At 71.6% G+C, this 57,671-nt stretch carries 51 protein-coding genes and 1 pseudogene (1 of these 52 running past the window's edge); 29 read left to right on the forward strand and 23 right to left on the reverse strand.

Annotation, left to right across the window (positions count from 1 at the left end; genetic code table 11):
* Positions 1-113: 113 nt before the first annotated feature.
* Positions 114-453, reverse strand: a pseudogene (locus tag ACFVGW_RS30365) (DEAD/DEAH box helicase); the annotation flags it as partial.
* A 91-nt stretch (positions 454-544) separates the two neighbouring features.
* Between ACFVGW_RS30365 and ACFVGW_RS30370 the strand changes: the two are divergent.
* From ACFVGW_RS30370 to ACFVGW_RS30380, 3 genes are read left to right on the forward strand one after another with little or no spacing between them, the layout of a single operon-like run.
* Positions 545-1,501 carry an AraC family transcriptional regulator gene (locus ACFVGW_RS30370; protein WP_385854185.1) on the forward strand — a complete coding sequence of 319 codons (957 nt, stop codon included), beginning with the start codon at positions 545-547 and terminating at the stop codon, positions 1,499-1,501.
* Between the two features lie 10 nt (positions 1,502-1,511).
* A complete protein-coding gene (locus ACFVGW_RS30375) occupies positions 1,512-2,330 on the forward strand; it encodes an AzlC family ABC transporter permease (protein ID WP_385854186.1) in 819 nt (272 codons plus the stop codon).
* A complete protein-coding gene (locus ACFVGW_RS30380) occupies positions 2,327-2,635 on the forward strand; it encodes an AzlD domain-containing protein (protein WP_352192004.1) in 309 nt (102 codons plus the stop codon). The genes ACFVGW_RS30375 and ACFVGW_RS30380 overlap by 4 nt, the downstream gene beginning before the upstream one ends.
* Before the next feature lie 86 nt (positions 2,636-2,721).
* Here the strand turns inward: ACFVGW_RS30380 and ACFVGW_RS30385 are convergent, their stop codons facing one another.
* Complete coding sequence (locus ACFVGW_RS30385; RefSeq protein WP_383228545.1) at positions 2,722-3,651, reverse strand: hypothetical protein; 930 nt, start codon at positions 3,649-3,651, stop codon at positions 2,722-2,724.
* Between the two features lie 79 nt (positions 3,652-3,730).
* Here ACFVGW_RS30385 and ACFVGW_RS30390 point away from each other — a divergent pair, with 79 nt between their 5' ends.
* Positions 3,731-3,925, forward strand: coding sequence for a DUF3046 domain-containing protein (locus tag ACFVGW_RS30390; protein ID WP_352192006.1), 195 nt, complete (start codon positions 3,731-3,733; stop codon positions 3,923-3,925).
* Between the two features lie 50 nt (positions 3,926-3,975).
* Positions 3,976-5,346: an AI-2E family transporter gene (locus ACFVGW_RS30395; protein WP_383568807.1), complete on the forward strand. Its 1,371-nt coding sequence runs from the start codon at positions 3,976-3,978 to the stop codon at positions 5,344-5,346.
* Between the two features lie 21 nt (positions 5,347-5,367).
* Here the strand turns inward: ACFVGW_RS30395 and ACFVGW_RS30400 are convergent, their stop codons facing one another.
* The 5 genes from ACFVGW_RS30400 to ACFVGW_RS30420 all read right to left on the reverse strand — a co-directional run bounded on the left by ACFVGW_RS30400 (position 5,368) and on the right by ACFVGW_RS30420 (position 11,711).
* Positions 5,368-7,545, reverse strand: a complete 2,178-nt coding sequence (locus tag ACFVGW_RS30400) for an MMPL family transporter (RefSeq protein ID WP_385854187.1) — start codon at positions 7,543-7,545, stop codon at positions 5,368-5,370.
* Between the two features lie 21 nt (positions 7,546-7,566).
* Positions 7,567-8,343 carry a cytochrome d ubiquinol oxidase subunit II gene (locus ACFVGW_RS30405; RefSeq protein WP_385854188.1) on the reverse strand — a complete coding sequence of 259 codons (777 nt, stop codon included), beginning with the start codon at positions 8,341-8,343 and terminating at the stop codon, positions 7,567-7,569.
* Between the two features lie 11 nt (positions 8,344-8,354).
* Complete coding sequence (locus tag ACFVGW_RS30410) at positions 8,355-9,656, reverse strand: cytochrome ubiquinol oxidase subunit I (RefSeq protein WP_385854189.1); 1,302 nt, start codon at positions 9,654-9,656, stop codon at positions 8,355-8,357.
* A 166-nt stretch (positions 9,657-9,822) separates the two neighbouring features.
* On the reverse strand, positions 9,823-10,488 hold the full coding sequence (locus ACFVGW_RS30415; protein WP_385854190.1) for a response regulator: 666 nt from the start codon (positions 10,486-10,488) through the stop codon (positions 9,823-9,825).
* Entirely contained in the window at positions 10,485-11,711 is a 1,227-nt protein-coding gene (locus ACFVGW_RS30420) for a sensor histidine kinase (RefSeq protein WP_385854191.1), read from the reverse strand. The genes ACFVGW_RS30415 and ACFVGW_RS30420 overlap by 4 nt, the downstream gene beginning before the upstream one ends.
* Positions 11,712-11,948: 237 nt before the next feature.
* Here ACFVGW_RS30420 and recA point away from each other — a divergent pair, with 237 nt between their 5' ends.
* Both recA and recX read left to right on the forward strand, forming a co-directional pair.
* Positions 11,949-13,079: a recombinase RecA gene (gene recA, locus ACFVGW_RS30425; RefSeq protein WP_383228552.1), complete on the forward strand. Its 1,131-nt coding sequence runs from the start codon at positions 11,949-11,951 to the stop codon at positions 13,077-13,079.
* Between the two features lie 4 nt (positions 13,080-13,083).
* A complete protein-coding gene (gene recX, locus ACFVGW_RS30430) occupies positions 13,084-13,650 on the forward strand; it encodes a recombination regulator RecX (protein WP_383228553.1) in 567 nt (188 codons plus the stop codon).
* A 196-nt stretch (positions 13,651-13,846) separates the two neighbouring features.
* Here recX and ACFVGW_RS30435 read toward each other — a convergent pair whose 3' ends face one another.
* From ACFVGW_RS30435 to ACFVGW_RS30470, 8 genes are all read right to left on the reverse strand, one after another.
* Complete coding sequence (locus ACFVGW_RS30435; RefSeq protein ID WP_352192453.1) at positions 13,847-14,266, reverse strand: rhodanese-like domain-containing protein; 420 nt, start codon at positions 14,264-14,266, stop codon at positions 13,847-13,849.
* Positions 14,263-14,817 carry a cysteine dioxygenase gene (locus ACFVGW_RS30440; RefSeq protein ID WP_385854192.1) on the reverse strand — a complete coding sequence of 185 codons (555 nt, stop codon included), beginning with the start codon at positions 14,815-14,817 and terminating at the stop codon, positions 14,263-14,265. Before ACFVGW_RS30440 ends, ACFVGW_RS30435 begins: the two co-directional genes overlap by 4 nt.
* 90 nt (positions 14,818-14,907) lie before the next feature.
* A complete protein-coding gene (locus ACFVGW_RS30445) occupies positions 14,908-14,994 on the reverse strand; it encodes a putative leader peptide (protein ID WP_361441868.1) in 87 nt (28 codons plus the stop codon).
* A 32-nt stretch (positions 14,995-15,026) separates the two neighbouring features.
* The gene (locus tag ACFVGW_RS30450; protein ID WP_385854193.1) at positions 15,027-16,739 is read right to left on the reverse strand and encodes an FAD-dependent monooxygenase; all 1,713 of its coding nucleotides are present in this window, start codon (positions 16,737-16,739) and stop codon (positions 15,027-15,029) included.
* 163 nt (positions 16,740-16,902) lie between these two features.
* A complete protein-coding gene (locus tag ACFVGW_RS30455; protein ID WP_385854194.1) occupies positions 16,903-17,877 on the reverse strand; it encodes an amino acid ABC transporter permease in 975 nt (324 codons plus the stop codon).
* Entirely contained in the window at positions 17,874-18,521 is a 648-nt protein-coding gene (locus ACFVGW_RS30460; RefSeq protein ID WP_352192457.1) for an amino acid ABC transporter permease, read from the reverse strand. Before ACFVGW_RS30460 ends, ACFVGW_RS30455 begins: the two co-directional genes overlap by 4 nt.
* Before the next feature lie 90 nt (positions 18,522-18,611).
* Positions 18,612-19,529, reverse strand: a complete 918-nt coding sequence (locus ACFVGW_RS30465) for a glutamate ABC transporter substrate-binding protein (protein WP_383228558.1) — start codon at positions 19,527-19,529, stop codon at positions 18,612-18,614.
* Positions 19,530-19,592: 63 nt separating this feature from the next.
* Complete coding sequence (locus ACFVGW_RS30470; protein WP_352192459.1) at positions 19,593-20,378, reverse strand: amino acid ABC transporter ATP-binding protein; 786 nt, start codon at positions 20,376-20,378, stop codon at positions 19,593-19,595.
* A gap of 263 nt (positions 20,379-20,641) precedes the next feature.
* Here ACFVGW_RS30470 and ACFVGW_RS30475 point away from each other — a divergent pair, with 263 nt between their 5' ends.
* Together ACFVGW_RS30475 and ACFVGW_RS30480 are read left to right on the forward strand one after the other, a co-directional pair.
* On the forward strand, positions 20,642-21,346 hold the full coding sequence (locus ACFVGW_RS30475) for a response regulator transcription factor (protein WP_385854195.1): 705 nt from the start codon (positions 20,642-20,644) through the stop codon (positions 21,344-21,346).
* Between the two features lie 16 nt (positions 21,347-21,362).
* Entirely contained in the window at positions 21,363-22,760 is a 1,398-nt protein-coding gene (locus ACFVGW_RS30480) for a sensor histidine kinase (RefSeq protein WP_385854196.1), read from the forward strand.
* Between the two features lie 261 nt (positions 22,761-23,021).
* Here ACFVGW_RS30480 and ACFVGW_RS30485 read toward each other — a convergent pair whose 3' ends face one another.
* Complete coding sequence (locus ACFVGW_RS30485; RefSeq protein WP_385854197.1) at positions 23,022-24,020, reverse strand: TAXI family TRAP transporter solute-binding subunit; 999 nt, start codon at positions 24,018-24,020, stop codon at positions 23,022-23,024.
* A gap of 116 nt (positions 24,021-24,136) precedes the next feature.
* Entirely contained in the window at positions 24,137-25,036 is a 900-nt protein-coding gene (locus tag ACFVGW_RS30490; RefSeq protein WP_385854198.1) for a LysR substrate-binding domain-containing protein, read from the reverse strand.
* Positions 25,037-25,201: 165 nt separating this feature from the next.
* On the opposite strand from ACFVGW_RS30490, the gene ACFVGW_RS30495 reads away from it, so the two are divergent.
* Genes ACFVGW_RS30495 through ACFVGW_RS30520 form a run of 6 tightly spaced genes read left to right on the forward strand, consistent with a single transcriptional unit; the run spans position 25,202 to position 30,745 of the window.
* Complete coding sequence (locus ACFVGW_RS30495) at positions 25,202-26,386, forward strand: four-carbon acid sugar kinase family protein (RefSeq protein ID WP_385854199.1); 1,185 nt, start codon at positions 25,202-25,204, stop codon at positions 26,384-26,386.
* The gene (gene pdxA, locus ACFVGW_RS30500) at positions 26,383-27,417 is read left to right on the forward strand and encodes a 4-hydroxythreonine-4-phosphate dehydrogenase PdxA (RefSeq protein ID WP_385854200.1); all 1,035 of its coding nucleotides are present in this window, start codon (positions 26,383-26,385) and stop codon (positions 27,415-27,417) included. The genes ACFVGW_RS30495 and pdxA overlap by 4 nt, the downstream gene beginning before the upstream one ends.
* On the forward strand, positions 27,389-28,072 hold the full coding sequence (locus ACFVGW_RS30505) for a HisA/HisF-related TIM barrel protein (RefSeq protein ID WP_385854201.1): 684 nt from the start codon (positions 27,389-27,391) through the stop codon (positions 28,070-28,072). The genes pdxA and ACFVGW_RS30505 overlap by 29 nt, the downstream gene beginning before the upstream one ends.
* A gap of 47 nt (positions 28,073-28,119) precedes the next feature.
* Positions 28,120-29,640, forward strand: coding sequence for a tRNA (N6-isopentenyl adenosine(37)-C2)-methylthiotransferase MiaB (gene miaB / locus ACFVGW_RS30510; RefSeq protein WP_385854202.1), 1,521 nt, complete (start codon positions 28,120-28,122; stop codon positions 29,638-29,640).
* Between the two features lie 36 nt (positions 29,641-29,676).
* The gene (locus ACFVGW_RS30515) at positions 29,677-30,009 is read left to right on the forward strand and encodes a hypothetical protein (RefSeq protein ID WP_385854203.1); all 333 of its coding nucleotides are present in this window, start codon (positions 29,677-29,679) and stop codon (positions 30,007-30,009) included.
* Between the two features lie 28 nt (positions 30,010-30,037).
* On the forward strand, positions 30,038-30,745 hold the full coding sequence (locus ACFVGW_RS30520) for a class III extradiol dioxygenase subunit B-like domain-containing protein (protein WP_385854204.1): 708 nt from the start codon (positions 30,038-30,040) through the stop codon (positions 30,743-30,745).
* Positions 30,746-30,890: 145 nt separating this feature from the next.
* Here ACFVGW_RS30520 and ACFVGW_RS30525 read toward each other — a convergent pair whose 3' ends face one another.
* Both ACFVGW_RS30525 and ACFVGW_RS30530 read right to left on the reverse strand, forming a co-directional pair.
* Complete coding sequence (locus ACFVGW_RS30525; protein WP_385854205.1) at positions 30,891-31,190, reverse strand: antitoxin; 300 nt, start codon at positions 31,188-31,190, stop codon at positions 30,891-30,893.
* 53 nt (positions 31,191-31,243) lie between these two features.
* Positions 31,244-31,480 (reverse strand): gliding motility protein, encoded by a 237-nt coding sequence (locus ACFVGW_RS30530; RefSeq protein WP_385854206.1) that lies wholly within the window; start codon positions 31,478-31,480, stop codon positions 31,244-31,246.
* A gap of 260 nt (positions 31,481-31,740) precedes the next feature.
* Here ACFVGW_RS30530 and miaA point away from each other — a divergent pair, with 260 nt between their 5' ends.
* The 6 genes from miaA (at position 31,741) to hflX (ending at position 39,787) form a co-directional block, all read left to right on the forward strand.
* Entirely contained in the window at positions 31,741-32,679 is a 939-nt protein-coding gene (miaA, locus tag ACFVGW_RS30535) for a tRNA (adenosine(37)-N6)-dimethylallyltransferase MiaA (RefSeq protein ID WP_385854207.1), read from the forward strand.
* Positions 32,680-32,786: 107 nt separating this feature from the next.
* Complete coding sequence (locus ACFVGW_RS30540; RefSeq protein WP_383228591.1) at positions 32,787-33,251, forward strand: hypothetical protein; 465 nt, start codon at positions 32,787-32,789, stop codon at positions 33,249-33,251.
* A 64-nt stretch (positions 33,252-33,315) separates the two neighbouring features.
* Positions 33,316-34,191 carry a diaminopimelate epimerase gene (gene dapF, locus ACFVGW_RS30545; protein WP_385854208.1) on the forward strand — a complete coding sequence of 292 codons (876 nt, stop codon included), beginning with the start codon at positions 33,316-33,318 and terminating at the stop codon, positions 34,189-34,191.
* 202 nt (positions 34,192-34,393) lie between these two features.
* Positions 34,394-36,532, forward strand: coding sequence for a RelA/SpoT family protein (locus ACFVGW_RS30550; protein WP_385854209.1), 2,139 nt, complete (start codon positions 34,394-34,396; stop codon positions 36,530-36,532).
* A gap of 138 nt (positions 36,533-36,670) precedes the next feature.
* The gene (locus ACFVGW_RS30555) at positions 36,671-38,164 is read left to right on the forward strand and encodes a M1 family metallopeptidase (protein ID WP_385854210.1); all 1,494 of its coding nucleotides are present in this window, start codon (positions 36,671-36,673) and stop codon (positions 38,162-38,164) included.
* Positions 38,165-38,293: 129 nt separating this feature from the next.
* Positions 38,294-39,787, forward strand: coding sequence for a GTPase HflX (gene hflX, locus ACFVGW_RS30560; protein ID WP_383228575.1), 1,494 nt, complete (start codon positions 38,294-38,296; stop codon positions 39,785-39,787).
* Positions 39,788-39,871: 84 nt separating this feature from the next.
* Here the strand turns inward: hflX and ACFVGW_RS30565 are convergent, their stop codons facing one another.
* Positions 39,872-41,035 (reverse strand): trypsin-like serine peptidase, encoded by a 1,164-nt coding sequence (locus ACFVGW_RS30565; RefSeq protein WP_385854211.1) that lies wholly within the window; start codon positions 41,033-41,035, stop codon positions 39,872-39,874.
* Between the two features lie 156 nt (positions 41,036-41,191).
* A complete protein-coding gene (locus ACFVGW_RS30570; protein ID WP_385854212.1) occupies positions 41,192-42,367 on the reverse strand; it encodes a trypsin-like serine peptidase in 1,176 nt (391 codons plus the stop codon).
* A 321-nt stretch (positions 42,368-42,688) separates the two neighbouring features.
* On the opposite strand from ACFVGW_RS30570, the gene ACFVGW_RS30575 reads away from it, so the two are divergent.
* The 5 genes from ACFVGW_RS30575 (at position 42,689) to ACFVGW_RS30595 (ending at position 50,974) form a co-directional block, all read left to right on the forward strand.
* Positions 42,689-44,173 (forward strand): diaminobutyrate--2-oxoglutarate transaminase family protein, encoded by a 1,485-nt coding sequence (locus ACFVGW_RS30575; RefSeq protein WP_385854213.1) that lies wholly within the window; start codon positions 42,689-42,691, stop codon positions 44,171-44,173.
* 41 nt (positions 44,174-44,214) lie between these two features.
* Positions 44,215-46,116 (forward strand): IucA/IucC family protein, encoded by a 1,902-nt coding sequence (locus tag ACFVGW_RS30580; protein WP_385854214.1) that lies wholly within the window; start codon positions 44,215-44,217, stop codon positions 46,114-46,116.
* A 104-nt stretch (positions 46,117-46,220) separates the two neighbouring features.
* Positions 46,221-47,033 carry a GNAT family N-acetyltransferase gene (locus ACFVGW_RS30585; RefSeq protein ID WP_385854215.1) on the forward strand — a complete coding sequence of 271 codons (813 nt, stop codon included), beginning with the start codon at positions 46,221-46,223 and terminating at the stop codon, positions 47,031-47,033.
* A gap of 61 nt (positions 47,034-47,094) precedes the next feature.
* Complete coding sequence (locus ACFVGW_RS30590; protein WP_385854216.1) at positions 47,095-48,963, forward strand: IucA/IucC family protein; 1,869 nt, start codon at positions 47,095-47,097, stop codon at positions 48,961-48,963.
* A gap of 37 nt (positions 48,964-49,000) precedes the next feature.
* A complete protein-coding gene (locus ACFVGW_RS30595; protein ID WP_385854217.1) occupies positions 49,001-50,974 on the forward strand; it encodes an ATP-dependent DNA helicase in 1,974 nt (657 codons plus the stop codon).
* A gap of 196 nt (positions 50,975-51,170) precedes the next feature.
* Here the strand turns inward: ACFVGW_RS30595 and lexA are convergent, their stop codons facing one another.
* Entirely contained in the window at positions 51,171-51,962 is a 792-nt protein-coding gene (lexA, locus tag ACFVGW_RS30600; RefSeq protein WP_352187966.1) for a transcriptional repressor LexA, read from the reverse strand.
* A 479-nt stretch (positions 51,963-52,441) separates the two neighbouring features.
* On the opposite strand from lexA, the gene nrdR reads away from it, so the two are divergent.
* The 3 genes from nrdR (at position 52,442) to ACFVGW_RS30615 (ending at position 57,393) form a co-directional block, all read left to right on the forward strand.
* Positions 52,442-52,954 carry a transcriptional regulator NrdR gene (gene nrdR, locus ACFVGW_RS30605; RefSeq protein ID WP_383228582.1) on the forward strand — a complete coding sequence of 171 codons (513 nt, stop codon included), beginning with the start codon at positions 52,442-52,444 and terminating at the stop codon, positions 52,952-52,954.
* A 159-nt stretch (positions 52,955-53,113) separates the two neighbouring features.
* On the forward strand, positions 53,114-56,002 hold the full coding sequence (locus ACFVGW_RS30610; RefSeq protein WP_385854218.1) for a vitamin B12-dependent ribonucleotide reductase: 2,889 nt from the start codon (positions 53,114-53,116) through the stop codon (positions 56,000-56,002).
* Between the two features lie 590 nt (positions 56,003-56,592).
* A complete protein-coding gene (locus ACFVGW_RS30615) occupies positions 56,593-57,393 on the forward strand; it encodes a hypothetical protein (protein ID WP_385854219.1) in 801 nt (266 codons plus the stop codon).
* A gap of 78 nt (positions 57,394-57,471) precedes the next feature.
* Here the strand turns inward: ACFVGW_RS30615 and ACFVGW_RS30620 are convergent, their stop codons facing one another.
* A protein-coding gene (locus ACFVGW_RS30620) for a TerD family protein (protein ID WP_385854220.1) crosses the window boundary here: on the reverse strand, positions 57,472-57,671 show its 3' portion. 331 nt of this gene lie beyond the right edge of the window; 200 of the gene's 531 nt are visible here — the last part of the coding sequence; its start codon lies beyond the right edge, outside the window; its stop codon occupies positions 57,472-57,474.

Consider the following 57,671-nt stretch of genomic DNA (forward strand, 5'->3'; position numbering starts at 1 on the left):
CTCCCGCACCCGCGAGGGGGGGGGGGTGCTCTGTTTGCGGGGGGGCGGGGGGCCCCGCGCGCCCCGCCGGGGGGGGGGGGGGCCCCCCGCGCGCCCCCCCCCCGGGCGGGCGGGCGGGGGCGCCCCGCCCCGCCCCGACTCCTGACGGATACCGGTCAGCGGGGAGCGGAGATTGCGCTCGACGTCGACGGCCAGGGCCTTCAGCGGCGAGACGTACAGCACGCGGCAGCGCTTCTTGGGGTCGGCGGGCGGCGGGGCGGAGGCCAGCCGGTCCAGGGAGGCGAGGAAGGCGGCCAGGGTCTTGCCGGACCCCGTGGGGGCCACCACGAGCACGTCCGAGCCCGCGCCGATGGCCTGCCAGGCGCCCTCCTGCGCCGCGGTGGGCGCGTGGAAGGCCCCGGTGAACCAACCACGGGTCGCGGGGGAGAACGAGTCGAGCGCGGACCTGACCATGCCACCCATCGTGCACCCCACCACTGACAACCGCCCGGACCTGGGGAAACCCGGTTGGTGGCGGCGCCGGTCCGTGGCGGAGAATGGAGGCATGGCGACTGGGGAACGGGCACGGTACTGGCAGTACTCCGAGCTGCCGGGCGTCGACCTGCTGCACGCCCACTACGTGCGCAAGGCCTTCGCCCGGCACACGCACGAGTCTTTCGTCTTCGCCGCCATCACCGACGGTGTCGAGGCGTTCCACTACCGCGACGACCTCGTGCACGCCGGGCCCGGCCAGATAGCCCTGGTCAACCCCGACACCCCGCACACCGGGCACGCGGGCGTGCCCGAGGGCTGGACGTACCGGACGATCTACCCCGACGCGGAGCTGATCCGGTCCATCGCGGCCGACACCATCGCGCTGCGGGGCGACGTCGGGTTCACCGACCCGGTCGTGGACGACCCGTACGCCGCACAGCTCGTCATCGGCGTCCACCGGGCCGCCGAGGAGGGCAACGCGCTGGCCGCCGACAGCCTCCTGCGGCTGGTCACGGCCAGGATGCTGCGCAGTCACGGGGGCCGGATCGCACCGCTCGCCCCACGCTCGGCAGGCGCCCGCAACGCGGCACGCGCGCGTGCCGTCCTGGAGGAGCGGATGATCGACCCGCCGACCCTGGAGAGGCTCGCCGCCGATCTCGGCACCAGTCCCTTCGCCCTGCTGCGGGCCTTCCGGGACGCGTACGGGATGCCGCCCCACACCTGGCTCACCGACGCGCGCGTGCGGCGGGCCCGCCACCTGCTCGACACCGGGACGGCACCGGCCGAGGCGGCCGCCACCGTCGGCTTCACCGATCAGTCGCACCTCAACCGCCACTTCGCACGGAGCGTGGGCGTGCCGCCGGGGGCGTACCAGCGCTCGCGGGGCGGCGCGGGCTCGCTGGGCGGAGCTGCGGGAACGCGGACCGGCGGGGCGGGAACGCGGACGGGCGGGGCGGGAACGCGGACGGGCGGGGCGGGAACACGGGGTGCAAGAACGTACAAGACCGCAGGCGGCCGGGGTACGTAACGTCGGCGGCGTGGCAGAACAGACAGCAACCCCAGTCATACGGGAGAGTCCCGTCAAGGCGGACTCGGCGGTGGTGCGCGACGCACTGGGCGTCGGGATCGCCGTCGGCCTCTCCGGCTTCGCCTTCGGCGTGACCGCCGCGGGATCCGGACTCACCCTGCTCCAGACCTGCGCGCTCAGCCTGCTCGTCTTCACCGGCGCCTCGCAGTTCGCGCTGGTGGGAGCGCTCGCGGCCGGCGGGAGCCCGTTCACGGCCGCGGCGGGCGCCTTCTTCCTGGGCACGCGTAACGCGTTCTACGGGCTGCGCCTGTCCCAGCTTCTCGCCCTGCCCCGCGCGGTCAGGCCGTTCGCCGCGCAGTGGGTCATCGACGAGACGACCGCCGTGGCGCTCGCGCAGCCGACGCGGCGGGCCGCGCGGATCGGCTTCACCGTCACCGGACTCACGCTCTACGTGCTGTGGAACCTGACGACCCTGCTCGGCGCCCTCGGGGCCGAGGCCATCGGCGACACCGAGGCCTGGGGCCTGGACGCGGCCGGCCCCGCGGTCTTCCTCGCGCTGCTCGCGCCGATGCTGAAGACGGCGACGGAGCGGTACACGGCGGGGCTCGCCGTGGTTCTCGGCCTCGGGCTGATGCCCGTACTGCCGGCCGGCGTCCCCGTTCTGGCGGCGGCCCTCGCCGCACCGGCGGTGCTGTGGCTGCGGGGCCGGCGCATGGCCGGTGGGACGGACGGCTCGGGCGCGTCGAACGGGTCGAGCGCGTCGAACGGGTCGGGCGGGCCGGGCACGGCAGGTGCGTCGGGCCCGTCGGAGAAGGAGGAGGAGCGATGACCGTCTGGATCGCGATCGGCCTCACGGTCGTCGGCTGCTACCTGGTCAAGCTGCTCGGGCTCCTGGTACCCGCGGGCACCCTCGAACGACCGCTCGTCCAGCGGCTGGCGGCCCTGGTGCCCGTGGCGCTGCTCGCGGCGCTCACCGCCCAGCAGACCTTCGGCGTGGGGACCGGCCTCGCCCTGGACGCCCGCGCGGCAGGGGTGGCGGCCGCGGCCGTGGCCCTGGTTCTGCGGGCCCCCTTCCTGGTCGTCGTGGCCGCGGCCGTCCTCGTCACGGCGGGGGTACGGGCGCTGGGCGGCTGAACGAACCTCCGCCGTGACCCTCGGTCCGGCGGCGCGCCCGGTCCGGCGGCGCGCCCGGCGCCCGGCGCGCGGCCCAGGCACCGGCCTCAAGCGATCGGGCGGCCGTGGGCGCGCAGGGTGCGGAGCGCCTCGATCGTCACGATCGGACGCGCCTCGAGAGCCGTTCCCGGGGCCCACTCGCGCCAGGTGACGGGCCAGCCGCCGTCCTCCTGCTGGCCTGCCGCCAGGTGGTCGAGGGAGCGCGCCATCTCCTCCTCCGTGAACCAGCGGCGGGCCAGCGAGTCCGGCACGCGCGCGTAGTCGTACGGGAAGTGGTGCTCGCCCGGCGCGTACCCCGGCGCGACGGGGAGTTCGTCGAGCCGGTCGGGATCCAGGGCCGCGAGACCCTGGTCCCGCACCAGGCGCCCCAGCCGGTCGGCCACCGCCTGCGCCCGTGACCGGTCGGGGACCCCGTCGAGGAAGGCGACGGCGGCCTCGATCTCGTACGGGTGCGACTTCTCCAGCGACTCGACCGCCGACCAGCAGAACTCGGTCGCACGGAACAGCCAGGCGTGCCAGACCTGGTTCCGGTGGAGCAGCCCGACCACGGGGCCCGTGGACAGCAGCGCGCTCGGCGGGTTGTCGACGATCGGTACGAAGGGCGCGCTGGGATAGCCGCGCTGCGACGGGTGGATCGCGGGCAGCGCCCCGTCGAGGGTGGACACCTCGGTGAGGTAGCGGCAGATTCGTTCCACCCGCAGGCCGCCGCAGCGGCCGATGGAGTCCAGGACCCGCAGCGCGTGCCCGGTGTGCAGCGGCTGGCTGACCGGGCCGCGCAGATCCGGTTCGAGCGCGTGACCGTAGCCGCCGTCCTCGTTGAGGTACGCGGTGAGCGCGACCTCGACGGGCTCCGCCCCGCCGCGGAGGAAGTGGTAGGCGAACCGGCGCTGTTCGAGCACACGGGCCGTCAGCCAGACGAACTGTTCGGCGCGTGCGAGCGGCGTGGGGTGCGGAGCCGCGAGAGGAGTTCCAGCCATGGTCCGACCGTAGGCCGCCCGGGACGTGTGACAAGGCTTACCGGCCCGGCTGCACTCCTGGGGGCGGGATACTGGCGTCATGCGGTTGACGATTTTCTGGGAGCGGATGGCGGACCACTTCGGTGGCTCCTACGCCGAATCCTTCGCGCGGGACCATGTGATGTCCGAACTGGGCGGACGTACGGTGCACGAGGCGCTGGACGCCGGCTGGGAGGCGAAGGACGTGTGGCGGGCGGTCTGCGCGGCCATGGACGTACCGGCGGAGAAGCGCTGACCCGGCCCGCGCGGGGAGGGAATGTCCGCGCGGTGCGCGAGACTGGCCGGGTGGCTCCGACTGACGAAACCGACGAGACCGGCAAGACGACGACCGACGGGACCCTCGACCAGGCCGTGACCGGCCGTCCCCCCAAGGCGCGGTCGTCCGCGGACAGCGACCTGACGAGATCCGCGTCGGGACCCGAGGCGCCCGAGCCCGTGGCGGCGGCCGCGGCGGGTGGCGGATCCGGCTCCGGTGGGCCGGGCTCGGCCCTGTCTGCGCCCCCTGCCCGGATGCCCCGCTGGCTGCCCCGCGCCCTGGTCCTCGCCCTGGCGCTCTACGCCTGCTTCCAGCTCGGCAGCTGGGCCTTCTACCAGCTCGTCGGGCTTCTCATCAACGTCCTGGTCGCCTTCTTCCTGGCCCTTGCCATCGAACCCGCCGTCGGGCGGATGGCCGCCCGGGGCATGCGGCGAGGACTCGCCACGTTCCTGGTGTTCCTCGCGGTCCTGGTCTTCGGCGTCGGCTTCGTCGTCCTGCTGGGCTCCATGCTCGCCGGCCAGATCGTCGACATGGTCGAGAACTTCCCGAAGTACCTCGACTCGCTGATCAACTGGACGAACCAGCACTTCCACACCGAGCTGTCCCGGGTCGAGGTGCAGGACAGCCTGCTGCGCTCGGACTGGCTGCAGAAGTACGTGCAGAACAGCGCCTCCGGTGTCCTGGACGTGTCCGCCACACTCCTCGGGGGGCTGTTCAAGCTCCTGACGATCTTCCTCTTCGCGTTCTACTTCGCGGCCGACGGGCCCCGGCTCCGCCGGGCACTGTGCTCCGTCCTGCCGCCGGCCAAGCAGACCGAGGTGCTGCGGGCCTGGGAGATCGCGGTCGACAAGACCGGTGGCTACCTGTACTCGCGCGGCCTGATGGCGCTGATCTCCGGCGTGGCGCACTTCGTGCTCTTCGAGATCCTCGATGTGCCGTACGCCCCCGCGCTCGCCGTGTGGGTCGGCCTCGTGTCGCAGTTCATCCCGACCATCGGCACCTACCTCGCGGGCGCGCTGCCGATGCTGATCGCCTTCACCGTCGATCCCTGGTACGCGCTGTGGGTGCTGGGCTTCGTCGTGATCTACCAGCAGTTCGAGAACTACGTCCTCCAGCCCAAGCTGACGTCCAAGACCGTCGACATCCACCCGGCGGTCGCGTTCGGCTCGGTGATCGCCGGTACGGCGCTGCTCGGCGCGGTCGGCGCGCTGATCGCGATCCCGGCCGTCGCCACGCTCCAGGCCTTCCTCGGTGCCTATGTGAAGCGCTACGACGTGACCGACGATCCGCGCGTCCACGGGCACCGGCGCTATGGCGAGGCCGTGGTGGCCCGGCTGCAGAAGGCGCTGCACCACAAGAAGAAGCAGGGCCAGGCGGCGTCCGGGGAGGACGGCACCTGACCCTGCCGGCCGGTCCGCTCGTCAGTGGCGTTCCAGCCGCACCTTCGGCAGCATCCGCTCCAGCGGGCCCGGGAGCCACCACGCGCGCCGCCCGAGCAGCTGCATGACCGCCGGCACGATCAGACAGCGGATGACCACCGCGTCCAGCAGGATCGCCACCGCGAGGCCGAGGCCGAACTGCTGGAGCATCCGGTCGGGGCTGAGGACGAAGGCGGAGAACACCACGATCATGATCGCCGCGGCGGCCGTGATGACCTTTCCGGTCGCCGCGAGGCCCTCCCGTACCGATCCCTGCGGGTCCCTGGTGCGCTCCCACTCCTCATGGATCCGGGAGAGCAGGAAGACCTCGTAGTCCATCGAGAGTCCGAAGACGATCGCGAAGATCATCACGGGGATGAACGCCTCGATCGGGCCGGGCTGCACGCCGAACCAGCCGTGCTGGAAGACCAGGGTGATCACCCCGAGGGCCGCTCCGATGCTCACCAGGTTGAGCAGCGCCGCCTTGACGGGGATGAGGACGGACCGGAAGACCAGGAGCAGCAGGAGCGCCGAGAGACCGACGACGATCGCGACGAAGAGCGGCATCCGGTCCGCGACGGTCGCGGCGAAGTCCTCGGTCGCCGCCGTCGGCCCACCGACCAGGAGATCGGCGCCCGTCGCCCGCTCCACCGGCGGCAGGACGTCGGACCGCAGCCGGTCGACGAGCTCCGAGGTCGCCTCGGCCTGGGGGGCCGACTCGGGGAAGGCGATGACGGTGGAGACCGCGGCGTCCTTCGTCGGGATGGGGGCGCTCGCCGCCGCGATGCCCTCCGTCTTCTCCAGGGCCTGGCGCAGGGCGCTCGCGGCCCGCTCGCCTCCCCCGTCCGCGACCACGATCAGCGGCCCGTTGAAGCCCGGCCCGAAGCCCTCGGCCAGCAGGTCGTACGCCTGCCTGCTGGACTTCGCCGGGGCGTCGTTGCCCGCGTCGGCGAAGCCGAGCCGCATGTCGAGCGCGGGCGCGGCGAGCGCGCCGAGGGCGGCCACCGAGACCAGCAGCGCCGCCCAGGGCCGCCTCTGCACCGCCGTCGCCCAGCCGCGCCAACGGGCTCCCTCCTCGCGCCTCGCCTTCGCGGCCCGCTTGGCGACCTGCCGCTGGATGCGGCGGCCGAAGATCCCGAGCAGCGCCGGGAGCAGGGTGAGCGAGGCGGCCATGGTGACGAGGACGGTCAGGGCGACGGCGAGCGCCACGCCCTGGAGAGAGCCCAGTCCGAGCGCGACCAGACCCATCAGCGCGATGATCACCGTGCAGCCCGCGAAGAAGACCGTGCGCCCCGCCGCGTCCAGCGCGGTGCGCGCCGCCCGCTCGGGTTCCGCGCCGTGCAGCAGCTCGCCGCGGTAGCGGGAGAAGATCAGCAGCGCGTAGTCGATGCCGACACCGAGACCGACCAGCATCATGATCGGCGGGGTGAAGTCGGCGACGTCCGCGAGATGCGAGGCGAGGGCGATCAGCCCGATCGAGCTGCCGACCGCGAAGACCGCGGTGATCACGGGCAGGCTCGCCGCGACCAGGGAGCCGAACAGGAAGACCAGGACCACCAGCGCTCCCAGCATGCCCGCGCCCTCGGCCGCTCCGCCGCCGCCCTCCTCGGCGCCGCGTGCCGCGTCCCCGCCGACGGCGGCGGTCAGTCCGTCGCCCTGTGCCGCCCGTACGGTGTCGATGATCTTCAGGACCTCTGCGCGGTCGGTGTTCTCCGCCGGTCCGTCCAGGGCGACGGTCGCGTAGCCGACGGTTCCGTCCTCGGAGACCGCCGCCCTCTCCTCGTACGGACCGCGCACGCCCGTCACGCCCGGAAGCCCCTCGACGGTGTCGAGAAGCCCCTCCACGCGCGCGTGGACCGTCTTCTCGCGGACACCCCGCTCGTCCTTGACGACGATCTGCAGGGTGGCGTCCGTGGCCTGGGCGGAGCCGTGCCGTTCCAGGACGGTCCGTGCGGACTGGGAATCGGTGCCGGGCAGCGAGAAGTCGTTGTGGTAGGCGCTGCCCACGGCCGTCGAGGCACCGGTCGCCGCGGCCACGACGACGATCCACAGCAGCACGGCGGACCAGCGGTGGCGGTACGAGAAGGTGGCCAGGCGCTCGAAGACGCTTCCCCGCCGGGCCGGCGGCTTCGGCGGACGCGCCGGGTTCGTCGTGGGACCGGTGTCCCGCGTGGTCGTCATGATGGTTTCCCCTTCTGGGAGTCACAGGTACGAAGGCCGGGTCACCCGGTGCCGGAAGGTCCGCCAGGTCCACACCTGGGCGGCCACGATGACCGGGGTGACGACGAGCAGGGCGGGGACGAGCAGTGCGAGCGTGGCGCCGTCGGCGGCCCGCTCGGTGAGCGGGAGGGCCGTACCGGCGAGGAGCGGCAGCGCCCCGAGGAGGACCGCGGTGAGGGCGAACGACTGCCAGGGCCCCGTCCGCCCCACCAGCAGCCGGGCGCGTTCGTACGGCTCTCCGGTGAGCCGGAGAGTGGCGAAGCCGAGCCCGTGCGCGGCGAACAGGGCGGCCACGGCGAGGGCGACGAGCATCGCGGTGGGCCCGGAGGCCCGTTCGTACGGCACGCCGGTCAGCGGTGCGGCCAGCAGCCACCCCCAGGCCAGCGCGACGGTCCAGCTGCCGCAGACCACCGCCCCGTCGCAGACCGCACGCCAGCGCGGCCCCGGCCCGCGCCCGCGCGACCACAGTCCGCCGTCACGGACGATCCAGCCGGTCAGGAGGGGCACGAACAGCGCGAACCGGCCGGACAGCAGCTCCCCTTCGAGGTCGGGGAAGCAGCCGACGAGGACGCCCGCGGTGGCGATCAGCCACACCTCGTTGCCCAGGAAGAAGGGTGCGAAGGAGGTGATGACCAGGCGCCGCTCGTGGTCGGTGCGGCCGAGGTACGGGGTGAGCATCCCCGTTCCGACGTCCGCGCCCGCGAGCACGAAGTAGCCGGTGGCGAAGAACGCGAGCAGGGCGATGGCGAGGCTTTCCACGGCCGGGCTCCTCAGTAGCGGGTGGCGGGCAGGGAATCGGCGGGGTCCTCGGGACCGTTCCGGTCCTCCGGGCCGTCCCGGTCGTCGCGGCCGAGCCCCGGGTCGACCGGGCCCCGGCGGGCGTGCCGGGCGAGCAGCCAGGCGTTGAGGACGACGAGCAGGCTGAAGAGGGTGGTGAAGACGATCAGGGAGGCGCGCATGGCGCCGGGGGAGAGGTCGGAGACCGCGTCCTCGGTCTTCAGGAGCCCGTACACGACCCAGGGCTGGCGGCCCGCCTCGCGGAACACCCAGCCGCTGATCATCGCGAGATAGGGCAGCGGGACGGCGGCCATGAGGACCAGGTGCCAGAGCCGGAAGCGGAAGACGACCTTCTTGAAGCAGGCGAGGATCACGCCGGCGAAGGTGAGGTACATCATCAGGGCGAAGCTGAGGAGCATGACCAGGCCGCCGCCACGGGTCCACGCCTCGGAAGGGACGTAGTCGCCGGGACCGAACCGGGCGACCATGTCCGCCTGTATCTGGGCGATTTCGGCCGACTTCTGACTGAACACCGCCGACTTCATGGGCTGGAGGGTGCGGAGCGCCGCCAGCTGGACTCCGCCGAAGGCGGCCGTGACCATCAGCGCCGGGAAGGAGAGGAAGACCCCGATCCGCAGGCTCCGGCCGAAGAACTCCCACTCGGGCGACCGCCGGAACAGGTGGTACGCGCTGACACCGGCCACGAAGAAGCCGGCCGTGAGCAGCGCACCGGCGACGATGTGCCCGAAGGCGAGGAGGGCGGACGGGTTGGCCAGCACGGCGACCGGATCGTCCAGGACGAGCCTGCCGCCCTCGGTCCGGTACCCGACCGGGTTGTTGAGGAAGCCGTTGGAGACCAGGATCCAGTACGCCGAGAGGTACGCGGTCAGCGTGACGATCCAGATCGTCGCCAGATGGACCCAGCGGTTGAAGCGGTGCCAGCCGAAGATCCACAGGCCGAGGAAGGTCGACTCGACGAAGAACGCCACGATCGTCTCGACCGCGAGCGACGCGCCGAAGACGTTGCCCGCGAAATGCGTCAGGCCGCTCCAGCTCAGCCCGAACTGGAACTCCATCACGATGCCCGTGACGATCCCGACCGCGTAATTGATCACGTACAGCTGGCCCCAGTAGCGGACCATGCGCGCGTGCAGCGGCTTCCGCCCGACCGTCGCCACCGTCTGGACGACGGCGACCACGGTCGCGAGCCCCAGCGTCAGCGCGACGAAGAGGAAGTGGCCGCCCGCCGTGAGGGCGAACTGCAGCCGGGCGAGATCGAGGACGTCTGGATTCACGCCGCAAGCGTCGGCGTACGGCTCCGGGGCCCGCGTCGCCCGGCGGCGGTCAGTGGGTGTACCCCCGCGGTTGCGCCGCCCCACGCGCGCATACCCCAGGAGTTGCGCCCACGCGCGCGTGCCCCCTAGGGGGTGCCGCGTGGACCTTGCCGGACGCTGCCGCGCGTCACCCCAGCCAGCCGGGCGTGATCATCCCCGACTCGTACGCCAGGATCACCAGCTGCGCCCGGTCGCGCACGTCCAGCTTGGTCATGATCCGGCTGACGTGGGTCTTGGCCGTGGCCGGGGAGAGGACGAGGCGCCGGGCGATCTCGTCGTTGGAGAGACCCGCCCCGACCAGGCCCATCACCTCACGTTCCCGCTCCGTGAGGGCGTTCAGGCGCGGGCTGGGGTCCGGCTGCTTCGAGCGGCCGGCGAACTCCGCGATGAGCCGGCGGGTGACCGCGGGGGCGATCAGCGCGTCGCCGCGCGCCACCACCCGTACGCCGTGGAGGAGTTCCATCGGCTCGGTGTCCTTCACGAGGAAACCGCTCGCCCCGGCGCGCAGCGCGCCGTAGACGTGGTCGTCGACGTCGAAGGTGGTCAGGATCACCACCCGGACGCCTTCGAGGCGGGCGTCGGCGGTGATCCGGCGAGTGGCCTCGAGACCGTCGAGCCCCGGCATCCTGATGTCCATCAGGACCACGTCCGGGCGCAGTTCGCGGGCGAGGGCGATGGCCTGCTCGCCGTCCCCGGCCTCCCCGACCACCTCGATGTCGTCCTCGTCGGTCAGGATCGAGCGGAACCCGGCCCGGACCAGTGTCTGGTCGTCGGCCAGTACGACGCGGATCATCGGGAGTCCCCCTCGGACGTGGTGGTCGTCGACGCGGCTGCGTCGATCGGCAGCCGGGCGTCGACCCGGAAACCCTCGGTGGTGCTGAGGGCGGTCAGTTCGCCGCCGAACGCGCGGGCGCGCTCGGCCATGCCCCGGATGCCGCTGCCCAGCGGCCGCTCCTCCGGAGCCCCCTCCCCGTCGTCCTCGATCCGCAGGCGCAGCTCGTCCGTGCGCCAGTCGAGCGCGACCGTGACCGTACGGGCACCGGAGTGCCGGGTCACGTTGGTCAGCGACTCCTGCACGATCCGATACGCGGCGAGGTCCACCGGCGGCGCGAGCGGTACGGGGGTGCCCGTCAGCTCCGTGCGCACGTCGAGCCCCGTGCCCCTGGCCCGCTCCACCAGCTCTCCGAGCAGGGCGAGGCCCGAGGTCGGTCCGGTCGGCGCGGCCTCGTCGGCCTGGCGCAGCACCCCGAGCGTGGCGCGGAGCTCGCGCAGCGCGTCCTTGCTGGTGGCCTTCACCGCTTCGAGGGCCTCCTGGGCCGCCGCCAGCGCGACCTCCGGGTCGGGCTTCTTGCTCAGCCGGTGCAGCACGGCGCCCGACTGCACGTTGATCAGCGAGATGCTGTGGCCCAGCACGTCATGGAGCTCCCTGGCGATCCGCAGCCGTTCCTCCGTGGCGCTCTGCAGGGCCCGCGCCTCCTGCTCCCGCTCGGCGGCGAGCGCCCGCTGCTCCACTTCGTGGAGGTAGGCGAGCCGGGTCCGCTGGGCACGGCCCACGGCGACGAGGCTGATCAGCCAGCCGGCCAGCATCGCGAGCGAGGTGTCGTCGATCTGGCGGTGGCCTTCCTCCTGCCGGATCTCGCCGAGCCCGACGGCGAGCAGCGTGACCGAGGCGAGCGCGACGGCGGCGGCGAAGCGGCCCTCCGCCGCCGTGGTGTACAGCGCGAGGGCGAAGGCGATCATCAGCGGGCCGTCCTGCGCGGACGCCGGGTAGTAGACCGCGCAGGCGAGCAGGGTGACGACGGCGACGGTGACGGGGGCCCGCCGCCGGAACACGAGGGCGCCGCAGCCGACCGCGATCAGCGCCCAGCCGATGACGGTACGGCTCACGGGCTCGCTCGCGTACCGCGCGGACACCAGCGTCCAGACGACCACGACGAGGGTCACGACGAGCGCCACGACGGCGTCGGCGACCCGCGGGGACATACGGCCGCCACGGTCGTGGAAGGGGAGCGCCATGCCAGGAAGGATAGGCGGGCGCGGGGCGGCGGGGCCGCGCCGAACGGTGGCCGCGGGCCCGCGTGGTGCGCTTGACACCAAAATCGAACATCCATTCTTATGGGGTTCCGGCCCTTGGAATCGCGGGGTTGTGGGCGAGTTATCCACAGGTCGGAGGGACGTCGGGGCCCATTGTCAGTGGCAGGGGTTAGCGTCTTTCACATGAAGCGATCGACTCAAGCAAACCGGGTGGAACCCATGGCAGGTACCGACCGCGAGAAGGCTCTCGAAGCCGCGCTCGCTCAGATTGAACGGCAATTCGGCAAGGGTGCCGTGATGCGCATGGGCGACCGCACCCAGGAGCCGATCGAGGTGATCTCCACCGGCTCGACCGCCCTCGACGTCGCGCTCGGCGTCGGCGGCCTGCCCCGCGGCCGTGTCGTGGAGATCTACGGACCGGAGTCCTCCGGTAAGACGACCCTGACCCTGCACGCCGTGGCGAACGCCCAGAAGGCCGGCGGTCAGGTCGCCTTCGTCGACGCCGAGCACGCCCTCGACCCCGAGTACGCGAAGAAGCTCGGTGTCGACATCGACAACCTCATCCTGTCCCAGCCGGACAACGGCGAGCAGGCCCTCGAGATCGTCGACATGCTGGTCCGTTCCGGCGCGCTCGACCTCATCGTCATCGACTCCGTCGCCGCGCTCGTCCCGCGCGCGGAGATCGAGGGCGAGATGGGCGACTCGCACGTGGGTCTCCAGGCCCGTCTGATGAGCCAGGCGCTCCGGAAGATCACCAGCGCGCTCAACCAGTCCAAGACCACCGCGATCTTCATCAACCAGCTCCGCGAGAAGATCGGCGTGATGTTCGGCTCGCCGGAGACCACGACCGGTGGCCGCGCCCTGAAGTTCTACGCCTCGGTGCGCCTCGACATCCGCCGCATCGAGACCCTCAAGGACGGCACGGACGCGGTCGGCAACCGCACCCGCGTCAAGGTCGTCAAGAACAAGGTCGCGCCGCCCTTCAAGCAGGCCGAGTTCGACATCCTCTACGGCCAGGGCATCAGCCGCGAGGGCGGCCTGATCGACATGGGCGTGGAGCACGGCTTCGTCCGCAAGGCCGGCGCCTGGTACACGTACGAGGGCGACCAGCTCGGCCAGGGCAAGGAGAACGCCCGCAACTTCCTGAAGGACAACCCCGATCTCGCCAACGAGATCGAGCGGAAGATCAAGGAGAAGCTGGGCGTCGGCGTCCGGCCGGGCGCCGAGACCGCCGAGGCGGGTGCGGACGCCGCGGCCGCCACGGAGCCGGCCGCCGCGGACGACACGGCCAAGTCCGCCCCGGCGGCCAAGGCCACCAAGGCGACCAAGGCCCCGGCGGCCAAGAGCTGAACCAGTGACCGGTCGCACCGAATGGCCGGGCGACAGCGCCGACTCGTCGAGGGCCGAGAAGGAGCTGTCGCCCCAGGATCCGGCTGAGCGGGCGCGGGCGATCTGCCTGCGCCTGCTCACCGGGACCCCTCGTACCCGCAAGCAGCTCGCCGACGCCCTGCGCAAGCGCGAGATCCCCGACGACGTCGCGGAGGAGGTCCTCTCGCGGTTCGAGGACGTCGGGCTGATCGACGACGCCGCGTTCGCCGACGCCTGGGTCGAGTCCCGGCATCACGGGCGCGGACTCGCCCGCCGCGCCCTCGCCCGCGAGCTGCGCACCAAGGGCGTCGACGCCTCGCTCATCCAGGAGGCGGTGGGGCAACTGGACTCCGAGCAGGAGGAGATCACCGCGCGCGAGCTCGTCGACCGCAAGCTCCGCGCCACCCGTGGCCTCGACCGGGACCGCCGGCTGAGACGGCTCGCGGGCATGCTCGCCCGCAAGGGCTACCCGGAGGGCATGGCCCTGCGGGTCGTCCGCCAGGCCCTGGAGGCCGAGGGCGAGGACACCGAGGGCCTGGACGAACCCTTCTGACCGGAGCGGCGCCCGGAGCGGAGTCCGGGAGCGGCGCCCGGAGCGAGAAGCCACGACGCCGAGAGTGGCCGGGCCGCAGCGTGCGGGGACCCACGGGGCTGGGACACACCGCGAGGCCTGCGCGCCGGTGCCCGCGAGTGCCCCGTCGCCCGTGAGTGCGCCGGCGTCGGTGGTGCGCCGGCGTTTGCCCTACCGGCTACGCCGTGCTGTCCGGCCGTACGACCGGAAGGCCCGCCGCCTTCCAGGCCTGGAAGCCGCCGATCACGTCCGTCGCCCGGTGCAGGCCCAGCTGCCGCAGCGAGGCCGCCGCCAGCGAGGACGCGTACCCCTCGTTGCAGAACACCACCACCCGCAGGTCGTGGCTGTCCGCCTCCGGCGCGCGGTGGCTGCCCAACGGGTCGAGCCGCCACTCCAGTTCGTTGCGCTCCACGATCAGCGCGCCCGGGACCACCCCGTCCCGCTCACGCAGGGCCGCGTACCGGGTGTCCACCAGAAGCGCGTCACCCGCCTCGTACGCCTCGTGGGCCACGCGCGGCTCGATCCGGTCGAGCCCGGACCTGACCCGCTCGAGAAGCTCGTCGATTCCCACCCGTTCGGCCGTCTCGTGCTCGCTCACTGCCAGTCCTCCGGACGCTCGACCTGCTCAAGACGGAGCACCGCGCCCGACCGGCTGAAGCGCCGGATCAGCGGGAGCGGCGGATAGTACGCGTGGACCGACACCGCGTGCGTGTCGCCGGACTCGTTGAGCACCTCGTGCACATGGTGCTGTCCGAACGCGCGCCCCTTGCCCGCCGGAAGCCGCCGCTCGCGGTCGACGCCGTCGGCCAGTTCCAGGGTCTTCCAGCCACCCGAAGGCAGCCGCACCGCGAGGGAGTTCTCCGTCAGGGTGCCCCGCGCCGTGGTGAACGCGCCCTGGGACTCGGCGTGGTCGTGCCACCCCGTGCCCGTGCCGGGCGGCCACCCGATGAGCCACGCCTCGCTGCCGCCGGGGCCCTCGAGCCGTACCCAGGTACGGCCCTCGGGGTCGAGCGGCAACGAGTCGATCAGTTCGGTGTCCGCCGCCGTGCTGCGGACGAAGTCCAGAAGATCGGCGGCGGTGGGCGCGGAGGGAAGCGCGGAGGCGGAGGCGGAGGACGCGCCGGTGGACGCGGAGACATGCTGGGGCACGGAGGACCGTCCTGAGGTTCGCGGGAGAAGCGCGCGACACGGCGCGCCGAACGCGTCGGCGGCGAGGATCACGCGAGGGGGGGGGCGAATTCAGCAGGACGGGCGACACACGCAGCCCGCGAAACGGAGGAGATCCATATGGACCCTCCGCCACAGGCGCACATCGGTGTCGGTCACGCTCCGGAGTACACCATGCGCGCCTGTGAGGGTCAATTGATGTCCGCGGTACGGTCGCTCTTCGCCGTCCGTGGCGCGACCCCGCCCGCCCCGGTACGGTCGCTCTTCGCCGCCCCCGAGGCGACGCCGCTCTCCGTGGTCTCCGCCTTGCCGCCCCGGGTCGCGTCCGCCGCCGCGTACAACTCGTCGGGCCGGACCCCGGGGAACGAGGCGACCAGATGTCCGTCCGGACGGACGAGCAGCACCGTGTGGGCCACGGCTCCCGGATACGCCTCCGTGACCAGCAGCTCCGCCTTCACCGGCAGGGCCCGCACCGCCTCCACGAGCCGCGGCATCACGCCCGCGCTCATCCAGTGCCGCCGGTCCCAGACCCCCGTGCCGGGCGCGACGAGCACCACGAGCAGCCGGCCCCGGCCGAGCCGGTCCCGGAGCCGTACCGTCGTGCCGTCCGGTGCCGTCACGCGGACGTCCTCGACCGGCGCGCCGGTCCCCGTCCCCACCGCGCTCCGGGACGCGCCGGCGTCCTGGGGCGCGAGGGGGGAGTGCGGGTACGCGGGGGGCGCGCCCAGCGGACCGCGCCCCAGGTGACCGTCCGTCAACAAGGTGTCGTGGCCACGCGCGCCGCCGGGCAGATACGTCCGCAGCCCCCCACCGCCGCGCAGCACCGGCAGCGACTGGTCGGCGGCCCGCAGCCGGGAGGCGACGGCGGCCCGCCGCTCGCTCTGGTAGCTGTCGAGGAGCGTGTCCGAGGCCCCGTGGTGCCAGGCGTACGCGAGCTTCCAGGCCAGGTTGTCGGCGTCCCGCAGCCCCTCGTCGAGGCCCTGCGTCCCGACCGCCCCGAGGAGGTGCGCCGCGTCACCCGCCAGGAACACCCGGTCCACGCGCCAGCGCCGCGCGAGCCGGTGGTGCAGCGTGTGGACGCCGGTGTCGATCAACTCGTACGGAGGCGTCTCCCCACCGCACCAGCCGGCCAGCGTCTCCCGGATCCTGGCGACGAGCGCGTCCGGGGTGACGAGATCGCCCCGCGGCGGCAGCAGCCAGTCGATCCGCCAGACCCCGTCCGGCAGCGGACGGGCCGTGACCTCCTCGCCGCCTCCCCGCCACGGCGGCTGACGGTGCAACAGAGCTTCGCCCGGCCACGGCAGTTCCACGCGCAGCGCCGCCACGGCGTGCCGTTCGACCGCCGTACGTCCGGGAAAGCGGATCGAGAGCAGCTTGCGCACCGTGGAGCGGGCGCCGTCGCAGCCGACCAGATGGCTGCCGCGCCACCACGTCCCGTTGGCGCCGGAAGCGGGGCCACGGGTGTGTGCGGTCACGCCGCGCTCGTCCTGCTCGATCGTGTCGAGGCGGGCGTCGCAGACGAGCTTGATCAGTTCCTGCCTGGCGATCGCGTCGCGCAGGCCTCGGGCGAGGGCGTGCTGAGGGATGTGCAGCGGAGCCGCCGGACCCTCGTCGTCACTCTCCGTACCGCCGAGACCCAGACTCAGCTCGATGTGCCTCATCTGCTGCTTCCGCCGCAGAGAGCGCCAACCGACCCAGCGGACCCCCTCGTCACGCAGCGTGGCGCAGCCCAGCCGGTCCACCATCGCCGCCATGTCGGCACGCAGCACGACGGTCCGCGCGGGGCGCGGCTCCTCCTTGCCGGTGCCCTCGTCGAGCACGACGGAGGGCACACCCTGCGAGGCCAGGGCAAGGGAGAGCGCGAGGCCCACGGGCCCCGCGCCGACGATGATCACCGGGTCCACGGCGCGGCTCCTGAAGGCCGTTCGGTCATGCGGGTAGCACAGCGAAGTGTGGCGCGAGCCCGGTGCGTGATCACAGAACGTATGCAACCCATTGCGGGTGCTTGCGTCAAGCGACGGGGGCAGCGGCGCGACCGCCACTGCCCCCGGATGATGTCACATACTGTCAGTTCTTCGTGATGCCGGTCCCGTCGGTACCGTCGCCGCGGTTGTCGCGGTCACCGCCGGGCGCCACTCCGTCGAAGCCTCCCGGTGCCTCGGTCCGGCTCGCCGGGATCAGTACGGCCTCGTTGCCCTGGGCGACCCCCGTCACGCCGGCTTCCGAGACGGCGATCCCCGTCTTGGCCCGCCGGCCCCGCTTCTCGATCCAGGTGGCGAGCGAGGAGAGGGCCAGGCACAGCGCGATGTAGATGGCGCCGAAGACCACGATCGTGGAGACGTACGGGTACTGGCCGTTGACCTGCGTGTTGGAGGCGATCAGCCGGGCCGAGTAGAGCAGCTCGGGGTAGAGGATGACGAAGCCGAGCGAGGTGTCCTTCAGGGTGACCACCAGCTGGCTGATGATCGTCGGCAGCATCGCCCGGACGGCCTGCGGCATCAGGACCGTCGTCATGACCTGCGTCTTGCTCATGCCCAGGGCGTACGCGGCCTCCCGCTGCCCCTTCGGCACGGAGTTCACGCCGGCGCGCAGGACCTCGGCCTGCACACAGCCGTTGTAGATCGACAGGCCGATGGCCAGCGCCCACATCGAGTAGTCGGTGAGGAAGGCGACCCAGACGGCGTAGATCGTGATCAGCAGCGGGATCGAGCGGAAGAGCTCGATGAAGCCGGTGGCCACCAGGCGCACCGGGGCGTGGTCGGAGAGCCGGGCGACGGCGAGCAGGACACCGAGCACGAGCGAGCCGACCGCCGCGAGGCCGAAGGCCTTGAGGGTGGCGACGAGGGCGTCGGCGATGTTCTGCCGGATGCCCGCGTAGTTGAAGATGTCCCACATCGCGGGGTCGAGGTGACCCTTGTCGGCCAGCCGGAGCACGCTCACGGCGAGCAGCGCGACGATGACGACGGTGCCTACGACGGCGAAGATCCGGTTGCGGACGCGCGCCTTGGGGCCGGGGGAGTCGTACAGAACGCTGGCACTCATCGGGCGACCTCCATGCGGCGCTCAAGGAGACGGAAGATCCCGCTGATGGTGAACGTGACGACCAGGTACGCGGCGGCCACCCAGGCGAAGATGGGGCCGATGGCGTAACCCTGCTCGCTCATCAGCGTCTGCCAGCCGAAGAGCTCGGTGACGCTGAAGGCGCCCGCGATGGCCGAGTTCTTGGTGAGCGCGATGAAGATCGAGCTCAGCGGCGGCAGTACGGTCCGGGTGGCCTGCGGCAGCACGATCATCCGCAGGGTCTGCGAGAAGGTCATGCCCAGCGAGCGGGCGGCCTCTGCCTGGCCGAGCGGCACCGTGCTGATGCCGGAACGGACCGCTTCGCAGACGAACGCCGAGGTGTAGAAACCGAGCGCGAGCGAGCCGAGCACGAAGGGGCTCATACCCGGGAACAGGATCTCGGGGACGACGAAGAACGAGACGAGGAAGAGCAGCGTCAGCGGGGTGTTGCGCAGGAGCGTGACCCAGGCGGTCCCGAAGAAGCGCAGCGGCGGGACGGGCGACACCCGGAAGCCGGCGACGACGACGCCGAGGACCAGCGCGATGACCGAGCTGACGGCGGTGATCGACACGGTTCCTATGAAGCCGTCGCGGAACTCCGGGAAATGGTCGAGCAGTACGTTCATGAGGTCTCCGCGTCGGCTGTCAGCGGCTTACGGGCAGGAGGAGCGGCGCCCCGTACTCCCGTACGGGGCGCTCGACTTCAGGGCGAGGAATCAGTAGCGGACGCGCGCCGGCGGCGCGACGTACGCGGAGCCGGAGAGGCCCAGGGTCGCCTCGTAGATCTTCTTGTACGTGCCGTCCTCGATGTGCGCGTCGAGGATGTCGCTGATCTTGTCGCGCAGGACCTTGTCGTCCTTGTTCATGCCGACGCCGTAGGGCTCCTCGGTGAACGGCTTGCCGACGACCTTGAGCTTGCCGGCGTTGGCGGCGGCGTAGCCCTTGAGGATCGCGTCGTCGGTGGTGACCGCGTCGACCTGCTTGGTGAGCAGCTGCTGCACGCAGTCGGAGTACTTCGCCAGCTCGGTGGTCTGGGCGCCGTACTGCGGCTTCTTGATCTCCTGCAGCGGCGTCGAGCCCGTGATGGAGCAGACCTTCTTGCCCTTGAGGGTCTCCGGACCGGTGATCGCGGTCTCGTCCTTGCGGACCAGGAGGTCGGCGCCGGCCTTGTAGTACGGACCCGCGAAGCCGACCTGCGCCTTGCGCTTGTCGTTGATCGTGTACGTGCCGACGTAGTAGTCGACCTGGCCCGTCGAGATCGCCGTCTCACGGAGCTTGGAGTCGACGGTCTTCCACTCGATCTTGTCCTCGGTGAAGCCGAGGTCGGCCGCGATCATCTTCGCGATCTCGACGTCGAAGCCGGACCGCTCCTTGGTGGCCTGGTCCTCGAAGCCGAGGTACGGCTGGTCGGCCTTGGAGCCGATGATCAGCTTGCCGCGCTTCTGCGCCTCCTTGAAGGTGGGCGACTCCAGCTTCACGTCGGTGGCGACGATGTACTTGGGGAGCTGCGGGGCGCTCGAGTCACCGGGCTTCACGGCGGGCTTGTCGCCGGCGGAGCCCTCCTTGCCACCACAGGCGGTCGCGGTGAGTGCGAGCACGGCGACGGCCACGGCCGCGGACTTGCGGAGCTTCATGGTGAACATCCCTTGGTTCGTGGGTTGTTGGTCAGCAGGGTGAATGATGAAGGCTGACCGTCGTCAGTGGTGGAGGATTTTCGAGAGGAAGTCCTTCGCCCGGTCGCTGCGCGGGTTGCTGAAGAACTCGTCCGGCGTGGCCTGTTCGACGATCTTGCCGTCCGCCATGAACACCACGCGGTTGGCGGCGGAACGCGCGAAACCCATCTCATGGGTGACGACGACCATCGTCATGCCGTCGCGCGCCAACTGCTGCATGACCTCGAGGACCTCGTTGATCATCTCGGGGTCGAGAGCCGACGTCGGCTCGTCGAACAGCATGACCTTCGGCTCCATCGCCAGCGCCCGCGCGATCGCGACACGCTGCTGCTGGCCTCCGGAGAGCTGCGCCGGGTACTTGTCCGCCTGGCTGCCGACTCCCACCCGGTCGAGCAGGGTGCGGGCCGTCGACTCGGCGTGCGCCTTCGTCGACTTGCGGACCTTGATCTGGCCCAGCATCACGTTCTCGAGCACGGTCTTGTGTGCGAAGAGATTGAAGGACTGGAACACCATGCCGACGTCGGCGCGCAGCCGTGCCAGCTCCTTGCCCTCCTGGGGCAGAGGCCGGTCGTCGATCGTGATGGTGCCGGAGTCGATCGTCTCCAGGCGGTTGATGGTGCGACACAGTGTGGACTTACCGGACCCCGAAGGCCCGATGACGACCACGACTTCGCCCCGGGCGATCGTCAGGTCGATGTCCTGGAGCACATGCAGCGCGCCGAAGTGCTTGTTCACGTTGGACAGTACGACCAGGTCGCCCGCCGCCGTACCGGCGTCTTCCGAGCCCTTGGTCACTGACACTCCGCTCATCGGCTTTTGCTCCGTCCTCCTCGGTTGGGGAGGACACTAGGCACGTGGTGCGACGAGCGTCATCACATCTGAGCGGAAATTGAGGATAACGATAAGGCCTCGGCCGGACACACTGTGTGAACGGGGTGGGCGACGGCGTACCGGGTGCATAACGGAAACCCGGTCGCCACAGGGGGACACTTGACTGTGACACCGACCATCGGCGTTCATGCCCTGGTACACCCATAGCCATCACGCGATCACGAAGCCACCGGAGGGGGGCCATGAGACTCCTGCTCGTCGAAGACGACGATCATGTCGCCGCGGCCCTGTCCGCCGTCCTGGCGAAGCACGGCTTCGCGGTCACGCACGCCCGGAACGGCGAGGAGGCGCTCCAGGCGGTGCTGCCCGCGGCGCACGGCGAGCGTCCTTCGTACGGTGTGATCCTGCTCGACCTCGGCCTGCCCGACCAGGACGGCTACCAGGTCTGCGGCCGGATCCGTAAGCTCACCGCGACCCCCGTGATCATGGTGACGGCGCGCGCCGACGTACGGTCCCGGATACACGGCCTCAACCTCGGGGCCGACGACTACGTGGTCAAGCCGTACGACACCGGGGAACTGCTCGCCCGCATCCACGCCGTCAGCCGGCGCAACGCCGGCGGCGACGAGGGCGGCGCGGCCGGCGACGACGCCGCGCTACGGCTCGGCTCCGTCGTCATCGAGCTGCCCACCCGCCGCGTCAGCGTCGACGGCGCGCCCGTCCAGCTCACCCGCAAGGAGTTCGACCTGCTGGCCCTGCTCGCAGGACGGCCCGGTGTGGTCTTCCGGCGCGAGCAGATCATCAGCGAGGTCTGGCGCACCAACTGGGAGGGGACCGGCCGCACGCTCGAGGTGCACGTCGCCTCGCTGCGCTCCAAGCTGGCCATGCCCGCCCTGATCGAGACCGTGCGAGGCGTCGGCTACCGCCTGGTCGCCCCGGCCGCGTAGCCGCCCGGGCCCCCACGTGCGCACGCGCCTTCTTCCGCTCCTCCTCGTCCTGATGGCCGGGGTGCTGCTTGCCCTCGGCTTCCCGCTCGCCGCGAGCCTCGCCGCGGCCGAGCAGCAGCGCGTCGTCGTCGACCGGCTCGACGACGCGGCGCGGTTCGCGGCGCTCGCCCAGTTCGTCAGCGAGTCCGAGCCGACGGTCGACGAGCGCCGCACCACCCTCAGGGGTGAACTCGCCAGCTACCACGACGTGTACGGCATCAGGACCGGCATCTTCTACCGCGACAACCGGGCCATGGCGGCCGCGCCCCCGGACTGGGTCGTCCCGTACGAGGGTGAGGGCCGCCGCGCCTTCAACGAGGCCCTGCTCGGGCGCCGCAGCCACGACCCGCCGCAGGTGTGGCCGTGGCAGCCGGACGCCCGCCTGACGATCGCCTCTCCGGTCGTACGGGACGGGGACGTCGTCGCCGTCGTGGTGACCGACTCGCCCACCGGACAGCTGCGTTCGCGCATCCTGACGGGCTGGCTGATCATCGTGGCCGGGGAGTCGGCCGCGATGCTGCTCGCCGTCGGCGCCGCCTTCCGGCTCACCGGCTGGGTGCTGCGGCCCGTCCGCGTCCTGGACGCGGCCACCCACGACATCGCCACCGGCCGGATGAAGTCCCGGGTCGCCGAGGCCGGCGGACCGCCCGAACTGCGCCGTCTGGCCCGCGCGTTCAACGAGATGGCCGACAACGTCGAAGACGTCCTCGAACAGCAGCGGGCCTTCGTCGCCGACGCCTCGCACCAGCTGCGCAACCCGCTCTCGGCGCTGCTGCTCCGCATCGAGCTGCTCGCCCTGGAACTCCCCGAGGGCAACGAGGAGATCGCCTCCGTCCGCACCGAGGGCAAGCGGCTCGCCCAGGTCCTCGACGATCTGCTGGGCCTCGCGCTCGCCGAGCACGCCGCCGCCGACCTGCGGCTCACCGACATCGGCGAGCTCGCCGCCGAGCGGGTCGCCGCGTGGCGCCCGCTCGCCGAGGAGAAGGGCGTACGGCTCGGGGGCGAGCGGCGCGCGGTGACGGCCTGGGCGGACCCGGTCGCGCTCTCCAGCGCGCTCGACGCGGTGATCGACAACGCGCTGAAGTTCACCCCGGAGGGGGAGGAGGTCACGGTCGCCGTGGCGTCCGAGGGCGACACCTGCACGGTCGTCGTGGCGGATGCGGGCCCCGGGCTCACTCCGGAGGAGCTCGACCGGGTCGGCGACCGCTTCTGGCGCAGCAACCGCCACCAGAACATCAAGGGCTCGGGCCTCGGTCTGTCAATCGCCCACGTCCTGCTCGGGGCGGGCGGCGGTTCGATGGCCTACGCGCCGAACGAGCCGCACGGGCTGCGTGTGACGGTCACGGTGCCGAGGACGGGGCCGCAGGGGCGCTGAGGGGTCCGCACAGCTCCTGAAGGCCCGGAGGCGGGCTGAGGGGCTCGGGCGGGGTGGGACGCGGGGTTGCGGTCGCACTGAGCGGCGGTACGCGGGGTTGTGGCCGTGCCGAGTGGCGGTATGTGGGGTGCGGCCGGCCTGAGTGGCGGTACGCGGTGGCTGTGGCCCGCGCTGAGTGGCGGTAGGCGGTGGCTGCGGCCGGCCTGAGTGGCGGTACGCGGCGGCTGCGGCCGCACTGAGCGGCGGCACGCCGTGGCTGCGCTACGGCTTCACCGAGCGGTAGTAGCGGCGTGCGCCCTCGTGCAGGGAGAGCGGTTCGGTGTAGATCGCGGTGCGCAGGTCCACCAGCTGGGCGGGGTGGACCTTGCCGCCGATCCGGTCCCGGCTTCTGATCACCGTACGGGTCAAACCCTCCACCAGTGCCGGATCAGCCGTGTCCGTCGTCACGAGCAGGTTGGCCACGGCCACCGTCTCCACCGGCTGCCCGTCCTGAGCCCGCTTGTAGGCGTCCGCGGGAATGACCGCGGAGCGGTAGTGGCGGGTCGACTCGCCCGCGTCGTGCAGCGTGTCCACCAGGGTCGCGTCCAGCGAGACCAGCCGCACCGGCATGCGCTCGGACAGCGCCTGGACGGCCTGTGTGGGCAGACCGCCCGACCAGAAGAACGCGTCGAGTCTCCCGCTCTCCAGGAGGCCCGGCATGGTGTCGATGCCGGCCGAGACCGGCTTGATGTCGGTGTCGGGGGCGAGTCCGCCCGCCGCGAGGACCCGATCCGCGATCAGCCGGACACCGGACCCCTCCTGGCCGACGCCGACACGGAGCCCGCGCAGATCGGGGACGGACCGGACGGGCGACTCCTTGGGGACGACGAGCTGGACGTAGTCGTCGTAGAGGCGCGCGGAGCCCCGGAGGCTGTCGAACCCGGGCTTCCGGTCGCGCTGGTACTGGGCCACGGCGTCGGCCGTCGCGATGGTGAAGTCCGCCTCGCCCGAGGCCAGACGCGCGAGGTTCTGCTGGGAGCCCTCGCTGTCCTTGAGCGCTATCGAGACATCCGGCAGGTCGGTGGCGAGGGCCTGCCGCAGCAGCTCGCCGTACCGCTGGTAGACGCCGGTGGGAACGCCCGTACTGAAGGTGACCCGGCCACTCGGATCCGAGGGACCGAAAGGAACCAGCCACCACACCAGCAGCCCGCACACCACCAGAAGCGCCGCCGACACCTGGAGCAGGCGGCGACGGACGACACGGGAGAGCGAGGCGAGCATGGCGCGATCCTGCCAGTTCCCTCCCCGCTCTGGCCAGGCCGGGCATCCGAGCCGCCGTCCGCCGGCCGTCACGCGCGCGTGCTCGTGCCCGTGCCCGTCCGCACGGGGTCTCGTCGTCAGAGACCGGTCGCCTGGGCGCGCAGCCATGCGAGCAGCGCGGCGATGCGCTCGTCCCGCTCGGGTGGCTGCGGGCTGAGCAGCTGGTATCCCGTGCCGTCCTCGACCAGACCGAAGGGCGCCACCAGCTGGCCGCGCACGAGGTCGTCGTGGACGAGCGCGTACGGGCCGATGGCCATGCCGACGCCGGCGACGGCCGCCTGGAGCGCCAGGTAGAAGTGCTCGAAGGTCTGCTCGCCGTCGGGTTCGACGCGTCGACGCGTGAGGCGCTGCCAGTCGGCCCAGGCTCCCGGGCGTGTGCTCGCGTGCAGGATCGTCACCCCCGTGACCCCCGCCGCCGCCGCGACGCCGTGCCCGTCGCGGAGCCGCTCGGCCAGGTCCGGGCTGCAGACCGGACCGATCCGCTCCAGGAAGAGGGGGGAGCGGCACACGTCCGCCGGTACGGGAAAGTCGTCGCGCCGGAGAGCGACGTCGACGGGGTCCCGGTCGAACGAGACGGGTCCGCCGCCCGCCGACAGATGCACCGTGAGGCCCGGCACCTGGCTCGCGAGGTCCGGCAGCCGGGGAATGAGCCAGCGCATCAGGAGCGTCGGCTCGCAGGACAGCGCGAGCGGACCCCCGCGCTCACGTCGTGCCACCTCGCGGGACGCGGTGTCGACCTGGTCGAGCGCGTCACGTACGGCTGCCGCGAGGCGGCGGGCCTGAGGGGTCGGCCGCAGGGAACGGGTCCCACGCTCGAAGAGCGTGACACCCAGGGACTTCTCCAGGTTCTGGATCTGACGGCTGACCGCGCCGTGGGTCACGTGGAGCTCCTCGGCGGCCCGGGTCATGCTCGCGTGCCGCACCGTCGCCTCGAAGGGGAGCAGCGAGTTCAACGGGGGAAGGTCCGGCCAGCGCATGTGTGAAATCTACTCACAGGTGGAGTGAGAAGGAATCGCTTGTCCAGCGGCTTTCCGGGCGCCAGGGTTGACGTCAGTGGCGATCACGTCACGCCGGCGAGGGGCCGTGCGGGGGAGTGGCCGTCGCACCGGGCGACAGCGGCACGACTCGAAGGAGGACGAGGCATGAGGCGGGAACCCCCGGCAGACCCCGTGACGAGCATCGCGGTCCTCGCGGACGACCTCACGAGCGCCGGCGACGGCGCGGCGCCGTTCCGCGGGACGGGGCATCGGGCTCACGTGCTGTTGCCGCGAGAGGGCGTGCTCGGCGCGGCTCGTGAGGGAGTCGTCGCCGTCGACCTCGGCAGCCGCACGCTCGACGAGGCGACGGCCGTGGCCGTGACCTGGCGGGCCGCGGGCGCGTTCGCGGGTGCCGACCTGCTGATCAAGACCGTCGACTCCACGCTCCGGGGCCATCTGGCGGCCGAGACCCGCGCCGCCCACTCCGGATCGGGCCGCCAAGCCGTCGTCGTCGCACCGGCGTTCCCCGCCGAAGGCCGGACGACGGTCGGGGGAGTCCAGTACGTGCAGGGCATTCCGGTGCACGCGACGGAATTCGCGCACGACCCGACGCACCCGGTCCGCACCGCGGACCTGAGCCTCCTGCTGCCCGAAGCGGAACTGATCGAACCGGAGCAGTTCGGGAAGCTGCCGGAGCTGATCGACGCGGGTGGAGTGTTGGTCTGCTCGGCGGCCACCGACGCCGACCTCGGCCTTCTGGTCTCCTCCGTGCCCCGACCGCACGACGTCCTCTGGGTCGGCTCCCCGGGCCTCGCCACGGCGCTGGCCGCCCGCCACTCCCGTACCCCCTCGGTCCCCGCGGTCGAACTCCCCGCATCCCGGCGCCCGTTGGTGGTGGTCGGCAGCGCGCACCCGGCCTCCCGCCGCCAGCTGGACCGGTTGCGTACGCGCGGAGACGTGGGCGTGGCCGATGCCGGCGACGACCCGGCCGTGGCCGTCGAGGCCCTGCGTCGATCCGCCGCGCCCGTGCTCGCCGTCCACACCCCCGACGCCCGCCGTGCGGACTCCGAAGCGCTGACGGGCCACCTCGCCGCCGTCGTGGGCGCCTCGGTGGCGGAAGGGCTGGTCGACGGACTCGTGCTGACCGGCGGAGAGACAGCGGCGACCGTTCTGGAAGCCCTCGGTGCCGCCGGCATCGACCTGGTCGACGAACCGGAACCGGGGGTGGCGCGGGGCGTACTGCCCGGCCCGCCCCGCATCCCCGTCCTCATCAAGGCGGGAGGATTCGGCGACGACGGCACGCTCGACCGCCTCCGCCGCCTCCTCGTGAAAGGGGGGCCGGTCTCATGACGCGACCCATCGCCCTCACCATGGGCGACCCCTGCGGCATCGGTCCCGAGATCACCGTCAAGGCGTACGCCGACCCCCGGCGCCGCCCTCCGGTCGTCGTCATCGGCGACCCGGACACCCTCGCCCGGGCCTGCCGCGTCACCGGCACCGGGCTGACCCCGCGTCCGATCTCCACCGTCGCGGAAGCGGTCCACCGCCCCGGGGTCATGGACGTGCTCCCCGTAGGGGCGCTCCCCGCGGACCTGCCGCTCGGCACGGTGGACGCCCGCGCCGGAGCCGCCTCGTTCCACTACGTACGCCGAGGCGTCGAGCTCGCCCTCCAGGGCGAGATCCGGGCGCTGACCACCGCACCGATCAACAAGGAGGCGCTCGGGCTGGCGGGGCTGCCCTACCCGGGCCACACCGAGATCCTCGCCGAGCTCTCGGGCACCCGCGACTACGCCATGATGATGGCCAACGACGAGCTGCGGGTCGTCCTGGTCACCGTCCACCAGTCACTGCGCACGGCACTCGACTCCCTCACCACCGCCCGTGAGCTGGAGATCATCCGGCTCACCCACCGCACGCTCCTGTCCAGCCGCGGGAAGGACGAGCGCCCCCGTATCGCCGTCGCCGCCCTCAACCCCCACGCCGGCGAGAACGGGCTCTTCGGCCGCGAGGACCTCGACATCATCGAACCGGCCGTGCGGGCCGCTCGCCGGGAGGGCATCGACGCCAGCGGCCCCTGGCCCGCCGACACGGTCTTCATGCGCGCCCGCGCGGGCGAGTTCGACGTGGTCGTGGCGCAGTACCACGACCAGGGGCTCATACCGGTCAAGTACCTGGGCCTGGAGCACGGCGTCAACATCACCATCGGCCTGCCCTTCGTGCGGACCAGCGTCGACCACGGCACGGCCTTCGACCTCGCCGGTCGGGGCACCGCCGACCACACCAGCCTGCTCACCGCCCTGCACCACGCGGACGAGCTGGCCCCACCACCCGCATCCGAGCCGGAGGACACCCGTGGACTTCATCTTCATGCTCACCCGTGAGGACAGGACCGTCACCGACTGCCTCGACGTCCTCGACACCGTCCGGGGCCTCGGCATCGGCCACCTCGGCTTCAAGGACGTCGGGGTCGACGCGGCCACCCTCGACCGGCTCCACCGGCAGATCAAGGACACCGGGGCCACCAGCTACCTCGAGGTGGTCAGCACCACCCGCGACGAGGCCCTCACCTCGGTCCGGCACGCCATCGACCTCGGCGTCGACCGGCTCATGGGCGGCACCTGGATCGAGGAGACGCTGACCCTCCTCGCCGGCACCACCATCGAGTACCTCCCCTTCGCGGGTGAACCGGTGGGCCACCCCACCCTCCTCGCGGGTGGCCCCGAGCGGGTCGCCCAGGACTGCCGCCGGGCCGAGGCCGCCGGCTGCGCGGGCGTCGACCTCCTCGCCTACCGGGCGACCAAAGCGGACCCGCTCGACCTCGTCCGCGCCGCCCGGGCGGCCACCACCGGGCGCCTGGTCGTGGCCGGCGGCATCACCGGCAGGGAGCGCATACGAGCCCTGGCAGCCGCCGGAGCCGACGCCTTCACCATCGGCTCGGCCGCCTTCGACGGCTCCCTGCGCCCCGACGCGGGCACCCTCGCCGCCCAGCTCACGGAGGCCCTCGACGCCGCCGGGAGCGTCGCCGTGCCGTCGTAGGGGCAGCGAGGGCCGGGGCAATCCCCGGCACCGCATACCCTTGTTCCATGACCAGCAGCGACCGGAGCCAGGCAGTGGACGTCCAGCGAACCTACGAAGTGCGCACCTACGGGTGCCAGATGAACGTCCACGACTCCGAGCGGCTCTCCGGTCTGCTGGAAGACGCCGGCTACGTCCGCGCCCCCGAGGGCTCGGACGGCGACGCCGACGTCGTCGTCTTCAACACCTGCGCGGTCCGTGAGAACGCCGACAACAAGCTCTACGGCAACCTCGGCCGCCTCGCCCCCAGGAAGACCACGCGCCCGGGCATGCAGATCGCCGTCGGCGGCTGTCTCGCCCAGAAGGACCGCGACACCATCGTCAAGAAGGCCCCCTGGGTCGACGTCGTCTTCGGCACGCACAACATCGGCAAGCTGCCGGTCCTCCTGGAGCGCGCCCGCATCCAGGAAGAGGCTCAGATCGAGATCGCGGAGTCGCTGGAGGCCTTCCCCTCCACGCTGCCGACCCGCCGTGAGTCCGCGTACGCCGCCTGGGTCTCGATCTCCGTCGGCTGCAACAACACCTGCACCTTCTGCATCGTCCCGGCGCTGCGCGGCAAGGAGGAGGACCGCCGTCCCGGCGACATCCTCGCCGAGATCGAGGCCCTGGTGGCCGAGGGCGTCTCGGAGATCACCCTCCTCGGCCAGAACGTCAATGCGTACGGGTCCGACCTGGGCGACCGCGAGGCCTTCTCCAAGCTGCTGCGCGCCTGCGGCGAGATCGAGGGCCTGGAGCGGGTCCGCTTCACCTCGCCGCACCCCCGCGACTTCACGGACGACGTCATCGCCGCGATGGCCGAGACCCCGAACGTGATGCCGCAGCTCCACATGCCGCTGCAGTCCGGTTCGGACACGGTCCTCAGGGCCATGCGCCGCTCCTACCGGCAGGAGCGTTTCCTCGGCATCATCGAGAAGGTGCGCGCCGCCATCCCGCACGCCGCCATCTCCACCGACATCATCGTGGGCTTCCCCGGCGAGACCGAGGAGGACTTCGAGCAGACGATGCACACGGTCCGCGAGGCCCGCTTCGCCAACGCCTTCACCTTCCAGTACTCCAAGCGGCCGGGGACGCCCGCGGCCGAGATGGACGGGCAGATCCCGAAGGAGGTCGTGCAGGCGCGCTACGAGCGCCTCGTCGCGCTCCAGGAGGAGATCTCCTGGGAGGAGAACAAGAAGCAGGTCGGCCGGACGCTGGAGGTCATGGTCGCCGAGGGCGAGGGCCGCAAGGACGGCACCACCCACCGCCTCTCCGGCCGCGCCCCCGACAACCGGCTCGTCCACTTCACGAAGCCGGACGAGGAGGTCCGCCCGGGTGACGTGGTGACCGTCGAGATCACCTACGCCGCCCCGCACCACCTCCTCGCCGAGGGCCCGACGACCGCCGTCCGCCGCACCCGCGCCGGCGACGCCTGGGAGAAGCGCACCACCGAGGCCGCCGCGAAGCCCGCGGGCGTCCTGCTCGGACTTCCGAAGATCGGTGTGCCGGAGCCGCTGCCCGCGGCCGCGGCACCCGCCTGCGGAAGCCACTGACACCGACAGACGACATATCCACGACGGGGGGCCGTGATGGGAAAGTGGGTCATCGTCGCGCAGCGCGGCAGCAACGGGGACACGTACCGCAGCGAGGTGGTGCGGAGAGTCACCGGGTCGCGGGAGGACGCGCGGGAGGCGATGCGCGCCGCCTCGCTCACCTTCTACCAGCCGTGGAAGGAGAAGTCGCGTGAGGTGTACCGGTATCCCAGCGGTGACGGCTGTCTGCTGATCGTCAGAGGGCTGATGTCGGAGACGCTGATCACGCTGACCATCGCCGAACTCGTCCACGATTCGGCCGACAGCGACACCGCAGTCGACCCCGAGCCGCCGACGCCGGAACCGCAGGACAGCGTCCCGCCTCTGTGACGGAGGCCGCCGCAGTAGGCTGCGGATCATGCTTGTCGCCGCAGCCGTCTGTCCCTGCCCTCCCCTGCTCGTGCCCGACGTGGCCGCCGGGGCCGCCGGTGAGCTCGATGGAGCCCGGACGGCCTGCGCGGACGCCCTCGGGCTGCTCGCCGCGTCCCGGCCCGACCGGCTCTACGTCGTCGGTCCCGCCGACGAGGGGGCCCGCGGAACCTTCCCCGCCGGTTCGACCGGCAGCTTCGCGGGCTTCGGAGTCGACCTCTCCGTACGGCTCGGGGCCGGGCCCGCGGCGGAGCGTCCGCTGCCCGTCTCCCTCGCCGTCGCCGCGTGGCTGCTGCAGCGCGCCGACTGGGCCGACGCGCCCGTCGAAGGTCTGGGCGTCGGGGAGCCGCTCGAGGCCGAGCGCTGCGCCTCGACCGGCCGTCAGCTGGCCGCCGCGGCCGACCGCGTGGCGCTGCTCGTGATGGGGGACGGCAGCGCCTGCCGGACCCTCAAGGCGCCCGGCTACCTGGACGAGCGCGCCGCCGCCTTCGACGCCGCGGCCGCGAACGCCCTGGGCACGGCGGACGTGGACGCTCTCCTCGCCCTGGACGAGAACCTGGCGTACGAGCTGAAGGCGGCCGGCCGGGCCCCCTGGCAGGTCCTCGCGGGCGCCGCCGAGGGCGCCGACCTCGACGGCAGGCTGCTGTACGAGGACGCTCCGTACGGCGTCGGCTATTTCGTCGCGGCCTGGTCGTAGGTCATGGTGCTGCCGTGCTCGCCGCGGCGGCGCAGAACGGCGGACGGCCGCGGAGCATCGTGCTCCGCGGCCGTCCGCCGTGCGGGAGGGACCGTCGGGTGACGCCGGCCGTGGGAGCCGGGCGCTGACGCCAGACGTGGAGTCGTCAGGCGGCCGGCGGGGTGGTGGGCGGCGTCGGCGGGGTGGGGCCCTGGCCGTCGCCCGGAACCGTGCCCGGACCGGTGGTGCCGCCGTCGTCCTTGTGGGCGATCCGCCCCAGGGCGTCCTTGGCCTTGCCCGTGCCCGATTCGATCTTGGTGCTGTACTTGCCCTTGGTCTTCTCGTCGACCACCTTCGCGGCCCGCTCCAGGCCGTGGTCGATCTTGGCCTCATGCTGCTGCGCGAGGTCCGAGACCTTGTCCTTCGCCGGGGCGAGCTTGGCCTTGAGTGAATCCAGGAGACCCATGGGTCACCTTCCCTCCGGTGAGTGCGTCTGCCAGGCCCTGTCGCCAGGTGCCTCTACTTCCGGGCGCCTTCTCCGGCCTCGTTGTCCGCGGCCTCCTCCGCCGACTGCTGCTTCGGAATCTCCACGGCCTCGACGACCTCGGCGACCTCCGTCACGGCTTCCCCGTCGCCCGCCTCCGACACGTCGGCGGACGGGGCGGTCGAGCCCGCCTCGGCACCGTCCTTCGTCCCGGCCCCGGTGGCCTCGTCGCTCGGCGCTCCGGCCTCCGCCTCCTCCGGCGTGTCCGTCACGACGACAGCCTGGGCCTCCTCCGTCGACGCCTCGGCAGCTTCCTTGCCCTTCCGCCGAAACATTGCAAAAACGCCCATTTCCACTCCATAGCGTACTCGTGTGGGAAAAGCCCCGCGGCGCCCGGGGCGCCCTGTTGCGCCACCCGGTGCAGCCGGTACGGAAACCGGCGGTCGGAACCTCGCAACTGGCAACGAACCCGGTTGCGGGCCGTCACGTCGCTCGTTCGGGGACCGGTCGGGAGGTTTGCGAGACTGTGACGGTGAGAAGTGCAGCTCCCGCCCCGCGGGTCATCGCCGTCGTCGGCCCCACAGCGGCCGGAAAGTCCGATCTGGGCGTATTCCTCGCCCAGCAACTGGGCGGCGAGGTCGTCAACGCCGACTCGATGCAGCTCTATCGGGGGATGGACATCGGTACCGCCAAGCTGACGCTCGAAGAGCGCGGCGGCATCCCGCACCACCTCCTCGACATCTGGGACGTGACGGTGGCCGCCAGCGTCGCCGAGTACCAGCGCCTCGCGCGCGCCGAGATCGACCGGCTGCTCGCCCAGGACCGCACCCCCGTCCTGGTCGGCGGCTCCGGACTGTACGTACGCGGCGCCATCGACGCGCTCGAATTCCCCGGCACCGATCCGGCCCTCCGTGCCCGCCTGGAGGCCGAGCTGGAGGAGCGGGGCTCCGGCGTCCTGCACGCCCGCCTCGCCGAGGCCGACCCCGAGGCCGCCCGCGCGATCCTGCCCAGCAACGGCCGCCGCATCGTCCGGGCCCTGGAGGTCATCGAGATCACCGGCAAGCGCTTCACGGCCAACCTGCCCGGCCCGGACTCGGTATACGACACGGTCCAGATCGGCGTCGACGTGGCCCGCCCCGAGCTCGACGCCCGCATCACCACGCGCGTGGACCGGATGTGGGAGGACGGACTCGTGGACGAGGTGCGCACCCTGGAGGCGCAGGGACTGCGGGAGGGGCGTACGGCCGCCCGCGCGCTCGGGTACCAGCAGGTGCTCGCGGCGCTCGCGGGGGAGTGCACGGAGGACGAGGCGCGCGCGGAGACCGTACGCGCCACCAAGCGCTTCGCCCGCCGCCAGGACTCGTGGTTCCGGCGCGACCCGCGGGTCCACTGGCTGAGCGGAGCTGCGGAGGACCGCGGGGAACTCCCGCGAGAGGCGCTGACGTTGGTCGAACGAGCGGTCACAGCCTGATCACGTGATGGCATCGGGACGCCATGCCCGTCATTCCAGGGCTCTCTGGCGTGCCATCATCGAGCATCGATCGACCAAGTGGAGTCCGAGTGGGAGGGCGCGTGGCGATGGAGGCCGGCCCTCGCGACAGAGAACAGCACGAAGCGGTCACGGACGAAGCTCCGGGTGACGCGCCCGGTTTGAGCCCGGACGGTCCGGACGACGCCGAAGGCACGTCCGTCGAGGTCGACCCCGACGAGGTCGAGGTCGAGCTCCGGCCGCAACGGCGTCTCCGGATCTGGCAGCTCGCGCCCATCGTGGGCCTCGCCGCCCTCGGCTCGCTGATGTTCGCCTTCCCCCTCGCCTTCGGCTCCGGCGACGGCGGTGCCGTCGTCGCCATGCTCGGTCTGCTGATCAGCTCCTGCGCGGCCGGCTGGGGAATGATGGCCGCCCGCAGGGTCGGCTCCGCCTGGCCGGGGCTCCCCGCCCGCGGCTCCGGCGAGCGGCCGAACTGGCGCGTGATCGCCCTGTACGTGTTCTTCAGCGCGCTTCTGGTGGCCCTGGCCGTCTGGCGCGTCGCCCGCCTCCGCTGAGGCCACCTCGCCCGAGGGGTGGATCTTCGGGCGGCTGTCCGACCCGACCCGTACAGTTGATCCCGTGACCAGCACACAGACCTCAGCCATCGCGTTCCTCAAGGGCCACGGGACCGAGAACGACTTCGTGATCATCCCGGACGCCGGCAACGCCATCGACCTTCCGGCCGCCGCCGTCGCGCGGATCTGCGACCGCCGGGCCGGAATCGGCGGCGACGGTGTGCTGCGCGTGGTCCGCAGCGCGGCCCACCCCGAGGCCCGTGCCATGGCCGACGAGGCCGAGTGGTTCATGGACTACCGCAACGCGGACGGCTCGGTCGCCGAGATGTGCGGCAACGGCGTCCGGGTCTTCGCCCGCTATCTGGAGCACGCCGGGCACGTCACGGCCGGCGAGGTCGCCATCGCCACCCGCAGCGGGGTCAAGCGCACCCACCTGGACAAGGACGGCTCCGTCACCGTCTCCATGGGTCGCGCCCGGCTCCCCGAGGAAGGCGTCACCGTCACGGTCGACGGCCGCAGCTGGCCCGCCCGCAACGTGAACATGGGCAATCCGCACGCCGTGGCGTTCGTCGAGTCCCTCGACCACGCGGGCAACCTGTTCACCGAGCCCCCGTACGCGCCGGCCGAGGTCTTCCCCGACGGGGTGAACATCGAGTTCGTCGCCGACCGGGGCACGCGCCACGTGGCCATGCGCGTCCACGAGCGCGGTGCCGCCGAGACCCGCTCCTGCGGCACGGGCGCCTGCGCCGTCGCCGTGGCCGCCGCCCGCCGGGACGGCGTCGACCCCGCTGTGAGCGGCGAGCCCGTCGCGTACACCGTGGACGTCCTGGGCGGGACGCTGACCATCACCGAGCACCCCGACGGCGAGGTGGAGATGACCGGTCCGGCCGTCATCGTCGCCGAAGGCACGATCGACCCGGCCTGGCTCGCCGACCACTGAGCCTCGACATCGGTAAGCACCAAACGCACCCGACGGACACATTCGAAACAGTCAACGACTGATCCTTCGCTCGAATGGGTGATCCGTTTCACGCTGAGCGAGAGCGGCACTGCGCCACGTGGTGGGGTCGGTAGCATCAAGCACCGGCCCCGCGGGCACGCCTTGCCCGTCCACCGCCGGTCGACGTCGCCGGAGGTGCCCCATGAGTGCAGAGGCCACCAACCCTGTGAGCGCAGCGGAGGCCGTGGGTCCCGACGCTCCCAGCCGCAGCCGCGGCCGCGCGGCGCGCGCGAGGCTCGACCTCCGCCGGCTGGGCCGTGCGGCCCTGGTCGGTGCCACCACCAGGGGCCGGCTCCCGGACGCCATCGGTCATGTGGCGGAGGCCCATCGGGCCCACCACCCCGACGCCGACCTGGCCGTGCTGCGCCGCGCGTACGTCCTGGCCGAGTCCTCGCACCGCGGACAGTTCCGCAAGAGCGGTGAGCCGTACATCACCCATCCGCTCGCGGTCACCCTGATCCTCGCCGAACTGGGTGCGGAGACCACGACGTTGACCGCCGCGCTGCTCCACGACACGGTGGAGGACACGGAGGTGACACTCGATCAGGTACGGGAGCAGTTCGGCGCCGAGGTCGCCTATCTCGTCGACGGCGTCACCAAACTGGAGAAGGTCGACTACGGCGCCGCCGCCGAACCCGAGACCTTCCGCAAGATGCTCGTCGCCACCGGCAACGACGTCCGCGTCATGTCGATCAAACTCGCCGACCGGCTCCACAACATGCGCACCCTCGGCGTGATGCGCCCCGAGAAGCAGGTCCGGATCGCCAAGGTGACCCGTGACGTCCTGATCCCGCTCGCCGAACGGCTCGGCGTCCAGGCGCTGAAGACCGAGCTGGAGGACCTCGTCTTCGCCATCCTCCACCCCGAGGAGTACGAGAACACCCGCGCGCTCATCGCCGGGAACACCGGCGCCGGCGACGCCCTCGCCACCATCGCCGACAGCGTCGCCGCGGCCCTGCGCGAGGCGGACATCGGCGCCGAAGTCCTCGTCCGACCGCGGCACTTCGTCTCCGTGCACCGCGTCCGCCTCAAGCGCGGCGAGCTGAGGGGAAGCGACTTCGGACGGCTCCTCGTGCTGGTTACCGAGGACGCCGACTGTTACGCCGTCCTCGGCGAACTCCACACCTGTTTCACCCCGGTGATCTCCGAGTTCAAGGACTTCATCGCGGCCCCCAAGTTCAACCTGTACCAGTCGCTGCACACCGCCGTCGCCGCCCCCGACGGGGCCGTCGCCGAAGTCCTCATCCGTACGCACCAGATGCACAAGGTCGCCGAGGCCGGCGTCGTCGCGCTGGGCAATCCGTACACACCCCCGGCGGGCGGTGACGGCACCGAACCCGCCGACGACGGCGAGCGCGCCGACCCCACCCGGCCCGGCTGGCTCTCCCGGCTCCTCGACTGGCAGCAGTCCACCCCCGACCCCGACACCTTCTGGACCTCGCTGCGCGCCGACCTCGCCGAGGACCAGGAGATCACCGTCTTCCGCGCCGACGGCGGCACACTCGGCCTGCCCGCCGGGGCGAGCTGCGTCGACGCCGCGTACGCCCAGCACGGAGCCGCCGCCCACGGCTGCCTGGGAGCGCGCGTCAACGGCAGCCTGGCGACGCTCAGCACGGTCCTGAACGACGGCGACACCGTCCAGCTGCTCCTCACCCAGGACACCGGCTCGGGGCCGTCCCCCGAGTGGCTCGAGCACGCCCGTACACCCGCCGCGCGGATCGCGATCACCGCCTGGCTCCAGGCCCACCCGGAAGCCGTCCGGGCGCCCGAGGCCGACCCGAGGCCACCGGTCTCCGTCACGGCCGACCGGCGCTCGGGCGCCAAGCTCCACGCCGACCTTCCCGGCGCGCCGGCCGGCGCCGTACGCCCGGCGGGCTGCTGCACCCCCGTACCCCCCGACGCGATCACCGGCTTCCAGGTGCGGGGCGGCTCCGTCACCGTGCACCGCATCGGCTGCGCCTCCGTCGGCTCGATGAGACGCCTGGGCCGGGCCCCCGTCACCGTCCGCTGGGGCGACACCGCCGAGTGCCGCGTCACGCTCGTCGCCGAGGCCTTCGGCAGACCCCGTCTCCTCGCGGACCTCACCGAGGCCATCGCCGGCGAGGGCGTCGCCGTCGTCTCGGCGACCGTCGAGCCCCCGAGCGAACAGCGCGTCCGGCACACGTACACCCTGCAACTCCCGGACGCGGCCGGACTGCCCGCCCTGATGAGGGCCATGCGTGACGTCGGGGGTGTGTACGACGTGAGCCGCGCCCGCCACCCCGCCACGCACGACGAGTGACGTCGGCGCGAGGGGGACAGGCCCCTTCGGTGCGGAGTGACATCGAGACAGGGTGATGTCGGCACGGGGGTGACCCCTTCGGGTGGCGGGTGAGCGCGCCGTCCGGGGGAGCGGTGGCGGCACTGGTAGCCGTAGCCCATGCCGCTCACACCCCGAAACCCCTCCCCACGCGCGCGGTGGACGCGCGCCGCCGTCCTCGTCGCCGCATCGGCCGGGCTCGTCGCCGCCGCCCTCCCCGCGCCGACGCCGCTCGGCATCGGAGACCCGCTCTTCCCCCACCTCGGCAACCCCGGCTACGACGTCCTCTCGTACGACATCTCCCTCACGTATCCGGGGAAGAACACCGAACCGCTCGCCGGGGTGACCCGGATCGAGGCCCTGGCCACGGACGACCTGGAGCGCATCAACCTGGACTTCACGCACGGGACGGTCGAGTCCGTCACCGTCGACGGGGCGCCTGCGACCTTCCAGTCCAGCGGCGAGGACCTGGTGATCACCCCCGTCACGGCGACGGAGAGCGGCGACGAGATGACCATCGCCGTCACCCACACCAGCGACCCCACCGGCCCCGCCGACGCCGGCGGCTGGATCCGCACCGGCGACGGCCTCGCCATGGCCAACCAGGCCGACGCCGCCCACCGGGTCTTCCCCTCCAACGACCACCCCGCCGACAAGGCCTTCTTCACCTTCCGGATCACCGCACCGAGCACGCTCACGGCCGTCGCCAACGGCCTTCCGGCGGGCCGGACCACCGACGGTTCCCACACGACCTGGACGTACCGCACGGCCCACCCCATGGCCACCGAACTCGCGCAGGTCTCCATCGGCCGCACGACCGTCGTCCACCGGGCGGGCCCGCACGAACTGCCGCTGCGGGACGTCGTCCGCACGGCCGACCGGGACCTCCTGGAGCCCTGGCTCAAGCGCACCCCCGCCCACATGGAGTGGATGGAGAGCCAGGTCGGCCGCTACCCCTTCGAGACCTACGGACTGCTCGTCGCCGACGCGGCCACCGGCTTCGAGCTGGAGACCCAGACCCTCTCCCTCTTCGAGCGAAGGCTCTTCACCGAGCCCGGGTTCCCGGAGTGGTACGTCGACTCGATCATGGTCCACGAGCTGGCCCACCAGTGGTTCGGCAACAGCGTCTCGCCCCGCACCTGGTCCGACCTCTGGCTCAACGAGGGGCACGCCAGCTGGTACGAGGCGCTGTACGCCGAGGAGACCGCCGGGCAGTCCATGGAACGGCGCATGAAGGCCGCCTACGCCGCCTCCGACGCCTGGCGCGCGGACGGCGGACCGCCCGCCGCACCCGCGCCGCCCACGCCCGGCCAGAAGATCAGCCTCTTCCGGCCCGTCGTGTACGACGGGAGCGCCCTCGTCCTCTACGCCCTGCGCGAGGAGATCGGTAGCGAGGCCTTCCAGGATCTGGAGCGTCGCTGGGTGAGCGAGCACCAGGACGCCACGGCCACCACCGCCGACTTCACCGCGCTGGCCTCCGAGGTCGCCGGTCGTGACCTCACGTCCTTCTTCGCCGGCTGGCTGTACGCAGAGAAGACCCCGCCGATGCCCGGCCACCCGGACTGGCGCTCGCGCTCGGCGGGCGAGGCACGCGGCGCGGCGAAGGCCGGGTGAAACCCGGATGACGGGCCCGGGCCGACCGTGTCACCATCGTCAGGTCGACGACGCGGCCGGCCCGGGAATCTTTCCGTGCCGTCACACGTTGTGATCGACGCAACGACTTTCCATCGACGTAAGGATCAAATGACCTCCTCTTCATCCCCTTCCCAGGACGAGCAGAGCTTCGCGGACACGAACCGCACCGAGAGCCTTCGGGCCGATGCCCTGATGGAAGAGGACGTCGCCTGGAGCCACGAGATCGACGGAGAGCGGGACGGCGATCAGTTCGACCGCTCCGAGCGCGCGGCCCTGCGGCGCGTGGCGGGCCTCTCCACCGAGCTCGAGGACGTCACCGAGGTCGAGTACCGGCAGCTGCGCCTGGAGCGCGTGGTGCTGGTCGGCGTATGGACCTCGGGGACCGTGCAGGACGCGGAGAACTCCCTCGCAGAGCTCGCGGCCCTCGCCGAGACGGCGGGTGCCCTGGTGCTCGACGGCGTGATCCAGCGCCGTGACAAGCCGGACCCGGCGACCTTCATCGGCTCCGGCAAGGCCCGTGAGCTGCGGGACATCGTGCTGGAGTCCGGCGCCGACACCGTCGTCTGTGACGGCGAACTCAGCCCCGGCCAGCTCATCGCCCTCGAAGACGTCGTCAAGGTGAAGGTGGTCGACCGGACCGCACTGATCCTCGACATCTTCGCCCAGCACGCCAAGTCCCGAGAGGGCAAGGCGCAGGTCGCGCTCGCGCAGATGCAGTACATGCTGCCGCGACTGCGAGGCTGGGGTCAGTCGCTCTCCCGTCAGATGGGTGGCGGCGGCGGTGGCGGCATGGCCACCCGTGGTCCCGGTGAGACCAAGATCGAGACCGACCGTCGTCGGATCCGCGAGAAGATGGCGAAGATGCGCCGGGAGATCGCGGAGATGAAGACCGGCCGTGACATCAAGCGGCAGGAACGCCGCCGTCACAAGGTGCCCTCGGTCGCCATCGCCGGCTACACCAACGCAGGCAAGTCCTCCCTGCTCAACCGGCTGACCGGCGCGGGTGTGCTGGTGGAGAACGCGCTGTTCGCCACCCTCGACCCGACCGTGCGCCGGGCCGAGACACCGAGCGGCCGGGTGTACACCCTGGCCGACACCGTCGGGTTCGTACGGCACCTGCCGCACCACCTCGTCGAGGCGTTCCGCTCCACGATGGAGGAGGTCGGGGACTCCGACCTGATCCTGCACGTGGTGGACGGCTCGCACCCGGCTCCGGAGGAGCAGCTCGCGGCCGTACGCGAGGTGTTCCGCGACGTCGGCGCGGTGAACGTGCCGGAGGTCGTGGTCGTCAACAAGGCGGACGCGGCCGACCCCCTCGTCCTGCAGCGGCTGCTGCGGGTCGAGCGGCACGCGATCGCGGTCTCCGCCCGCACGGGCGAGGGCATCGAGGAGCTGCTCGCGCTCATCGACGCCGAACTGCCGCGGCCGCAGGTCGAGATCGAGGCACTCGTGCCGTACACGGAAGGCGGGCTCGTCTCCCGGGTGCACGCCGAGGGCGAGCTGCTCTCCGAGGAGCACACGCCCGAGGGCACGCTGCTCAAGGCGCGGGTGCACGAGGAGCTGGCGGCGTTCCTGACGCCGTACGTTCCGGCCGCTCACTGACCGGTTCGGTTCGCTCACGCGACAGACGGAAGGCCCCGCCCCCGACGAGGGGGCGGGGCCTTCCGCACGGTGTACGCCGTGAGGTCAGCGGGCGAACTTCTTGCTCACCATCTCGTGCGCGTTCTTGGCACCCCGGCCGAGCTGAGGGCCCGCCAGCCAGCCGTTTCGGCCGGCCGGGCCGATCGAGGTGTTCGACACCAGCGCGGTCGTCCCGTTCGGCAGCGCACGGAACCAGCCGCCGCCGGACGAACCACCGGTCATGGTGCAGCCGATGCGGTACATGGTCGGTGTGGCCGGTGCGGTGGTGTACCGCGTCGCCCGGTCCAGGCACTTGTGCATGATCAGACCGTTGTACGGCGGCGCGGCGGGGTAGCCCCAGGCGCCCATCGTTCCGGCCTGCGCCGCGGTCGGCGCCGAGAAGTCGACCGGCAGCGCGGCGCCGACGGTCTCCTCCAGGGACTTCCTGCCCTGGGCCGGCTTCACGTGCAGCACGGCGTAGTCGTACGGCCAGGCGGCGTTCGTCCCACCACGCTGGATCCATTCGCCGGAGGTCACCGCCCAGTCGGCCCAGTACTGGCCGTAGGGCGCCTCCTCGTGCGGCTTCGCGTTGCGCAGCGCGGACGGCGACTTGCCGAGGTCGTTGTAGGCCGGGACGAAGGTGATGTTGCGGTACCAGCCGCCCCGCTGGCCCGCGTGGACGCAGTGGCCCGCGGTCCACACCATGTTGGACTTCCCGGGCCGGCGCGGGTCCTTCACGATCGTGCCCGAGCAGACCATGTGGCCCTGGGGCGAGTCGAAGAAGATCTTGCCGACGGGTGCCGCGTTGCGGTGGTACGGAGTCTTCTCCCGCTGGGCCTGGACGGGCCGTGGCGTGGGGTCGCTGCCCGCGGAGCCGGCCGCCGTGGTCACCGTCGGGTCCGGGCTCTTGGCGGTCTGCATCCGCTGGGAGTCCCAGAGCCCCTCGATCACCGGGTTGACGAAGTCCTCGGCCTCACGGAGCCACGTCTCCTTGTTCCAGTTCTTCCACTCGCCGTTCTTCCACTTGTCCGGGTCGACGCCGTGCTTCTTCAGCTTGTCGGCGAGATCCTGCGGAAGCGCGGCGGCGTCGCCGCCTTCGGTGGCGGGGGCGCTCGTCTCCGCCGCGGGCTTGTCGGCCGCCGGTGTCTCGGTCGGGCCGCAGGCGGTGGCGGTCAGCGCGAGCGCCGATGCCAGCGCGGCGAACGTCGGTATGAGTCGTGCGGAACGCATGAGTGTGAGATTCCCCCAGTTGATGTTTCCCGCGTCCGGGCGATGCCGTGGACCGGATGCCGGTCGCGTTGCCATGGACGCGTCACTTGCGGTGCAGAGTATGCCCGTAGGCAGGGGCGGAACCCCGCAGGGTCCCGCCCCTCGGACACCGGCTGTCTAGCGGCCGGCGTACTTCTTGCTGACCTCGTCGTAGATGCCCTTTGCCTCGGCGCCCAGGCGCGGGCCGGCCAGCCAGCCTGCCGTCACCGGGCCGATCGAGGTGTTGGACACCAGAGCCGGCTGACCGTCCTTGCCCGCGGCCACCCAGCCGCCGCCGGACGACCCACCGGTCATGGTGCAGCCGATGCGGTACATCGTCGGCTGATCGGCCTTCACCGAGAGACGGCCCGGCTTGTCCTTGCACTGGTACATCTTCTGGCCGTCGAACGGCGGGCCCGCCGGGTAGCCGGTCGCCTGCATGTTCGCGATCTTCGACACCGCGGGAGCGTTGAACTCCACCGGAAGCGCCGAACCGACCGTCTCCTCCAGCGACTTGCCCGTAGCGCCCTTCTCCGGCGTCACATGGATCACCGCGAAGTCGTACGGAGCACCCTGACCACCGGTCGCCGCACCCTCGGAGATCCACTGCTCGGAGGTCTGCGCCCAGTCGCCCCACCACACGCCGTACGGCGCGACCTGCTCGCGGGTCGCGTTCTCCAGCTGCGCGGTCGGCAGGGCCTTGTCGTTGTACGAGGGCACGAAGGCGATGTTGCGGTACCAGCCGCCCTTCTTGCCGGCGTGCACGCAGTGGCCCGCCGTCCAGACCATGTTGGACTTGCCGGGGTTGGCCGGGTCCTTCACGACGGTGGCCGAGCAGACCATCGACCCCTCGGGGCCGTCGAAGAACACCTTGCCCGCCTCGGGGGCGTTGGAGTGGTACGCCGCCGGGACACCCTTCGCCCTGACCGGCGCGGGGGTCGGGTCGGTCACGCCCGCGTCACCCGAGATGTCCTCCTCCTCGACCGGCTTGTCGGGCCGCTGCGCGTCCCGCATCCGGTCCGGGTCCCAGAGGTCCTCGATGATCGGGTTGACGTAGTCCTTCGCCTCACGCAGCCACTTGTCGCGGTCCCAGTTCTTCCACTCGCCGTTCCTCCACTTGTCCAGATCGATCCCGTGCTCCTTGAGCCGGTCCTTGAGGTCGTCCGGAATCGTGATCTTGTCGCCGGTGGACGGGCTCGCGGGAGCGCTGGGCTTGTCGCCCGCGTTCTCCTCGGTCGGGCCGCAGGCCGTCGCCGTCAGCGTCAACGCCGCGACGGCGGCTGCCGCGGCCAGCAGCGGACGAATCGATCGCATCTCGTGATCCCCCTGGGACTACGTCAACTTGTGCATGAGTGAACAGTGGTGGCGCCGTGACCGGCGCCGAAGTGCGGCCCCCACTATGCCGGTGCCGGAGGGGACGGTACCGGGCAGGTCCACGGTTCCGGGCCTCGTGCGGTCGTTGCCGGGCCGTGATCCGCACCACGCCAAGGATCTTGAGATTTGACCGTGATCCTTGGCAGTTCCCGTCGTTGGTACGTACGGGGGACACAGAGGAGGCGTTCAGGGCTGCCCTTCGCCGGGCGGAGCAACGTACCGATGTGCAACGCAACTGTTACAGCGGGAGGACACCGAGCCGTGGCCGTGACCGAACCAGCTCCGGCCGTACCGCCGGCCGCGCAGGCGCACCAGGGAGGACGGAGGACCGGAGAGGCGGGCGCTCTCGAAGGCATCCTGCGCCGCCAGTCGTTGCGCGAATCGGCGGCGCGCACCTACGCGCGCTCGCTGCCGATCGTTCCCGTGCGGGCCAGAGGACTCACGATCGAGGGCGCCGACGGCCGGCGCTATCTGGACTGCCTCTCCGGCGCCGGGACCCTGGCGCTCGGGCACAACCACCCGGTGGTCCTCGAAGCCATCAAGAAGGTGCTCGACTCCGGGGCCCCGCTGCATGTCCTCGACCTCGCCACCCCGGTCAAGGACGCCTTCACCACCGAGCTGTTCGCCACGCTGCCTGCCGGACTCGCCGACGACGCGCGCATCCAGTTCTGCGGACCGGCCGGTACGGACGCGGTCGAGGCCGCCCTCAAACTCGTCCGCACGGCCACCGGCCGCAGCGGGCTGCTGAGTTTCACCGGTGCCTACCACGGCATGACGGCCGGGGCCCTGGACGCCTCGGGGGGAGCGACGGACGTACGGGTCGCCCGGCTGCCCTACCCGCAGAACTACCGCTGCCCCTTCGGCGTCGGCGGCGATCGCGGCGCCGAGCTGGCCGCGCGCTGGACCGAGAACCTCATCGACGATCCCAAGAGCGGGGTCACGCATCCGGCCGCGATGATCCTCGAACCGGTGCAGGGGGAGGGCGGTGTCATCCCTGCCCCCGACGACTGGATGCGTCGCATGCGGGAGATCACCGCAGCCCGGTCCATCCCGCTCATCGCCGACGAGGTCCAGACGGGCGTCGGGCGCACCGGTGCCTTCTGGGCCGTCGAACACAGCGGCATCGTCCCCGACGTCATGGTCCTCTCCAAGGCCATCGGCGGTTCCCTCCCACTCGCGGTCATCGTCTACCGGGCGGAACTCGACGCCTGGGAGCCCGGCGCACACGCGGGCACGTTCCGCGGAAACCAGCTCGCCATGGCCGCCGGCACCGCCACCCTCGCGTACGTACGGGAGAACCGGCTCGCCGACCGAGCCGCCACCCTGGGCGCCCGGATGCTCGGCCGCCTCCAGGGCCTCGCCGCCGCCCACCCCTGCATCGGCGACGTACGGGGCCGGGGGCTCATGATCGGCGTCGAGCTCGTGGACCCGGACAGCCCTGGCGACGACGCCGGCGCCCCTCCGGTCGACCAGGCACTCGCCGTGGCCGTCCAGCAGGAGTGCCTGCACCGAGGTCTCATCGTCGAACTCGGCGGCCGTCATTCGGGTGTCGTCCGCCTCCTGCCCCCGCTCACCCTCACCGACGAGCAGGCCGAGGCCGTCCTCGACCGCTTCGCCGACGCTCTGGCCGCCGCCGAACGCGCTCACCGCCCGCGCCCGCACACCGCCCACCTCGGGAACGCCACAGGAACCACCGGAACCACCGGAACCACCGGCCGGGCCGCACCGACCGGGCCGTCCCACTGACCCGGACCGATCCCGGACACCCTCACAAGGAAGCCCCCTCCGTGAACGCCAGCCACGCCTCCGAAGCGTCCGACACCGGCAGCGCCGCCCGCGGCCCGCTCACCGTCGAGCAGAGCCCCGTCGAGCAGGCCACCGTCCCGCGCCAGCACTCCGGCCCGTACGACCCCCAGCCCTCGACCTCGGCCACGGTCGCGGGTGGCGCCGACCTCCGCCACGACCCGCTCGACGACCCTCTCGACGACCCGGACCCGCTGCGCGCCGCCGACGCGGCGACCATCGAGAACCTGCTGCGCTGCTGGGTGCGGGAGAACAACCTGCCCGCCCCGGGCTCCAGCACCCTTCGCATCCCTCTCGAAGCCAGCGGCACCGCCCTCCTCGTTCCCGTCCTCTACTGGTCGCCCACCGGATGGCACCGCTTCGGCCCGCCCGCCCTGGAGGGGCTGCAGCCCACCGCCCCCCGCGCCGACGCCGTCACCGTCGCCGCACTGATCAGCCGAGAGACCGGCCGTCCGGAAGGCACCGAACTCGTCGGCCGCGTCGCCGACTCGGCCCGCCGCACCGCCGACTTCATCACCGACCGTCGGCGCCGCCCGACCCCCGGCCCCGAAGCCGACCTCTTCCTCACCGCCGAGCAGTCCCTGCTGCTCGGCCACCCGCTCCACCCCACCTCCAAGAGTCGCGAAGGACTCTCCGACGCCGAGGCCCGGCTCTACTCACCCGAGCTCTACGGCTCCTTCCCGCTGCACTGGATGGCCGTGGACCACTCGGTCCTCAGTTCCGACTCCGCCTGGACCGAACAGGGCCGCTCCGTCACCGCCGCCCAGCTCGCCACCGGCCTCGCCGACGGACTCGACCTGCCCCCGGGCACCGTTCCGTTGCCCCTGCACCCCTGGCAGGCGCGCGAACTGGCGCACCGTCCCGCCGTCGCCTCCCTCCTCGCCTCCGGCCTTCTCCACGACCTCGGCCCCTCGGGAGCCTCCTGGCACCCCACCTCCTCCGTCCGCACCGTGCACCGGCCCGGCGCCCGGACCATGCTCAAGCTCTCCCTCGGCGTACGCATCACCAACTCCCGCCGGGAGAACCTCCGTAAGGAACTCCACCGCGGCGTCGAGGTCCACCGGCTCCTGCGCACCGGCCTCGTCGACCAGTGGCAGGCCGCCCACCCGGGCTTCGACATCGTCCGCGACCCCGCCTGGCTCGCGGTCGACACCCCGGACGGCGAACCCGTCCCCGGGCTCGACGTGATGATCCGGCACAACCCCTTCGCCGCCGGGGACGACGCCGTCTGCATCGCCGCCCTCACCGCCCCGCGACCCTGGCCCGGCGCCACGCGGATGCGCTCCCGCCTCGCCGACATCGTGACCCGCCTGGCAGCCCGCACAGGCCGGCCCACGACGGCCGTCGCAGCCGAGTGGTTCCTGCGCTACCTCGACCAGGTCATCCGCCCCGTCCTCTGGCTCGACGGCGTGGCAGGCGTCGCCCTGGAGGCCCACCAGCAGAACACGCTGGTGCTCCTCGACCTCGACGGCTGGCCCATCGGCGGCCGCTACCGCGACAATCAGGGCTACTACTTCCGCGAGTCACGCCGCGACGAGCTGGAGAGCCGTCTTCCCGGGATCGGGGTGGTCAGCGACACCTTCGTCTCCGACCAGGTCACCGACGAGCGCTTCGCCTACTACCTCGGCATCAACAACGTCCTGGGACTCATCGGGGCCTTCGGCGCCCAGCACCTCGCCGACGAACGCGTCCTGCTCGCCGCGTTCCGCCAGTTCCTCACCTCCGCCACCGGCCTCGGCTCCCCGCTGCCGCACCGGCTTCTGGAGGCCGCGACGCTGCGCTGCAAGGCCAACCTCCTCACCCGGCTGCACGGCCTCGACGAGCTCGTCGGTCCCGTCGACACCCAGTCCGTCTACGTCGCCATCACCAACCCCCTTCGTTCCTGAGAGCCACCCGAGAACCACACCCGAGAACCACACCCGACCGGGCGGCCGAGGGCCGCCGACCGAAACCACCACTCGACCGAACCCGCCGAGAGGAGACCACCACCGTGCCTCCCACCGATGCGCGTCCCGGCACCGACGCGAGCCCGGACACCGGCCTCGGCGTCGAGGCGGACACCAGCAGCCGCCCCGATGCCGACACGAGTCCCGATGCCGACGCGAGCTGTGTCGCAGCAGCCGGCTCACTGCCCGTGCCCGGCACGGGCAGTGAGGACACTCTGGACCTGCACCTCTCGGACGAACTGATCTCCCTCATCGCGGCCGGCGAGGGCACGGCGACCACCCGTGGCGACCTCCTCGACGCGGTCGCCACCTGGGGTTCCGCCACCACCCCCGTCGGTACCTTCCGCCTCGTACCCGTGCGACTGGAGCGCGACCTGCCCCTCATCACGCGGTGGATGAACGACCCGGCCGTCGCGGCCTTCTGGGAACTCTCCGGACCCGAGGCCGTCACGGCCACCCACATCGGCGCGCAACTCGACGGTGACGGCCGCAGCGTGCCCTGCCTCGGAGTCCTCGACTCCACGCCGATGAGTTACTTCGAGATCTACCGCGCCGACCTCGACCCACTCGCCCGGCACTATCCCGCCCGTCCGCACGACACCGGTATCCACCTCCTCCTCGGCGGCGTCGCCGACCGAGGCCGAGGTGTCGGCACCGCGCTCCTCCGCGCCGCGGCCGATCTCGTGCTCGACCACCGTCCGCACAGCACGCGTGTCATCGCCGAACCCGACCTGCGCAACACCCCCTCCGTCGCAGCCTTCCTGAGGGCCGGTTTCCGCTTCTCCGCGGAAGTCGACCTTCCCGACAAGCGAGCCGCCCTCATGGTCCGCGACCGGGCCCTTCGTCACGTCCTGTGAACGCCTCCCTGCCTTACTTACACCGCTCGACCCACAGCGGTTCCCACCCCGAGGAGTCCCCGTGCCGACGTCCCCTGCCACCCATGACTCCGCACTGCTCTCACCCGCCGAGCTGACCCCAGAGGCCTGGACCCGCGCCGCCTCGCGCCTGCTCGCCAAGACCATCGCCGAGTTCGCGTACGAGGAGATCGTCGAGCCCTCACCGGCGTCCGGCCCGGAGCCCGGCGCAGACGGAACCCCCGGCGCCCACGAAGCGCCCGACGCACGCGGCGGCGCAGATGCAGATACGGCACACGGACTTCGGCCGTACCTCCTCCGGCTCGACGACGGCTCGGCGCTGACCTTCACGGCCCGCCGCGGTGCCTACGGAAGCTGGCGTCTCGACCCCGATTCCCTGGCGTGGGACGGGCAGCGGCTGACCGACCCCCTCGACTTCCTCGTCCGTGCCCGCCGGCTGCTGAACCTCGACGGCGCCACCCTCGGCCATCTCATCCGTGAGCTCACCACCACCCTCGCCGCCGACGCCCGCCTCGACACGACGGCGCTCACCGCCGGCCGGCTCGCCGACCTCGGGTACGCCGAACTCGAAGGACACCAGACCGGTCACCCCTGGCTCGTCCTCAACAAGGGCAGGATCGGCTTCTCCGCCACCGACGCCGCCCGCTGGGCCCCCGAAGCCCGCCGCCCGGCGAAGCTCCCCTGGATCGCCGTCAGCACCGACCTCGCCGCCTACCGCGGAGTCCCCGGCCTGGACACACCCGAGCAGCTCTACGCCCGCGAGCTGGACGCCGGGGTCCGTGAGGCCTTCCGGGCGGTACTCAGCGAACGCGGACTCGACGCCGACAGGTATCTCCTCCTGCCCGTTCACCCCTGGCAGTGGGACGAGGTCATCCTTCCGCTCTACGCCCCCGCCGTCGCCGCGGGCGCGATCGTGCCCCTGCCCGCCGACGGCGACCTGCGCCTCCCGCAGCAGTCCATCCGTACGTTCCTCAACACGAGCAGGCCCGACCGGCACACCGTGAAGCTGCCGCTCTCCGTGCTCAACACCCTCGTCTGGCGCGGCCTCCCCACGGAGCGGACCCTCGCGGCACCCGCTGTCACCTCCTGGGTCCACGGGCTGCGGGACGCCGACGCGTTCCTGCGTGACGAGTGCGGCGTGATCCTTCTCGGCGAGGTCGCCTCGGTCACCGTCGAGCACCCTCTCTACGACCGGCTGCCCGAGGTCCCTTACCAGTACAAGGAACTCCTCGGCGCGATCTGGCGCGAACCCCTCAGGCTCCCGGCCGGCGAACACGCCCGGACCCTGGCCGCCCTGCTGCACACCGATCCGGACGGGCGCGCCTTCGTCGCCGAACTCGTCCAGCGGTCCGGACTGGCCCCCGCCGTCTGGCTCCAGCGGCTCTTCGCCGCTCTGCTGCCTCCGCTGCTGCACTTCCTCTACCAGTACGGCACCGTCTTCTCCCCGCACGGAGAGAACGCCATCGTCGTCTACGACGACCAGGACGTGCCCGTACGGCTGGCGATCAAGGACTTCGTCGACGACGTCAACATCAGCGCCCACCCGTTGCCCGAGCACGAGTCGATGCCGGACGACGTCCGGGCCGTCCTGCTCACCGAGGATCCGGAATTCCTCACCCAGTTCATCCATTCAGGGCTGTTCGTCGGCGTATTCCGCTACCTGGCTCCACTCTGCGAGGAACAACTCGCCGTGCCGGAGAACGACTTCTGGGCGCTCGTCCGGGCCGAGATCCTTCGTCATCAGGCGCGCTTCCCCGAGCTGAAGGAACGGTTCGAGCTCTTCGATCTCCTCACCCCGCGGATCGAGCGGCTCTGTCTCAACCGCAACCGTCTGCATCTGGACGGCTACCGCGACCGCCCCGAGCGGCCGCACGCCGCCGTCCACGGGACGGTCCCGAACCCGCTCGCGTGATCCGACTGTCAGTGCCGCGCCGTAGGGTGGACGCGCTATGACGAAGCCATCCCTCCCCGACCTCCTGCACGCCGCCGTCACCGCCGTCGGCGGGATGGAGCGGCCCGGCCAGGTCACCATGGCCGAGGCCGTTGCCGAGGCCATCGACGACAGCTCCCACCTGCTGGTCCAGGCCGGTACCGGCACCGGAAAGTCCCTCGGCTATCTGGTGCCGGCCCTGGCGCACGGTGAGCGCGTGGTGGTCGCCACGGCCACGCTGGCGCTCCAGCGCCAGCTGGTCGAGCGCGATCTTCCGCGGACGGTCGACGCCCTGCACCCGCAGCTGCGGCGGCGCCCGGAGTTCGCGATGCTCAAGGGGCGGTCGAACTACCTCTGCCTCCACCGCCTTCACGAGGGGGTGCCCCAGGACGAGGAGGAGGGTCTCTTCGACCCCTTCGAGGCCGCCGCGCCCACGAGCAAGCTGGGGCAGGACCTGCTGCGGCTCCGCGACTGGTCGGACGAGACGGAGACGGGTGACCGGGACGACCTGACGCCCGGCGTCTCGGACCGGGCCTGGGCCCAGGTCTCGGTCTCCTCGCGGGAGTGCCTGGGCGCCAGCAAGTGCGCGTACGGGGCGGAGTGCTTCGCCGAGGCGGCCCGTGAGCGGGCCAAGCTCGCCGAGGTCGTCGTCACCAATCACGCGCTGCTGGCCATCGACGCGATCGAAGGCGCCCCGGTGCTGCCTCAGCACGAAGTGCTGATCGTCGACGAGGCCCATGAGCTGGTCTCCCGGGTGACCGGCGTCGCCACGGGCGAACTCACCCCCGGCCAGGTGAATCGCGCTGTCCGCCGCTCCGCGAAGCTGGTCGACGAGAAGGTCGCCGACCAGATGCAGACCGCCGCGGAGGGCTTCGAGCGGCTGATGGAGCTGGCGCTGCCCGGCCGTCTGGAGGAGATCCCGGAGGACCTGGGCTACGCCCTGATGGCGCTGCGCGACGCCTCGCGCGCGGTGATCTCGGCACTCGGTTCCACCCGGGACAAGTCCGTCCAGGACGAGGACGCCGTCCGCAAGCAGGCCCTGGCGTCCGTGGAGACCGTCCACGGCGTCGCCGAGCGGATCACCCAGGGTTCCGAGTACGACGTCGTCTGGTACGAACGCCACGATCGTTTCGGCGCCTCGCTGAGGGTGGCCCCGCTCTCGGTGTCCGGGCTGCTGCGCGAGAAGCTCTTCGCGGACCGGTCCGTCGTCCTCACCTCGGCCACGCTGAAGCTGGGCGGTGACTTCAACGGCGTCGGAGCCTCGCTGGGCCTGGCTCCCGAAGGAACCCAGGGCGACGACGTGCCGGTGTGGAAGGGCATCGACGTGGGCTCGCCGTTCGACTACCCCAAGCAGGGCATTCTCTACGTCGCCAAGCACTTGGCCCGCCCCGCTCGGGACGGCGACCGTACGGACATGCTCGACGAGCTCACGGAGCTCATGCAGGCGGCGGGCGGCAGGACGCTCGGTCTGTTCTCGTCGATGCGCGCTGCCCAGCTGGCCGCCGAGGAGCTGCGCTCCCGCATCCCCGAGTTCCCGATCCTGCTCCAGGGCGAGGACACGCTCGGTGAGCTGATCAAGAACTTCTCCGCGGATCCGCAGACGTGCCTCTTCGGGACGCTCTCCCTCTGGCAGGGTGTGGATGTCCCGGGCGCCAGCTGCCAGCTGGTCGTGATGGACAAGATCCCGTTCCCGCGCCCCGACGACCCGCTGATGAGCGCCCGCCAGAAGGCGGTCGAGGACGCGGGAGGCAATGGCTTCATGGCCGTCGCCGCCACGCATGCCGCCCTGCTGATGGCCCAGGGCGCGGGACGTCTCGTACGGGCCACGGGCGACCGTGGCGTCGTCGCCGTACTCGATCCCCGGCTGGCCACGGCGCGGTACGGCAGCTATCTGAAGGCTTCGCTGCCCGACTTCTGGTACACGACGGACCGTAACCAGGTGCGCAAGTCGCTGGCGGCGATCGACGCCGCCTCGAAGGCAGCCGGCGTCTGAGAAAGGACGAGGTCCGGGCCCGGCCGGTGAGAGCCGGGCCTCCGTCGCGTCGTGTCCACACGCGACGACAGGACGAGGGGACGACCGGACCAAGGGGCCACGGGCGGTCGACGACGCACATCCGAAGCAGAACAGAGCAGGGCCCCGGAACCGGCGCAGTGGGTTCCGGGGCCCGGTCAGAGCCGGCGAGGTGGTGTCACACTCGCCGCAGTACCGCCACGACCTTGCCGAGGATGGTGGCCTCGTCGCCGGGGATCGGCTGGTACGCCGCGTTGTGCGGCAGCAGCCAGACGTGGCCGTCCTCGCGCTTGAAGCGCTTGACCGTGGCTTCGCCTTCGAGCATGGCGGCGACGATGTCGCCGTTCTCCGCGACCGGCTGCCGACGGACGGTGACCCAGTCCCCGTCACAGATCGCCGCCTCGATCATGGAGTCGCCGACGACCTTCAGGACGAAGAGTTCACCGTCGCCGACGAGCTGCCTGGGGAGCGGGAAGACGTCCTCGACCGACTCTTCGGCGAGGATCGGACCACCGGCGGCGATCCGGCCCACGAGGGGCACGTACGAGGCGGCCGGCTTGCCGGTGGTGTCCGTCGGCTGGGTGCTCGGCTGGTCCGAGCCACGGACCTCGTACGCCCTGGGGCGGTGCGGGTCCCGGCGCAGGAAGCCCTTGCGCTCCAGCGCCATCAGCTGGTGTGCCACGGAGGAGGTGCTGGAGAGGCCGACCGCCTGACCGATCTCCCGCATCGACGGCGGGTACCCCCGCCGCTGGACCGAGTCACGGATGACCTCGATCACCCTGCGCTGCCGGTCGGTGAGGCCGGAGCTGTCGGCCCTGATGCCTGGAGGTCGTCCGGGCAGCGAGCGCGCAGGTCGCCCCGGCTCGCCGTCCCCGTTCATGGCTGCGTCATTCATGGCATGCACCGCCTCGAGTCGGCCCTGGGAGCGGTCCTGGGCAGTGATGGTGGCACTGTCTGCGGTGGTGGTCACGTCGGCGGCCCCTCTCGAATGGTCTCCCTGGCTGGCACAACGGTAGTGGCTTTCGAAAGGTTGCGCCAAACACACGTTCGAGTGAAAAACCGCAGATTGTCTTACGTCTATGCGTGGGTGGGTGTATATGCAGGCTCCGGCGCCGGTGGCAATTCGGTCATTACGGTACCGTTCGGCGTCGGCCCGCATGCGGGCGGGGGTGCCCTTCCAGTCTCGCACTCGCGGGCCCCGGATCGGCGGAGCCGCGCGCTTCCCGTACCCTCGTGGCCGGTCCTCCGCGCCGGGCCCGCGCGACACGCGCGAAGTGCCGGAAATCGGGCCCAACCCCAGATCTAGTGGTTGGATTGCATCAACCACCTAGAAGTTGTGGTCCCCCGTCTGTCGGGGGCGCCCGCATCGCCTATGCTGGTGGTCGCTTCGAGGGGCCTTGACGGGCTCGGCGAGGCTATTCAGTCGTGCCGTGAGGGAGGGTCGGAACCATGCATTGCCCCTTCTGCAGGCACCCCGACAGCCGTGTCGTCGACAGTCGCACCACCGACGACGGGACGTCGATCCGACGCCGCCGCCAGTGCCCCGACTGCTCCCGTCGTTTCACGACGGTGGAGACGTGCTCGCTCATGGTGGTCAAGCGCTCCGGAGTCACGGAACCCTTCAGTCGCACCAAGGTCATCTCCGGCGTGCGCAAGGCGTGCCAGGGGCGGCCCGTGACCGAGGACGCCCTCGCCAAGCTCGGCCAGCGGGTCGAGGAGGCGGTGCGCGCCACCGGAAGCGCCGAGCTGACCACCCACGACGTGGGGCTGGCCATCCTCGGCCCGTTGCAGGAGCTCGACCTGGTCGCGTACCTGCGCTTCGCATCCGTTTACAAGGCTTTCGAAAGCCTCGACGACTTCGAGGCCGCCGTCGCGGAGCTCCGCGAGCGACGGCATCACGCAGAGGACTGCGGGACCGGAGTGACCCCCGAGGTCCCCGTTCCCGCCACCGCCGCCGACTGACCGGCCGGCCGGACCGACGGTCCGGCAGTGGCCGGCCGCGCGCGGCCGAAGAGACGTGTCACAGGCGCCCCGAGCGGTGCCCGTGACAGCAGACAGGAAGACAGTGCCCTGGGATTATCTGGGTACTTCAGGGTGTTTTGCCCGTATATGGGAGGCGGCATGACAGAGACGGCGAGCGGTCCGGCACGAGGTTCCCGCGCCAAGGGAGCCAAGGCGAGCAAGGGCCTGCGTATCGAGCGCATCCACACCACCCCCGGCGTGCATCCGTACGACGAGGTGGTCTGGGAGCGTCGTGACGTCGTCATGACCAACTGGCGCGACGGCTCGGTCAACTTCGAGCAGCGTGGCGTCGAGTTCCCCGACTTCTGGTCGGTGAACGCGGTCAACATCGTCACCAGCAAGTACTTCCGCGGGGCGGTCGGCACCCCGCAGCGCGAGACCGGTCTGAAGCAGCTCATCGACCGGATCGTGAAGACCTACACGAAGGCCGGCGAGGAGCACGGCTACTTCGCCTCGCCCGCCGACACCGAGATCTTCGAGCACGAGTTGGCGTACGCCCTCCTGCACCAGATCTTCAGCTTCAACTCGCCGGTCTGGTTCAACGTCGGCACGCCTCAGCCGCAGCAGGTCTCCGCCTGCTTCATCCTGTCCGTCGACGACTCCATGGAGTCGATCCTCGACTGGTACAAGGAAGAGGGCATGATCTTCAAGGGCGGCTCCGGCGCCGGCCTGAACCTCTCCCGCATCCGCTCCTCCAAGGAGCTCCTCTCCTCCGGCGGCAACGCCTCCGGCCCGGTCTCCTTCATGCGCGGCGCCGACGCCTCCGCAGGAACGATCAAGTCGGGCGGCGCCACCCGCCGTGCGGCCAAGATGGTCATCCTCGACGTCGACCACCCCGACATCGAGGACTTCATCGAGACCAAGGTCAAGGAGGAGGAGAAGATCCGCGCCCTCCGTGACGCGGGCTTCGACATGGACCTGGGCGGCGACGACATCACGTCCGTCCAGTACCAGAACGCCAACAACTCGGTCCGCGTGAACGACACGTTCATGAAGGCGGTCGAGGAAGGCGGCACCTTCGGCCTGACGTCCCGTATGACCGGCGAGGTCATCGAGAAGGTCGACGCCAAGGCGCTGTTCCGCAAGATGGCCGAGGCCGCGTGGGCCTGCGCCGACCCGGGCATCCAGTACGACGACACGATCAACCACTGGCACACCTGCCCCGAGTCCGGCCGCATCAACGGCTCGAACCCGTGCAGCGAGTACATGCACCTGGACAACACGTCCTGCAACCTCGCCTCGCTGAACCTGATGAAGTTCCTCAAGGACGACGGCAAGGGCAACCAGTCGTTCGACTCCGAGCGCTTCTCCAAGGTCGTCGAGCTGGTCATCACCGCGATGGACATCTCCATCTGCTTCGCCGACTTCCCCACCCAGAAGATCGGCGAGAACACCCGCGCCTTCCGTCAGCTGGGCATCGGCTACGCCAACCTCGGCGCCCTGCTCATGGCCACGGGCCACGCGTACGACTCCGACGGCGGCCGCGCCCTGGCCGGCGCCATCACCTCGCTGATGACCGGAACCTCGTACAAGCGCTCCGCCGAGCTCGCCGCGGTCGTCGGCCCGTACGACGGCTACGCCCGCAACGCCGAGCCGCACCAGCGCGTCATGAAGCAGCACGCCGACGCCAACACCGTCGCCGTCCGCATGGACGACCTCGACGCGCCGATCTGGGCCGCGGCCACGGAGGCCTGGCAGGACGTCCTCCGTCTCGGCGCCAAGAACGGCTTCCGCAACGCACAGGCGTCGGTCATCGCCCCGACCGGCACCATCGGTCTCGCGATGTCCTGCGACACCACCGGCCTCGAGCCCGACCTCGCCCTGGTCAAGTTCAAGAAGCTGGTCGGCGGCGGCTCGATGCAGATCGTCAACGGCACCGTCCCGCAGGCCCTGCGCCGCCTGGGCTACCAGGAGGAGCAGATCGAGGCGATCGTCGCCCACATCGCCGACCACGGCAATGTGATCGGCGCCCCCGGTCTGAAGACCGAGCACTACGAGGTCTTCGACTGCGCCATGGGCGAGCGTTCCATCTCCGCGATGGGCCACGTCCGCATGATGGCCGCCATCCAGCCGTGGATCTCCGGCGCCCTCTCCAAGACCGTGAACCTGCCGGAGACGGCCACGGTCGAGGACGTCGAGGAGGTCTACTTCGAGGCCTGGAAGATGGGCGTCAAGGCGCTCGCCATCTACCGCGACAACTGCAAGGTCGGCCAGCCCCTCTCCGCGAAGAAGAAGGAGGAGGAGAAGGCCGAGGTCACCGCGAAGTCCGAGGCGACGATCCGCGAGGCCGTCGAGAAGGTCGTCGAGTACCGCCCGGTCCGCAAGCGTCTGCCCAAGGGCCGCCCGGGGATCACCACCTCCTTCACGGTCGGTGGCGCCGAGGGGTACATGACCGCCAACTCCTACCCGGACGACGGTCTCGGCGAGGTCTTCCTGAAGATGTCCAAGCAGGGTTCGACGCTCGCCGGAATGATGGACGCGTTCTCCATCGCCGTCTCCGTCGGTCTGCAGTACGGCGTCCCGCTGGAGACGTACGTCTCGAAGTTCACCAACATGCGCTTCGAGCCGGCCGGTATGACGGACGACCCGGACGTGCGGATGGCCCAGTCGATCGTCGACTACATCTTCCGCCGTCTCGCGCTGGACTTCCTGCCCTTCGAGACCCGCTCCGCGCTCGGCATCCACTCGGCCGAGGAGCGTCAGCGTCACCTTGAGACGGGCTCCTACGAGGCCGCCGACGACGAGATGGACGTCGAGGGCCTGGCCCAGTCCGCCCCGCGTCAGACGGAGACCCTGAAGGCCGTCACGGCCCCGCCGAAGGTGGAGGTCCCGGCTCCGAAGCAGGCGCACACCTCCGCCGAGCTCGTCGAGATGCAGCTGGGCATCAGCGCGGACGCCCCGCTCTGCTTCTCCTGCGGTACGAAGATGCAGCGGGCCGGTTCCTGCTACATCTGCGAGGGCTGCGGCTCGACCAGCGGCTGCAGCTGACCCCACGGGGCCGGCCGGCGGGTGAAGTTTCTCCGTCGGCGGGTGAAGCCTCCGCATGAGGGCGGTGGTGCCGATCTTTCGGCGCCACCGCCCTTCGGCGTTCCTGACCCTCGTCGGGGCTTGTGCCGGACGGTCGGCGGTGACAGGGTGCCGGGCGTGATCAAGAGAATCGAGTCGTCCGCCCGCCTGTGAGCGAGACGCCCGGGGCAGGACCGCCCGGAACCCCGACGACGCTGTTCGACCACGCCCTCCGGCTCCATCGCCTGACGCCGGACGCACCCCTCGCCCGTGGGGGAGCCCCGTTCCCGGGCGCGGAGCGGCGCCGGGGCGGACCAGAGCGGAAGGCATCGCTCGCCCCCACCCGGGACGGCGCTGACGCCGACGCCGACGCCGTGAGGGTCCTCGACGGGTACTTCGACGGCACCGATGACGACACCGATGGCGACACCGATGTGGTGCGCCCTGCCACTCCGCATGAGCTGGCCGAGAGGCTTCGGGGTCTCCCGGTGTGGGCACGTCACCACGAGCGGATCAGCGGTGCCGCTCAGAGGGCACCGGCTGGCAGAGCCCGGGAAGCCGGCCGGTGGCTGGTGCGGCACGGAACCGATACCGGATCCGTCGCCGTCGGGCTGGCACTGCTCGCGGAGGCCGGCACGGTGGCCGACATCGGCAGGATCCAGACCATCGGCCTCCTCTCCAACGCCTTCGGCCCGCTCGCGGCGCGGGCGCTGGAACGTCTGCCGGGTGGGGTCGAGGCCCTGATCTGGCTGGCGGAACGGGCCACCGAATGGGGCCGGGTCCACGCGGTGGAGGCGCTGTGCAGGCGCGTGGACGACCACCCGGCCGTACGGCCCTGGCTGCTCAGAAACGCGGCCGCCGACGGTGAGTTCCTCAACAGCTACGTAGCCTCCGACGCCGCGCGCGTGACCGGGCTGCACGACGTCATCGTGGATGCCGGGACCGATGCCGCCGTGGTGGACCAGACAGGGCGGATCCTCCATGTCATGACGTACTGCGAGGGCATGGGAACCTCACTTCGTCATTACCCGCACGCGCTCACGGTGATGGAGGCCCACGTCCGCCACCTCGGACACCTGGGACCGACGGCCGAACGCTACTGCGACGCGACGACGGTCTCCCGCTACCTGGGCGCGGAGACGCCGGCCTGGTCGGACGACGACGGTCTCCAGGCGCGTTGGGACGACGTCAGGAGGTCGTACGTCGACCTGCTCGGCCGTACGGAATGGCGCGACGCGGCGCGGGAGGGCCTGGCGGCGGGCCATGCAAGGCTGACGTGGCTCGTCGACTCCGTCGTACCCGAACTCGGCCTGCGGGCCTCCCTGGCGGCCGAAGGGGACCGGCCATGTGCCGATCCCCTCCCGGGCGTCTGACGCGCCCCCGCGCCGGACAAAGGCCGAGTGGGCGGTCAGGCAGTCGGGCGGTGGTCAGTCGGTCAGGTGGTTGGGCGGTCAGGCGGTCCTAGCGCCCATCTGCGCTGCGAAGACCTGCGGATCCGCGTCGAAGCCATGGCGGATCGACCGATAGGACCAGCCGTCCGGCCCGTCGCGGGTGAACTCCACGACCGTCGCCGCCGTGGCTCCGGCGACGTCCTCGAAGCCATGAGCGGCGAGCTCGGTGTAGCCCTCGCGCACCCGTACGCCGGTGTTGG

Source organism: Streptomyces sp. NPDC127129 (assembly GCF_042671585.1).
GTDB lineage: Bacteria > Actinomycetota > Actinomycetes > Streptomycetales > Streptomycetaceae > Streptomyces.

Bases quoted from the DNA above. Each gene is read 5' to 3' on its own strand.
- ACFVGW_RS30370 (WP_385854185.1), top strand. From the start codon at position 545: ATGGCGACTGGGGAACGGGCACGGTACTGGCAGTACTCCGAGCTGCCG.
- ACFVGW_RS30380 (WP_352192004.1), top strand. From the start codon at position 2,327: ATGACCGTCTGGATCGCGATCGGCCTCACGGTCGTCGGCTGCTACCTG.
- ACFVGW_RS30385 (WP_383228545.1), bottom strand. From the start codon at position 3,651: ATGGCTGGAACTCCTCTCGCGGCTCCGCACCCCACGCCGCTCGCACGC.
- ACFVGW_RS30390 (WP_352192006.1), top strand. From the start codon at position 3,731: ATGCGGTTGACGATTTTCTGGGAGCGGATGGCGGACCACTTCGGTGGC.
- ACFVGW_RS30400 (WP_385854187.1), bottom strand. From the start codon at position 7,545: ATGACGACCACGCGGGACACCGGTCCCACGACGAACCCGGCGCGTCCG.
- ACFVGW_RS30415 (WP_385854190.1), bottom strand. From the start codon at position 10,488: ATGATCCGCGTCGTACTGGCCGACGACCAGACACTGGTCCGGGCCGGG.
- ACFVGW_RS30420 (WP_385854191.1), bottom strand. From the start codon at position 11,711: ATGGCGCTCCCCTTCCACGACCGTGGCGGCCGTATGTCCCCGCGGGTC.
- recA (WP_383228552.1), top strand. From the start codon at position 11,949: ATGGCAGGTACCGACCGCGAGAAGGCTCTCGAAGCCGCGCTCGCTCAG.
- ACFVGW_RS30455 (WP_385854194.1), bottom strand. From the start codon at position 17,877: ATGAGTGCCAGCGTTCTGTACGACTCCCCCGGCCCCAAGGCGCGCGTC.
- ACFVGW_RS30460 (WP_352192457.1), bottom strand. From the start codon at position 18,521: ATGAACGTACTGCTCGACCATTTCCCGGAGTTCCGCGACGGCTTCATA.
- ACFVGW_RS30465 (WP_383228558.1), bottom strand. From the start codon at position 19,529: ATGAAGCTCCGCAAGTCCGCGGCCGTGGCCGTCGCCGTGCTCGCACTC.
- ACFVGW_RS30470 (WP_352192459.1), bottom strand. From the start codon at position 20,378: ATGAGCGGAGTGTCAGTGACCAAGGGCTCGGAAGACGCCGGTACGGCG.
- ACFVGW_RS30475 (WP_385854195.1), top strand. From the start codon at position 20,642: ATGAGACTCCTGCTCGTCGAAGACGACGATCATGTCGCCGCGGCCCTG.
- ACFVGW_RS30485 (WP_385854197.1), bottom strand. From the start codon at position 24,020: ATGCTCGCCTCGCTCTCCCGTGTCGTCCGTCGCCGCCTGCTCCAGGTG.
- ACFVGW_RS30490 (WP_385854198.1), bottom strand. From the start codon at position 25,036: ATGCGCTGGCCGGACCTTCCCCCGTTGAACTCGCTGCTCCCCTTCGAG.
- ACFVGW_RS30495 (WP_385854199.1), top strand. From the start codon at position 25,202: ATGAGGCGGGAACCCCCGGCAGACCCCGTGACGAGCATCGCGGTCCTC.
- pdxA (WP_385854200.1), top strand. From the start codon at position 26,383: ATGACGCGACCCATCGCCCTCACCATGGGCGACCCCTGCGGCATCGGT.
- miaB (WP_385854202.1), top strand. From the start codon at position 28,120: ATGACCAGCAGCGACCGGAGCCAGGCAGTGGACGTCCAGCGAACCTAC.
- ACFVGW_RS30515 (WP_385854203.1), top strand. From the start codon at position 29,677: ATGGGAAAGTGGGTCATCGTCGCGCAGCGCGGCAGCAACGGGGACACG.
- ACFVGW_RS30520 (WP_385854204.1), top strand. From the start codon at position 30,038: ATGCTTGTCGCCGCAGCCGTCTGTCCCTGCCCTCCCCTGCTCGTGCCC.
- ACFVGW_RS30525 (WP_385854205.1), bottom strand. From the start codon at position 31,190: ATGGGTCTCCTGGATTCACTCAAGGCCAAGCTCGCCCCGGCGAAGGAC.
- ACFVGW_RS30540 (WP_383228591.1), top strand. From the start codon at position 32,787: ATGGAGGCCGGCCCTCGCGACAGAGAACAGCACGAAGCGGTCACGGAC.
- ACFVGW_RS30550 (WP_385854209.1), top strand. From the start codon at position 34,394: ATGAGTGCAGAGGCCACCAACCCTGTGAGCGCAGCGGAGGCCGTGGGT.
- ACFVGW_RS30555 (WP_385854210.1), top strand. From the start codon at position 36,671: ATGCCGCTCACACCCCGAAACCCCTCCCCACGCGCGCGGTGGACGCGC.
- hflX (WP_383228575.1), top strand. From the start codon at position 38,294: ATGACCTCCTCTTCATCCCCTTCCCAGGACGAGCAGAGCTTCGCGGAC.
- ACFVGW_RS30565 (WP_385854211.1), bottom strand. From the start codon at position 41,035: ATGCGTTCCGCACGACTCATACCGACGTTCGCCGCGCTGGCATCGGCG.
- ACFVGW_RS30570 (WP_385854212.1), bottom strand. From the start codon at position 42,367: ATGCGATCGATTCGTCCGCTGCTGGCCGCGGCAGCCGCCGTCGCGGCG.
- ACFVGW_RS30595 (WP_385854217.1), top strand. From the start codon at position 49,001: ATGACGAAGCCATCCCTCCCCGACCTCCTGCACGCCGCCGTCACCGCC.
- nrdR (WP_383228582.1), top strand. From the start codon at position 52,442: ATGCATTGCCCCTTCTGCAGGCACCCCGACAGCCGTGTCGTCGACAGT.
- ACFVGW_RS30610 (WP_385854218.1), top strand. From the start codon at position 53,114: ATGACAGAGACGGCGAGCGGTCCGGCACGAGGTTCCCGCGCCAAGGGA.